This is a genomic window from Bacillus sp. FSL K6-6540 (assembly GCF_038007545.1).
The window spans coordinates 519,045-576,715 of sequence record NZ_JBBOXH010000002.1 but is presented as its reverse complement, the minus strand read 5'-3'; the positions used below and the strand labels follow the sequence as shown (position 1 = coordinate 576,715).

Sequence of the window (57,671 nt, the reverse complement as noted above, 5' to 3'; positions counted from 1 at the left end):
ACAGACTATAACGGCGGGCATGTCTTTCCGTGCGCGCTGACAATGGGTACATATGCTGCTGTTGCAGAAAGTAACGACGGGCTTGTCCGGATGTATTCAGATAACTTTAGAAACGCAGGCATCAAGGAATGCAGCCTTGACGACATTCGCTATCAAAAAGAAGACGACTGGGCGAACTACCCAAAAGGCGTGATTTATGAATTTCAACAGAGGGGATATGCAGTTCCCCATGGCTTTGACATTGTATTTTCAGGGAATATTCCAAACGGGGCGGGGCTGTCGTCTTCCGCTTCTATTGAACTGCTGATGGGGGTCGTGCTCCAAAGCTATTTTCATCCTGAAGTAGATGCGCTTGAGCTTGTGAAAATGGCGCAGCATGCGGAAAACCATTTTATCGGCGTCAATTGCGGAATTATGGACCAATTTGCAATTGGAATGGGGAAAAAACATCATGCGATGCTGCTGAACTGCGACACGCTTGACTATGAATATAGCAAACTCAATGTCTCAGGCCTCTCGCTGGTCATCGCGAACACGAACAAAAAAAGGACATTGGCTGACTCAAGCTATAATACGAGACGCCAAGAATGCAATGATGCATTGCTTGATTTGAAAAAAGGCCTCGATATTGCCGCAGTGGGCGACATCAAGCCTTCTGATTTCGATGCGCATTCCAGCCTGATCCAAAATGAAACGAACAGACGCCGGGCAAAGCACGCTGTATACGAAAATCATCGTGCTATTAAGACGGCCCATATGTTCAAAGAGAACAATATAGATGAAATCGGGCAGTTAATGAAGGAATCCCACCTTTCATTGAAGGATGACTATGAAGTAACATGCCCTGAACTTGATGAGCTTGTGTTTGCGGCATGGGATCACGAAGGTGTAATTGGATCAAGAATGACGGGAGCAGGCTTTGGCGGATGCACCATCAGCATTGTAAAAGATGAGTTCGTTGATGATTTTATTCAGAAGGTTGGAGACAGATATCAAGAAAAAACAGGGCTCCGAGCGGATTTTTATGTCGCGGATATCGGAGAGGGAGCGAGAGAACTAAAGGGGGAGTGACATATGAGTATTATTGAACATCTGGAACAGCTGCTTGAGTATGGCCTGGAACGAAAATTGATTTCGATCTGGGATCGGGAATATACGAGAAACCGTCTTTATGAAGCGCTGGGCATCACACATCCCGAGCCGAACTCCAGCACCAGCATCAAGCAGTCACAAAGCTTGCCGGACTTGCTAGCTCCCATCTATAAATGGGCTGCCGAAACCGGCCGAATGGAAGCGGATACAGATACGTACCGTGACCTGCTCAGCGCAAAGCTGATGGGCTGTTTTGTGCCTGCCCCGTCCGAGGTCATTCGCAAATTTGAAGAGACAAAAGCATTATACGGCCCAAAACAGGCGACAAAGGAATTCTATCAATATTCAGAGGATGTCTATTATATACGGACTGACAGAATTGCCAAAAATGTTCATTGGACGGTGCCGACCGAATATGGCGAGCTGGAAATGACCATTAACCTATCAAAGCCTGAAAAGGACCCGAAAGCGATTGCGGCTGCAAAAGAGCAGGAACAGACAAATTATCCGATGTGTTTGCTGTGTAAAGAAAATGTCGGCTTCGAGGGAAGCGTGAATCATCCAGCCCGGCAAAATCACAGAATCATTCCGGTCATCCTTGAGGACGAACAATGGTTCCTGCAATTCTCGCCATATGTCTATTATCCGGAGCACTGCATTGTCTTAAAAGGTGAACATGAACCGATGGAGATCAGCAAAAAAACATTTGAAAGGCTGCTGGCATTTCTTGGCCAATATCCGCATTATTTTATCGGTTCAAACGCGGATCTGCCGATTGTCGGCGGCAGCATCCTAAGCCATGATCATTTCCAAGGCGGCGCGCATGATTTTCCAATGGCACGTGCAGAAGCGGAAGACGTTTATGAATTAAATGATTATCCCGGCGTGTCGCTGGGCTTAGTGAAGTGGCCGATGTCTGTGCTCAGGCTCCAAGGAGACGAACCGGGTCATGTCGCCGAAGCTGCTGACCATATCTTCCGCACGTGGCAGACGTATTCCGATGAAAAAGCCGGCATTGCCGCCTATACAGGCGATACGCCCCATAATACGGTCACACCGATTGCGCGGCGCAGGGGAGACTTGTACGAACTCGATATCGTACTGAGGAACAACCGGACGGATGAGGAGCATCCATTAGGAATATTTCATCCTCATCAAGAAGTCCACCATATTAAAAAAGAAAATATCGGCCTGATTGAGGTCATGGGATTGGCGATATTGCCTGGCCGCTTACAGGAGGAAATGAAAGAAACGGCAGCGGCGCTATGCTCTGCTGATCCAAAAACAGCCTTAGAACAAAATCCGCTCACGGCAAAGCATAGTGAATGGGCTCTTCGGATGATGGAAAAAAGAACCATAACAAAAGAGAATGCAGATCTAGTCATAAAAGAAGAGCTGGGACATGTATTCGCTCGCATTCTTGAATACGCCGGTGTATTTAAGCAGACAGCAGTGGGAAAACAGGCCTTCAGAAGGTTCATCGATCAGTTGGGCGCCAAACCAGTCAAAAGCCTCAACCGCTAGGGTTGAGGCTTTTTCGATTTTTATGGCAAAACAAACACCCAAAGCGCTGACGCTTCGGGTGCTGCTGCTTTTATCCTCTTTTTCTGGTTAACAGGCTTACTAGAAAGACAACAATGGCTGCGCCGATTACCGCTGGAATAATGGCAAATCCGGCTAGGTGCGGCCCCCATGTTCCAAGCAGCCCGTGTCCGATCCAGGCGCCTATAAGACCTGCGATCATAGACCCGATAATTCCTCCGGGCATATCTCCTTTTACAAACAGGCTTCCAAGCCATCCGATAATAATAGCGACGATAAGTGAAATAAGAAAACTCATCATGCAACACATCCTATTTTTTATTTATTTGCTTATATCATTCCTCTTTTTTGTATAAGATAAACAACTGGATGCTCTCATAAAAAAATACGGACAATTCAGAGCATATTGGCTCTTCATTGCGCCTTTTCTTTCAATATTTGATGCGTTAAAATGGTAACCGTGTGAAAAGATGCTAGACGAGGAAAAAATAATTCCTATCTAGAAAGTTTAACAAAATGAAATTTTTGATTGACCTAAGTTTTTTATTGTGGTAAACCTTAATTTGTCAGAATTAGTTCTTCATCATCTTTCTTTACTTTATATGCGGAAATAACTAGAAACTTTTCATCTTAAGCGATAGATGTGAATAAAGTTGGAGCAATTTTTGTCGATTTTATGACATTTAAGCGAAAATGGGATGAAGTTTATAAAAAAATAAAGCTAATAAGTGAAGTTTTTGATAGCATAACAAAGTAGAGAAAAGATTTTGAGGAAGTATGCACTTCAGATTTATTACATCAATAGGAAGGATGGTGATCTTCTTGTTCAGAGCATTAAAACCGTTGCTTGTATTAGCGCTGTTAACTGTGGTTTTCGTCCTTGGGGGATGCAGCAATGCTTCAGTACTAGATCCGAAAGGACCTGTAGCTGAACAGCAAAGTGATTTAATCCTGTTATCTATCGGATTTATGCTGTTTATCGTCGGGGTCGTCTTTGTTCTATTTACCATTATTTTAGTAAAATACCGCGACCGTAAAGGCAAAGATAATGGATCTTATAACCCAGAAATTCACGGTAACACGTTTTTAGAAGTAGTCTGGACAGTGATCCCAATTTTAATCGTCATTGCACTTTCTGTGCCAACAGTACAGACGATATATTCGTTAGAAAAAGCTCCTGAAGCAACAAAAGACAAAGAGCCTCTTGTTGTTTATGCTACTTCGGTAGACTGGAAATGGGTATTCAGCTACCCTGAACAGGATATTGAAACGGTCAACTACTTAAACATTCCTGTCGACCGCCCGATCTTGTTCAAAATCTCATCTGCAGATTCAATGGCTTCGCTATGGATTCCTCAGCTTGGAGGGCAAAAATATGCGATGGCAGGAATGCTGATGGATCAATACTTACAGGCTGACAAAGTGGGTACTTACGAAGGCCGCAACGCGAACTTCACAGGTGAACATTTTGCAGACCAAGAGTTTGATGTGAATGCAGTCACAGAAAAAGACTTTAACAGCTGGGTGAAAAAGACTCAGAACGAGGCTCCTAAGCTGACAAAAGAGAAGTATGATGAATTGATGCTTCCTGAAAATGTGGACGAATTAACGTTCTCTTCTACTCACTTGAAATACGTTGATCACGGACAAGACGCTGAGTACGCAATGGAGGCGCGCAAACGCCTTGGCTATCAAGCCGTTTCACCGCACTCTAAAACAGATCCGTTTGAAAACGTAAAGAAAAACGAATTTAAGAAGTCTGATGATACAGAAGAATGATATTGATCAGGAAAGGAGGAAGCCTGCATGAAATTCAAATGGGACGAATTTTTCGTAACTGGTGACCCATTAATTCTGGGCGCACAAGTTTCCATTGCGCTTTCAACCATTGCCATTATTTTTGTACTGACTTACTTTAAAAAGTGGAAATGGCTGTGGTCTGAATGGATAACTACTGTTGACCATAAAAAACTCGGAATCATGTACATTATATCTGCTGTAATAATGTTATTCCGCGGCGGTGTCGACGGTCTGATGATGCGTGCCCAGCTAGCGCTTCCGAATAACAGTTTTTTAGACTCAAACCACTATAATGAAATTTTTACAACTCACGGTACAATCATGATCATCTTCATGGCGATGCCGTTCTTAATCGGTCTTATTAACGTTGTTGTACCTCTTCAAATCGGTGCCCGCGACGTTGCGTTCCCTTACTTGAACAACCTGAGCTTCTGGACGTTCTTTGTAGGGGCGATGCTTTTCAATATTTCTTTCGTTATCGGAGGTTCTCCGAACGCAGGCTGGACGAGTTATATGCCGCTTGCAAGTAACGACATGAGCCCTGGGCCGGGTGAGAACTACTACCTCCTCGGACTTCAGATTGCCGGTATCGGTACCCTGATGACAGGGATCAACTTTATGGTAACAATCTTAAAAATGAGAACAAAAGGCATGACATTAATGCGTATGCCGATGTTCACATGGACAACACTGATCACAATGGTTATTATCGTGTTTGCGTTCCCTGTACTTACAGTAGCATTAGCACTTTTATCATTTGATCGTTTGTTCGGCGCTCACTTTTTCACATTGGAAGCAGGCGGTATGCCGATGCTTTGGGCTAACTTGTTCTGGATTTGGGGACATCCTGAAGTATATATCGTTATTCTTCCGGCGTTTGGTATTTTCTCAGAAATCATCTCAAGCTTTGCAAGAAAACAATTGTTTGGTTACAAAGCGATGGTTGGTTCTATTATCGCCATCTCTGTATTGAGTTTCTTAGTTTGGACTCACCACTTCTTCACAATGGGGAACAGTGCGTCCGTTAACTCATTCTTCTCAATTACGACAATGGCAATCTCAATCCCAACCGGGGTTAAAATCTTTAACTGGCTCTTTACAATGTATAAAGGCCGAATCAGCTTTACAACACCTATGCTGTGGGCGCTTGCGTTCATTCCTAACTTCGTTATCGGCGGGGTTACAGGGGTTATGCTTGCGATGGCAGCAGCGGATTATCAATACCATAATACGTACTTCCTTGTATCTCACTTCCACTATGTGCTGATCGCAGGTACTGTATTTGCTTGTTTCGCCGGATTTATTTTCTGGTATCCAAAAATGTTCGGCCACAAGCTGAACGAAAGAATCGGAAAATGGTTCTTCTGGATCTTTATGATCGGGTTCAATATTTGTTTCTTCCCGCAATATTTCTTGGGGCTTCAAGGCATGCCTCGCCGTATTTACACATACGGACCGAATGACGGCTGGACAACATTGAACTTTATCTCAACAGTCGGAGCTTTCATGATGGGCGTAGGATTCTTAATCCTTTGCTATAACATCTACTACAGCTTCCGTTACTCTACTCGTGAAATCAGCGGAGATTCATGGGGTGTGGGACGTACGCTTGATTGGGCGACTTCTTCTGCGATTCCGCCGCATTACAACTTTGCGGTGCTTCCTGAAGTCAAATCTCAAGATGCATTCCTGCATATGAAAGAAGAAAAAACTGAATTATACCCTGAAAGCAAATTCAAGAAAATCCATATGCCAAGCAACTCAGGCAGACCGTTCTTTATGTCTGTTGCCTTCGGTCTCGCTGGCTTTGGACTTGTCTTTGAATGGTACTGGATGGGCGTAGTCGGATTGATCGGAGTCCTGCTCTGCATGGTTCTGCGTTCATTCGAATACGACAACGGCTACTACATTAGTGTTGATGAAATAAAAGAGACGGAAAGAAAGATTTCCGAATAAGGAGGCGTGAGTTATGGAACATGCAGAACACGGCAATTCTAACGCGCCTATGGAATATCAATCTGAAACCGGCAGACTTAATATTCTCGGGTTTTGGATCTTTTTAGGGGCAGAAATTGTGTTGTTCTCAACACTATTTGCAACCTTCTTCGTTCTTAAAAACAGAACAGCTGGAGGTGTCTTGCCAGACGAACTATTTGAAGTCAATCTGGTAATGATTATGACGTTCTTGCTGCTGATCAGCAGCTTTACCTGCGGGATCGCTGTTCATGAAATGCGCCGCGGAAGTTTAAAAGGCGTAGTCATTTGGACAATTATCACTCTTCTTCTCGGTGCCGGCTTCGTCGGATGCGAGATCAACGAGTTTGTTCACTATGTACATGAAGGAGCGGCTCTCAGTACAAGTGCGTTCTGGTCTGGATTCTTTGTTTTACTTGGAACTCACGGAACTCACGTAACAATCGGGATTTTCTGGATCACAGGAATTCTGATTCAGTTGAAGAAACGCGGCTTAACTCCGCAAACTTCATCTAAAATCTTTATCTCAAGCTTGTACTGGCACTTCTTAGATGTTGTATGGATTTTCATCTTTACAGGTGTCTATCTCATGGGATTGGGGGGTCTGTAAAATGGCAAACAAATCTGCTGAACACAGTCACTTTCCATGGAAACACATTGTAGGTTTTATCCTGTCTATCGTTTTGACCCTGCTGGCTCTATGGGTTGCAGTGTATACTGACCTGAGCTCATCAGCAAAACTTTGGATTATCTTCGGCTTCGCCTTCATTCAGGCGGCGCTGCAGCTTCTCATGTTTATGCATATGACAGAGAGCGAAAACGGCACGATCCAAGTCGGAAACACGCTGTTCGGATTCTTTGGCGCGATCGTTATCGTACTTGGATCCATCTGGATTTTCGCGGCTCACTATCACCATGGTGACCATATGGACGGAAATCCTCCTGGAGGCGCTGAACACTCAGAGCATTCAGGCCATAACGAATAATACAAAAACCCTCTTCATTGGAAGAGGGTTTTTTGCTGTCTTCAGCTGCTTCGCTTTCTGCGAAGATACGGAAGGCCGTAAATGATAAATGCGGCGATATGAGCGACAATGACGTTAACGGCAAACAAGATAATCATGAGAGTGTGTCCAAGTGGAGAAAGGCTTTCTGTTGCGTAAAAGAAGAAGAATACCCACATTAAAATGATTGGCGGTATAGCTGAGAGTGCGACTTTTTTGTTATCAAGCCAAATAAAGAGAGGCGTTGCGCTGGCAACCAATAAGTAAGCAAAAAACATGTCCATCATACCCGTCTCCTTTCATTTTGTGATAACGTTTACAAAAATGAAATAGAGGAACTGAGTTGTGTCTGTTTTGTGATTGTTTTTTGAACATTCTGTTACAATTATTATACCATGTTTTCCAGAAATTGATACGTGTTTTTGCAGAAATGGACTGGATCTATCGTCTTATTTTTTTTGTTTAATGTGCTAGGAGAATGTATGGGCATGGGGGTCTGAATTTTTAGCTATTTCTATATGAGGTATCACATTATTTGGGAACATAACACATTATCGCATTCGTTTTTTAACAAATTCTATTGGTATGGCGTTTTTTTCATTTGAAAAGTTTTGTGTCAATCGAAACATTTCGGTTTATGATACGTCATATTTCGTGTAGCTGAAAAAGCGCCGCAAATGCTGAAAAAACATAAAAGGAAGCGAGCTTCACGTGTCATCTTGAACGTGGTTCATGTATAATAAACATTAGTGATTTTCCGATGAAAATGTAAGGCGGGATAGAATGAGTCGATATAAGAAACAGCAAAGCCCCTTTTACCAGGGGGATTTGATTTTTATATTTGGTGTGTTTTTTATTATAAGCGTAGTATCAATTTATGCTGCCGGTCAGTTTGGGCAGTATGGGAACACGGATTGGATTCAGCAAATTGTGTTTTATCTTTTGGGGGCTGTTGCCATTACAGTTCTTTTGTACTTTGATTTAGAACAGCTTGAAAAGTTAAGTTTATATATTTTTATCATTGGTATTTTATCTTTGATTATTCTTAAAATCAGTCCCGAGTCTATTGCACCTGTTATTAAAGGGGCAAAAAGTTGGTTTAGGATCGGTAGAATAACAATACAGCCGTCAGAGTTTATGAAGGTTGGTTTGATTATGATGCTTGCTTCAGTTATTGGAAAAGCAAATCCTAAAGGAGTTCGGACGCTTAGGGATGATATCCACTTGTTATTAAAGATTGCGGGTGTCGCAGTTATTCCTGTAGGTCTTATCTTGATGCAGGATGCTGGGACTGCGGGAATATGTATGTTTATCGTTCTTGTAATGGTTTTTATGTCAGGGATAAATTGGAAATTGATTGCGATCATAGCTGGTTCAGGTATCTTACTCATTTCATTAATTTTATTAGTAATGATAAACTTTCCTGACGTTGCTAAATCAGTTGGAATACAGGATTATCAAATTAAGCGGGTCACTTCTTGGGTGTCTGCTTCAAATGAGACACAGGAAGATTCAAATGACAGCTGGCAAGTTGACCAGGCCATCATGGCAATAGGATCTGGTGGTATTTTAGGTAATGGTATTTCTAATTTGAAGGTTTATGTTCCAGAGAGTACGACTGACTTTATCTTTTCCATAATAGGTGAGTCATTTGGCTTTATAGGCTGTGCAATTGTTGTCATCATGTTCTTCTTTTTAATCTACAGGCTTGTTGTTCTGATAGACAAAATACATCCGTTTAACCGTTTCGCTTCTTTCTTTTGCGTTGGCTATACGGCGTTAATTGTGATCCACACATTCCAGAATATCGGAATGAACATTGGCATTATGCCTGTTACCGGGATTCCGCTGCTGTTTGTCAGCTATGGGGGAAGCTCGACACTTTCCACGTTAATCGGATTTGGGATTGTATATAATGCAAGTGTGCAGCTGACGAAATACAGAAGTTATCTTTTTAATTCTTGATATGCAGACAGCCTTTACAGAGGCTGTCTTTTTTTTGTGCAGAGCATTTCACTTTTGAGATCACTTTTTTTCGGATATGATAAAAAGTGATAAGGAGGTATTTGTGATGAATAACACAATCGAAACCATTTTGAATCATCGGTCAATCCGGTCTTTTACTGATCAGCTTTTGACAGCTGAAGAAATTGATACATTAGTGAAAAGTGCGCAGGCTGCGTCTACATCCAGCTATGTGCAGGCATATTCGATTATCGGGGTTTCTGATCCTGAGAAAAAACGTGAGCTGTCCGTGCTTGCTGGGAATCAGCCTTATGTTGAGAAGAACGGACACTTTTTTGTATTTTGTGCGGATTTGTACCGCCATCAACAACTGGCTGAGGAAAAAGGTGAACATATTTCTGAGCTGCTCGAGAATACAGAAATGTTTATGGTTAGCTTGATTGATGCGGCGCTGGCAGCGCAAAATATGAGCATTGCCGCTGAATCCATGGGGCTTGGCATTTGCTATATCGGTGGCATTCGGAATGAACTGGACAAGGTGACAGAGGTGCTGCAAACGCCTGACCATGTGCTCCCGCTTTTCGGACTGGCAGTAGGCCATCCTGCGAACCTTTCTGGCAAAAAACCAAGATTGCCAAAGCAGGCCGTTTATCATGAGAATACGTATAATGTGAACACAGACGATTTCCGTCATACTATGAATACGTATGACAAAACCATTTCTGATTACTATAGAGAAAGAACAAACGGGAAGCGGGAAGAAACGTGGTCCGATCAAATACTGAACTTTATGAAGCAAAAGCCGCGTACGTATTTAAATGACTACGTGAAAGAAAAGGGCTTTAATAAAAACTAAAGCAAACCTCTCCGTCTGGAGGGGTTTTTATGTTTCACGTGTAACATATTCCGACAAATAGGGACATGCTTTCACAAATAAATGGCGAATGATAGGGGACACTGATAAGCAGTGTGAGCGGCTTTGGAGAAAAAATAGGGGATCAGTGATACGATGAGGATGAGGTGGTAGGGATGGTTTCATTAAGTATATTAGATCAATCTCCAGTATCAGAGGGCAGCAATGCAGAAACGGCCTTACAGCAAACCGTTGCGCTTGCCCAAGCTGCTGAGGACCTTGGATATAAGAGATTCTGGGTTTCTGAGCATCACTTTTCAAAACGGCTGGCAGGGTCCAGTCCTGAGGTGCTAATCAGTCATATAGCGGCGAAAACAAAGCGAATCCGTGTTGGATCAGGAGGAGTCATGCTGCCGCATTACAGTGCTTATAAAGTAGCTGAAAACTTTCGTGTTCTGGAGGGGCTGACACCAGGAAGAATTGACCTGGGGCTTGGCAGAGCACCGGGGGGAATGCCGATTGCATCATGGGCGCTGAATGACGGCGGTAAGCGCAATGCTGATCAGTATCCACAGCAAATTAAGGAGCTGACCATGTATTTGCATGATTTGGCGGATGACAAACACCGTTTTCCGAATCTGACCGCTGCGCCGCATATTTCAACGGCTCCGGATGTGTGGCTGCTCGGCTCATCTGGAGAAAGCGCGCTGCTCGCAGCTGAATCTGGCGCTGGCTATATGTTTGCCCATTTTATCAATGGAGAGGGCGGAGAGGGTACTGTCAGACAGTATAAGAGGCGATTCAAACCGTCTGTGTTAGGAGATACGCCTCGAGCGGCAGTTGCTGTTTTTGTTCTTTGTGCTGACACGGAGGAGAAGGCAGAGGAGCTTGGGGCTGTGCTTGATTTTACACTTTTGGCGGGAGAGCAGGGTATTCCTTTAGAGGGAGTTCCTTCGTATGAAGCTGTTCGGAAAAATACGTATTCTCCTTATGAACAGAGACGAATTGCTGATAATCGAAATCGAATGATTGTTGGTACGAAAGAACAGGTTAAGGAGCGGCTGCTAGCTTTGAGTAAAGCGTATGAAACAGAGGAAATCATGGTGGTGACCATCACGCATCATTTTGAAGATAAGCTCCGATCGTATCGCTTATTGCAGGAGGCGTTTGCTGACTGATCTTTAAAAAGCCCTGCCGAATCGGCAGGGCTTTTTCTTATTCAACAGTGAAAGGTTCTTCGGTCAAAACCTGGCTTGACTTGCCTTTGTTCGCGGCATATGCGAGCAAGTAATACTCTCCGGCCGGAAGTTTGGTTCCGCCATTAATCGTGCCGTCCCAGTCAAAGTACTGGTAACCTTTATCTTGGTTTTTATAAATGCCGGCTTGGCCTGCGAAATCAAGGTTGCTGTCATAGACGAGGAACGCCAGCTCTTCCGCTCCCGCAGGAAGGTAGGTTTCAATTTGATAGGTACCTTGTACAGACCCTTCGCTGACAGAGACAGATGTGACTCTCGGATAATCGGGCTCTTTCACAATCAGCAATGTAGGTACCTTAGCGACCGTTTTTCCGCCTTCTCTGACGATAACCGTTCCTTCATAGGTGCCAGCTTTTGTTTTCTTCGTATTGACCTTTACTTTTGCAGTGGCTTTCCCGGTTTGATGTGCCGGAATCACAACACGGCTTGTGCCGGATGTGGAAATGCCGCTGCCATTAAATGAGTATTCAAGTGTGTATGACTTTCTAATGGAAGATTGATTTTCAATCGTAAACGTTTCATTTTTTGTTTCGTTTCCGTTTTCCTTCAAGAACGTGCCGTATGAATAGCTTCCAGGTGAGACGAGCGAATCGGCTTTGATTGCGTTCATGATTCTTGCGCTGCCTGCGCCTTGAGCGTTATGCGGATATACTTCCCCATCGCTATCCTTTAAAGTGACAGCGGTATTCATGATGGCGGCTTTAATCTGTTCAACGCTCCACTTTGGTTTGGCTTGTTTAATAACGGCAACCGCTCCGGCAATATGGGGCGATGCCATGCTTGTTCCTTGTTTTGATCCGTAGCCGTATGGATGGCCAGGATCGTGTGTTGGGATCGTGCTCACGATATTGACCCCTGGCGCGGAAATATCAGGCTTAATCATCCACGTATCCATAACAGGGCCGCGTGATGAGAAATCAGCGACTTGTTCACCGAGCGCTTTTGAGACCGTCAACTTGAATGTTGTTTTTGTCTCACCAGCTTTCAGAGCGCTGACGAGTTTTTCGCCGTCTTCTAATGAAAGCTTAATCGTTGGGACAGACATGCCTGGCACATTGGCTTCAATTTCTCCAGAGAGATTGTTATACACAACCATGCCGATGGCACCGGCTTTTTTAGCGTTATCCGCTTTATCCACAAATGCAATGCTGCCTCGTTTGACAACGGCGACTTTGCCTGTCAGGTCTTTCCCTTCAAAATCCTTTTCTTCGCCGATTCCCGCTTCGACAAGCTCAACTTCTTTGTTATTGAGCGCTTTGACGTCGTCCTCTTTGTTATAGCCCATCACTTTTGCTGAAGAATAGGAGCCGAAAGTGACGGCGTATTCATTGAGCGGCAGCTGAGTCGCACCGACAGAAATCGCTTCTCTGGATGTGCCCGGCGATCCGACTGTCCAGCCGTTCGGTCCGCTGTTGCCGTTTGAGGTAACAGCGACAACGCCTTCTGACATGGCCCAGTCAAGCGCTGTGCTTGTCGCCCAGTCCGGGTTGTTTAAAGAGTTTCCGAGAGACAGGTTCATCACATCTGCCCCGTCCTGCACTGCACGTTCCACGCCCGCGATGACGTTTTCCGTTGTGCCGCTTCCGCCAGGCCCTAACACACGATAAGCAAGAAGTGTGGCATCAGGCGCTACGCCTTTAATTGTTCCGTTTGCAGCCACAGTTCCGGCTACGTGTGTGCCATGGTCAGTTGCCTCGCCCCTCGGATCGCCGGTTGGTGTTTCTTTTGGATCGTAATCATTGTCCACAAAATCGTATCCTTTATATTGTCCAAAGTTTTTCTTCAGATCTGGGTGATTGTATTCAACCCCAGTGTCAATAATCGCCACCTTGATGCCTTTTCCTGTGTAGCCTAAATCCCATGCATCGTTTGCTCCGATATAAGGCGCACTGTCATCCATTTGCGGAGATACGGCGTCTTCGGAGATTGTGACGTCTTTATCCTTTATATTGTCTGTTTTATATGTGACGTTCGGGTACACTGCCTTAACGTCTTTTACCGCGAGAAGTTTTGGAATCTCATTAGCTGGAAGCTTCATAGAGAAGCCTGAGAATACCTGCTCATATTCCCGGTTTACTTTTCCGTTTTTCACCGCTTTGATTGCTTTATTTTTTGCTTTGGTGCGAGCGGTTTTCAGCTTGCTTTTCGATTGGCTTTCTCCCGCTTCCTTCGCTTCTGCCAAGGATTTTTCTTTTAATTCCACTATAACGGTTGTTTTTTTGCTTGTCGTCATATCGATATCACCGAATACCTCGGCTTTTTCCAGATCAGCCGACGTTTTTGAAGAAGCCGGAGCTGCCTGGACGCCCGTAATACCTGTGGATAACGAAAAAAATAAGACGAAACTTACAAGCAGAAAGCGAATGATCCCCTTTTTCAATGTGTTTCCCCCTTTGTATTTAGAAAAAATGTGAAAGATCTAGTATATATTTCTTGAAAATTCAAAAAAATCCTTGTGTCATTTGGACCATTTATTGGATTTTGTTTGTGTATAACGAAGGAGTTATACACAGAACCCTGTGTATAAGTGAATAAACCTGTGTATATATATAGTTAGGAATATACGTTCGTATACAAAATATAGATAGAGTTTGTGGACATGTGGATATCTCTTGTGATTAAGTTGTTCTTATCTTTGGGATAACTTGTGTATAAAGTTTTCAAAGCGGTTCTCCAATTTTCATTTCAATTCTTTCAGCTTTCAACAAAACTTCTAAAAACTAGTTGGTTTTTTCACTCATATTGTGACAAAGAATTCTCTTTCCACGGTCTATCATAGAGTCATGAGTTTTGCTAGAGCCGCTAGTTTGCGAGAAAAGAAATCGGCCGTCTTTTCTTGCGGGCTGCGGCTGAGAAAACGGGCTGCTAAAAAGGCTGCCTGCCAAAAAGAAGCGGAGGGATGTTTTTCTATGAAACGTTTGCTTGTATCTTTACGGGTGTGGATGGTCTTTTTGATGAACTGGGTGACGCCGGACAGAAAAACTGCGGCTGCCGCGGTCTATTCGGCTCAGCGTACATACCAAAGAAAGGCGGCTGTGCAGGCCGCAGGACTCGTTTCGTTTTATGAGTGGCGGATGGCTGTGAATGAGGAAGAAAAGCAGAAAGCGAAAGCCGCCGCGCTTTATAAAAGAAGATGTTTGCAAGCCTTCAAGGAATCGCCAAAGCAGGAGAGAGCGGGCCCGCATCTTTACATGGCGGTCAAAAGGAGGTAAAATCCCAGTCAAAAGCAAATTGGCGGGAGAGATAACCTCTTGAAAATCTATAAAGTATTAAACAACAATGCGGCTTTAATAAAAGAGGATGATCAGGAAAAAATCGTGATGGGGCCGGGAATCGCTTTTCAAAAAAAGAAAAATGATCTCATCCCTATGAATAAAGTGGAAAAAATCTTTGTCGTGCGCGACGAGAATGAAAAGTTCAAACAAATCCTGCAAACACTGCCGGAGGAGCATATAGAAATAGCTGAGGATATCATCAGCTATGCGGAAGGAGAGCTCGCGGCGCCGCTGAGCGATCACATTCATATCGCGCTTTCCGACCATTTGTCCTTTGCGATCGAAAGGATTCAAAATGGGCTGCTTGTGCAGAATAAATTGCTGCATGAGATAAAGGCGCTCTATAAAAAAGAATATGAGATCGGCCTGTGGGCGATCGGACATGTAAAAGAGACATTGGGCGTGTCTCTGCCTGAAGATGAAGCGGGTTATATTGCCCTTCACATCCATACGGCGAAGATGGATGCGGAGAGCATGTATTCAGCGCTGAAGCATACGACCATGATCAAAGAAATGATAGAGAAAATAGAACAATACTTTAATCGAAAGGTGGATGAAAACAGCATTTCCTATCAACGCCTTGTCACGCATTTGCGATACGCGGTCAGCCGGTTGGAATCAAATGAAGCGCTCCATCGTATGGACGAGGAGATGCTTTATTTCATCCAAAAAAAGTATTCATTCGCCTATCAATGTGCGCTGGAGCTGGCGGAGTTTTTGAAAAATGAATATCAATTACATTTGCCGGAAACCGAGGCCGGCTATATCACGCTGCATGTCCAGCGTCTTCAAGATCTCTCGGAATAACCGATTTGACTTGCAGGGAGTGATCTCTGGAAGTTTTTTTATTGATCAGGATTCAGTGTGTAGTACATCCAGCCCATCATGACTATTCCCGCGGTCAGATTGCCGAGCGTAACGGGAATTAAGTTTCTGACTGCTCCCATCAGTGTCACTGTATCAGGGTGCTCGATCAAAAGCGAGATGGCGAATGTGCACATATTGGCAATGCTGTGTTCAAAGCCGGAAATAAAGAAGCAGAAAACGAATAGCATCATGGTAAAAAGCTTTGCTCCTTCCCCTTTGAGAGACATTGGAATGAAAAAGGCGAGGCACACAAGCCAATTGCACAGCATTCCTCTGAAAAACAATTCGGAAGCCGGCGGCTCCATTTTGTGCTCTGCCAAATGAATCAAAAAAGAATGAACAGAAGGCTCCTCAAAAAGTCCCGTCGCGCTGATCAGGATGGCAAACAGAATGGCGCCGATTAAATTGCCGGCATAGCTTGACATCCACAAGTACAGGGTGTCGCGCCAGCTGAGTTTTTTCCGGAGCGCGGTATAGGTGAAATAAAAGGTGTTGCCGGTAAATAAATCTCCGCCTCCGTAAGCAATCAGCAGAATAGCGGCCCCGAAAGTGACAGCGGCTGCCGGAAAGGCAAACGGAGAATCAGCCATAAAGAAATAGCTGCCTGTTTTGCTTGCGGCTGTAATGCCAAAACCAATAAACATACTGGCCAAAATGGACCGAAGCACATAACGGATTTTGCTTGAAGCGAATATGTTTTGTTTTTTCAAAGCATACTGTTCAACCTTTTGCAATGCTTGAGTTTCCATTGTCTTTTCCTGCTTTCTTTCATGATTGAGCATAGTATAGCACGATATTGTGAAGTATTTCACAATTAATTTTTACGAATTTTTGTCTACATGTTTTATCAAACTATTTAACTAAAAAAATAGTTGACGAAAACGCTGTCATGATTTATGATGAAAGCGTATTCTTAATCTGAATAAGCGGGATTGTGACTGGTAAAGCAGGCAAGACCTAAAATTTGCGTAAATGAAAAAGGATCGCTGTGTCCTTTATTCGTTGGCGAATTTTAGGTCTTTTTTGTTTAAATAAAAGGGGGAGAAATAGATGGATTACAAAGAGACTGCAAAACGCCTCATTGAGCTTCTCGGAGGGAAAGAAAATATTATCAGCGCGGCTCATTGTGCAACAAGACTGCGTTTAGTGATGAAAGATGAATCAAAGATAGATCAAGCACAAGTAGAAGAGCTTGATGGCGTCAAAGGGGCTTTCAGCAGCTCTGGCCAGTACCAGATCATTTTCGGAACAGGCCTTGTGAATAAAGTATTCGATGCCTTTTCTAAAGAAGCTGATATCGAGCGCGAAGAACACGTAAATCATCAGGATGCGGCAAAAGAAAAGCTGAATCCCGCTGCGAGATTTGCGAAAACGCTTTCTAATATTTTTGTTCCAATCATCCCGGCTATTGTAGCCAGCGGCCTATTAATGGGATTGCTGGGTATGATCAATGCGTTTCATTGGATGAGCAAGGATTCTGCGCTTTTGCAGCTGCTTGATATGTTTTCAAGTGCAGCATTCATTTTCTTGCCGATTCTAATCGGGGTCAGCGCTTCAAAAGAGTTTGGCAGCAATCCATACTTGGGAGCGGTCATCGGGGGAATCATGATTCATCCGTCTCTTTTAAATCCATGGGGATTGGCGGAAGCCACACCTGATTATATGCATCTTTTCGGATTTGATATCGCGCTTCTAGGCTATCAGGGAACTGTCATCCCTGTTCTGCTGGCGGTTTATGTAATGAGCAAGGTAGAGAAATGGACAAGAAAAGTGGTTCCGCATGCGGTAGACTTGCTTGTTACACCTTTTGTTACTGTAATTGTCACCGGGTTTGTTGCTTTTATCGCGATTGGCCCTCTGGGAAGAGCCCTTGGCTCCGGGATTACGGTTGCTTTAACTTATGTGTATGACCATGCCGGTTTTGTGGCAGGTTTGATTTTCGGGGGCACGTATTCACTCATCGTGCTGACAGGTGTTCATCACAGCTTCCATGCGATTGAGGCGGGGTTAATTGCAGATATAGGCAAAAACTACTTGCTGCCGATCTGGTCAATGGCGAATGTCGCACAGGGCGGGGCAGGCCTTGCCGTCTTCTTTATGGCGAAAAAGGCAAAGACAAAAGAAATCGCGCTTCCGGCAGCATTTTCCGCTTTTCTCGGCATTACTGAGCCCGTCATATTCGGAGTCAATCTTCGCTACCGAAAACCGTTTATCGCCGCGATGATCGGAGGCGCATTGGGTGGGGCATATGTCGTCTTTACACATGTAGCTGCAAACGCTTACGGGTTAACGGGAATTCCGATGATCGCCATTGCGGCTCCGTTTGGCGTCAGCAACTTGATTCACTATCTGATTGGCATGGCGATTGCAGCAGTGTCAGCGTTCATTGCAGCATTTGTCATGAAGATTAATGAGGATGAGGAGAGGAAAAAATGACAGCACATGACCAGGAGCTTCGTCGCCGGGCTTATGAAGAAGTGGAGAAAAAAGAGCCCATCGCTAACAGCGATCCGCACCGCCAGCATTTTCATATCATGCCGCCGGTTGGGCTGCTGAATGACCCGAATGGCGTGATTTATTGGAAGGGCAGCTATCATGTATTCTTTCAGTGGCAGCCGTTTCAGACGGGGCACGGCGCAAAATTTTGGGGGCATTATACGACACAGGATGTTGTGAATTGGAAGCGGGAAGAGATTGCGCTGGCTCCGAGTGATTGGTTTGATAAAAACGGCTGCTACTCGGGCAGCGCTGTCGCGAAAGACGATCGGCTCTATCTGTTTTACACAGGAAATGTCAGGGATCAGGATGGAAATCGGGAAACGTATCAATGCCTTGCTGTTTCTGACGACGGGCTGTCCTTTGAGAAAAAGGGTGTTGTCGCCCGCCTTCCGGAAGGATATACGGCGCATTTTCGCGATCCGAAGGTATGGGAGCATGAAGGCACATGGTATATGGTGATTGGTGCGCAAACAGAGAATTTGAAAGGGCAGGCTGTATTGTTTGCTTCTGATAACCTGAGTGAGTGGAGATTTCTTGGCCCGATAACCGGCGCGGGCTTCAACGGGCTGGACGATTTTGGATACATGTGGGAATGCCCTGATTTGTTTTCCCTTCAAGGATCGGACGTGCTGATTGTTTCGCCTCAAGGGCTTGAGGCTGACGGTTTCCTTTATCAGAACGTATATCAGTCAGGTTATTTTGTCGGGCGTCTCGATTATAACAAGCCTGAACTGAAGCATGGTGATTTTAGGGAACTTGATCAAGGTTTTGATTTTTACGCGCCGCAAACACTTGAAGATGATCAGGGCAGACGAATTTTGTTTGCATGGATGGCTGTGCCTGACCAGGATGAAGGATCTCATCCGACGATTGACTATCACTGGATTCACTGCATGACGCTGCCGAGACAGCTGACGCTTTCAGGACAGAAGCTGATTCAGCAGCCGCTGCCTGAGCTAAAAGCCATGCGCAGAAATGAGAAAAAAATACACATCAACATGCATGGATCATCTGGTGCGCTTCCAGTGGAAAAACCTGAAAGAACTGAGATTCTACTGGAAGACATTCATACGGAGTCTGGCTTTTCAATCAGTATCCGCGGAACGGCTACGTTTTCCTTCCATAAAGACGAGGGGATTGTTACGCTGGAACGAAAGAGCTTTGACGGAAAAAGAACAGAAGCGAGACATTGCCGCATCAAGGATTTGCATACCGTACACATGTTTCTCGACGCGTCATCTGTGGAAATCTTTATCAATAACGGAGAAGAGGTCTTTAGTGCAAGATATTTTCCTTTCCCGGGAAATCATGAAGTAACAGCCAGTGCGACCGGGAAATCTGAAATGAATGTCGGAATTTGGACACTTATGTAGAAAATCCTTCTATTTTCTTATGTGAAATCTGAGCCATCTGTGCTATTCTTCAACGATAACCTACTATTTTTTTCTGTAAAAGGAGTTGTTTTCTTGAATATACATGAACAGAAGATAACACCGGAATGTTTGGAAAAGGCTGCTAACCAAGTTGAAGATAAGCGAGAAGAATATAAGGATGTGCTGCTTCAGCTGAAAAAAATGCTTGGCGGAACAACGCCGCACAGTGAAACGGCGGAAATTCTCACGCGGGCATATGAACAAATGAAGGAATATGCACTTTTTGTTCAGTCGATAGAAACATTTTTGAGGAAATCTGCAAACAATTTAAAAATCAAATAAACAGGCTGCCGATGGGATCGGCAGTTTTTTCTGTGAAAAGTCTTCGGTGATTTAAAAAGGGCTGCCTCTCTGTAAGGCAGCCCCTTTTTTTATGATTGTTGATTCAGGCGCAGTGCAGAATGCTTCGTAGGACCAACATACTGGTTTAGCGGGAAGGATTCTTTAATGGCCGCTGTGATGAATTCTTTCGCTGCGTAAATGGCTTCTTTGACTTCCGCACCTTTGGCAAGCTCCGCTGTCACGGCTGCTGAGAATGTACAGCCTGCGCCATGTGTATAAGGCGTATCGATCATTTCGCTTTCAAGGACTTCCGCTGTTTCTCCGTCATAGAGAACATCAACGGCTTTCTCGTGTTTGAGTTTGCCTCCGCCTGTAATGACGACATATTGAGCGCCGAGTGCGTGAATTTTTTTCGCGGCTTCGATCATATCGTCAACTGTTTTTAGTTCATCCATGCCGCTGAGCTGGCTGGCTTCAAACAAGTTTGGCGTAATGACAGTGGCTAGCGGAGCCAATTGCTCACGCAGGGCTTGGGCGTGCTCCGGATAAAGGACTTCATTAGCACCTTTGCAAACCATAACCGGGTCAATTACCACATTTTTTAATTGTTTTTCTTTGATCGTTTTTGCCGCAAGCTCGATAATGTCAACGGTTGGCAGCATTCCTGTTTTCATGGCGTCCACGCCGATGCCGTCCGTAATTGTTGCAAGCTGGGCGCGGATTGTATCAGTATCGATCGGGAATACCTGATGGTTCCAGCTGTTGTTTGGGTCCATCGCAACGATCACCGTTAAGGCGGTCATCCCGTATACGTTTTTTTCTTGAAATGTTTTTAAATCAGCTTGAATCCCAGCACCGCCGCTGGAATCTGAGCCGGCAATGGTGAGTGCTTTATGCATAGACATGTCTTGAACCTCCATCGTGTTTTGTCTTTCATTATAGTTAGATTTTCTCTGTATCACAATATAGAAGATCTATAGGAATCATTTGACAATCTCAAGGTGCTTTCGTAAAATGCTACATAAGAAAACTAGGTAGGGGTTTTGAGATGTTAAATCGTGAGCTGGTTAAGGGAAGCACGGTTATATTGGTATTGACGCTTCTGAACGAGCGGCCGATGTACGGCTATGAGCTTGTAAAAGAAATGGGAAGCCGCAGCGGAAACGAACTGCAGATGAAAGAAGGGACCTTGTATCCTTCTCTTCACAAGCTTGAACGCCAAGGATATATTTCTTCCTACTGGGAGAAGCAGGAGAAAGGACCGGACCGCAAATATTACCGGATTACAGACGAAGGCAAAGAAGTGCTGGCGGAACGCACGAAGGAATGGAGCGTATTTTCAGCCATGATGGACCGAATACTGAAGTGGAGCGGACAAAATGGATAAAGAAACATATGTATCCGAAATCAAAAGCGGGCTTAAAGGGCTTCCTGAGGGTGAGGCGATGATAGAAGAGATTGAGAGTCATATTGAACATCATCTGTTTCGTTCTTTTCAGGAAGGAAAGAGTGAGGAGGAAGCTATGCAGACTTTATTGCAGGCGTTTGGAACACCAACTGACATTGTTTCTTCGTTTAAGAAAATACAGCCAGTAACGTTCCGTGCGTTTTTGATGTTCCATCTTTTCTGTAACAGTGCCCTATTCGCTGTCGGCATTGCGATTACAATAATGCATGTATGGCTTGAATCACCGTTTGTTCAAGCAGTATGGAAAGGCATTTCTGTTTCTGTTTGGCTGATCTTAGCTGCATATATGATCTACTGGGTGCTGATTGGGTATCAAGGCGTGAAGGAGTTTGGAAAACGTGGAGAAAAGCTTGTTCTACATACGATTCTGATCTCAATGGTGCCAAACGTCATTTTTATGCTTGTTTTTCTATTCAATGTAATTCCTGCTGCGCTGTTTCAATCCTTGTTGACACCTTGGTTTGTTGGAACTTGTGCTTTTGCAACGCTGTTATTTCCGTTATTTGGCCGAATGGGCTGTTATATTGGCAGGCGTCAGCTTGTCTGATTTTTTAGGTATATACATAGAATTTCTATGTAAAGGAGGTGTATGTCGTGAGGATTAGCTCTTGTTTATATGGTTTTGTAGCTCATGGGGCAGTATTTTTGTTTACTGGTGGCTGCATGCTCTTGGCTATGGCAGCCAGCTTGCCTTTTGTTTTTCTGCTTGATCGGCTGCCTGATGTCGTCTTTACAGCAGGTGCCATTCTTACGCTGCTATGTTCATATGCTTATGTCTGGTTTTGGGCGGTCCGATTTGCATATAACCAGAAAATGCGCCTGTTTGAGGTTCAATTGGGGTCCTTTGTGTTGCTAGCCCTCATGATATCTTTGTTTTTATTGGATGGATCTAGTATGAAAGACATCATGATGAATTGGGACGATGCAGGCTGTGCTTTTGTGCCGCCGGCTTTTACATTTTTGTGTCTTTCTTATGCACTGGTGCTGCTGCCGGTCTATCAATCTAAGCTGTGGCGTCTTATCCTTCCGAATGGCGTCCGCATGAAAGATATCTTTCATGTCTTTGGAGATCTGATGCTGATCATGGTGCTTCTGATCGGAGCCACTTTGCTGTTTCTATCATTGTAGTATGCCGTTTCAGTAGGATATTCCCACTGATCTCCCGTCCAATATATGTTTTAATAGTACATGACTATGAAAATGAGAAGGAGAGCATCATGAAGATTTCTATCGTAATTGTGACCTATAATCGGATTCCGGCTCTGTGTGAGCTTTTGGAGTCGATTTCCCGCCAGACCTTGAAGCCGTATGAAATTATTATTGTGAATGATGCCGGGGAATCGGTCGTGCCGGTCAAAGCACTGTATCCGGAGCTGCCGATTGCTGTCATCAATTTAGAAAAGAACTCGGGGCATGTGGCTGCGAGAAATGCCGGTGTAAAAGAGGCGTCTGGCGATTGCATTATGCTGTGTGATGACGATGATTTCTTTACGCCAGGGCATATCGAGAAAATGGCAAAGGAAATAGAAACGGCAGACTTCGTTCATTCTGATGCGGAAATAGTTTCGTTTGAAGAGAAAAACGGAACAAGATATCCAGTGTCACGGAAATTGTTTGCTTATACCGCTGACTATGAGGATATGAGAGTGTTTTCTACATACGTGCCGTCGGGCAGCATGTACAGACGTTTTCTGCATGATGAAATCGGGTATTTCGATGCTGATGTGCACAATTACTGGGATTGGGATTTTTATCTGCGCGCAGCCAAGGATTACCGGGTGAAGCGTGTCCCTTGCGCCAGTGTGATTTATGCCTTCAGTGACGCGGGAGACAATCAGTCTGCGGACCTTGGCGCCAAGCGGAAGCAATATTTGGATCGTTTAAGTGAAAAGCACGGACTCGGGGAGCTGCCGACGAAAAACTTTGCCGTCCTGCTTGAAGAGCCTGAGATGAAGAGGCGGGAAGCGAAAAGTGAAATGGTTTGGGATGGCGAGCCTGTCTATTCCAGACTTCATCGTTCGTAAGGGGGCCTGAATCTTGAAACAGCTTTTACAAGACAGCTGGTGGAATCAGCTAAAGGAAGAGTTTGAGAAACCGTATTATCAAGAGCTCAGAGAAATGCTGAAGCGGGAATACGCGGAGCAAACGATTTATCCGGACAGCCGGGATATTTTCAATGCGCTGCATTATACATCATATGATGATGTCAAGGTCGTCATTCTGGGACAAGATCCGTATCACGGGCCGGGACAGGCTCAAGGTTTAAGCTTCTCTGTCAAGCCCGGTGTAAAGCAGCCGCCTTCGTTAAAAAATATTTTTCTTGAACTGCAGCAGGACATCGGGTGCAGCATCCCGAATCACGGGTCGCTTGTGAGCTGGGCAAAGCAAGGTGTTCTTTTGCTGAATACTGTGCTGACAGTAAGGCGCGGACAGGCGAATTCCCATAAGGGAAAAGGCTGGGAGCGACTGACGGACCGAATTATTGACGTGCTGAATGAAAGGGAGCGGCCGGTTATCTTTATTTTATGGGGACGGCATGCCCAAATGAAAAAAGAACGGATCGACACGTCCAAGCATTTTATCATTGAATCGACGCATCCCAGCCCGTTTTCGGCGAGAAACGGATTTTTCGGGAGCAGACCGTTTTCCCGGGCGAATGCCTATTTGGAGAAAATGGGAGAGGCGCCGATTGATTGGTGTATTAAGGATTTGTAAAAAGCGCAGGTGATCTGCGCTTTTTTATTTGAGTATTTTTCGAATCATTCGCAGCCCGTTTTTGGAGGAAGGATAACGAAATGCGAAGTCGAAGCGGTTCGTTTGTTTGACGACGCTTTTTTTGTGCGTGAATGTGTTAAAACTGTCAAACCCGTGATAGCTGCCGATGCCGCTTTCCCCGACGCCGCCGAATGGCAAATACGGCGTCGCCACATGCATTAACGTATCATTGACACAGCCCCCGCCAAACGACAGATTTCCTAAAACAGCGCGCTCAATTTCTTGGTTTGTGGTGAAGAGATACAGGGCGAGCGGCTTAGGGCGCGATTGGATTTTTTCAATGACTTCCCCGATATTGCGGTATATAAAGAGCGGAAGAATCGGCCCGAAAATCTCCTCCTGCATCACTGGAGAGTCATCCCTCACTTGTTCGAGAATGGTCGGCGCAATTTTGTGATGATTGGGATCAGATTGTCCGCCTGTGAGCGGGATGCCGTCATTCAGAAAGCTGAGCAGCCGCTGATAGTGCCGTTCACTGACGATTTTGCCGTACTGCGGATTCCGTTCCGGCTTAGGACCGTAAAATTCTCTGATCGCACGCTTCATTTCTTCTGTGAGCTTCGTTTTGATGTCCTCGTGGACAAATAAATAATCCGGTGCGATGCAGGTTTGTCCCGCATTTGTAAATTTCCCGAAGACGATGCGTTTGGCGGCAAGCTGAATGTCAGCATCTTTATGGACGATGCAGGGACTTTTGCCGCCGAGCTCCAAGGTTACGGGAATTAATTGTTTGGCGGCGGCCTCCATGACGATTTTTCCCACGGCTACGCTGCCTGTAAAGAAAATGTAGTCAAAGGGCTGCTGTAATAATGCTGTGCTGACGTCGGGCCCGCCTTCTGCCATAGCGACATAATCGGTCGGAAAAACGCTGCTGATGAGTTTCGAAAGTGCAGCGGAAACAGCCGGCGTATATTCTGATGGCTTGAGAACGACCGTGTTCCCCGCCGCAATGGCTCCAATCAACGGAGAAAGCGCCAGCTGCAAGGGATAGTTCCAAGGCGCAATCACCAAAACGGTTCCATACGGCTCAGGGATGATGATGCTTTTGGAGCCTAGATGAGTCAACGGCGTTTTGACTCGTTTCGGCTTGGACCATTTTCTCAGCCGTTTCATGACAAAGCTGATTTCCTCCAAGACGATTCCGATTTCTGTTGAGTATGCTTCTTGCTCGGATTTGTGGAGATCCTGGTAGAGAGCGGCTATGAGATCGGCTTCATGAGTTCTGACGGCTTGTTTCAGCTTTCGCAAAATGTTCAGTCTCGATTCAAGCGGTCTCGTATGTCCCGCCGCAAAATAGGCTTTATGCTTGCTGATGATAGAGGGGATGCTGTTCATTCCGTTTCTCCTTTTTGTAAGGTATGGTGATTTATTATGTGAAAAATCTCTTCTGCTTGTCAATCGCGCAAGGTTTGTCAGAAAAAATAACAAACTCATATCTGCGTTTACAGCAGGAATTTGATAAAATGCAGGAAGACAACATTTATTTTTTTGGAGGGTGCTTCATGAACATTCATATATCTGCATTAATTCAAAAGATGGAAGAGGAGCTGAAAAAAGCAAAAACAGCTGAACGGGATGAGGAGCTGAAGCGTTATGTAGCGGTTGTCCGTTCTCTGTGTGATGTCGTGCTTGATCAGCCGGAGAACGTGAGCGCGCCCCGCATACAGCCGAGCGTTACGCCAAGTCCTGCCGCGCCGCCATCGACAGACCAGCTGATGATGGAAAAAATGATGGGCAGCGCGGGATTAAACAAATTTCGAAAGCAAGAAAAAGAGAAGCAGGAAGAGGATGGAAACGGAGAGTCTTTATTTGATTTTTAAAGAGAGAGGTTGAGCTTACGTGAAATTGGTTCTTGGCGCGCTGCAATGGACAGCGTTTATCATTGCTGCGGCGATAGTTGTTCCGGTGGCGGTTGCCCAGTCGTTTCATCTGGATCACTCAGATTCTGCAAGATTGATTCAAAGCACTTTTTTTGTACTGGGAATTGCCGCCGTCATTCAGTGTTTGAAAGGCCACAGACTGCCGATTAATGAAAGCCCAGCCGGCTTGTGGTGGGGAGTGTATACGATCTACGCAGGGCTGACGGGAACTGTGTTTGCGACATATGGAGACACACTGCGGGGTTTGCAGGGAGCTCTTCTTGTAAGCGCTGTATGTTTCTTTTTGTTAAGTGTTTTCAAGGTCATTGACAGACTTGCAAAATTGTTTACTCCGGTTGTAACGGGCGTCTATTTATTGCTTCTTGTCATGCAGCTGAGTCAGCCCATTATAAAAGGAATTCTCGGAATCGGTTATCGACAGGACGGGGTGGACGGTCTTGTATTTGGCCTGGCGCTTGTTGTGATCGCAGCCGCCTTTATAATGACAAATTCGAACATCATGTTTTTTAAGCAATATTCTATTTTATTAGCCTTGTTCGGCGGATGGGTGCTGTTTGCGGCTGCCGGAGCGGCAAAGCCGATTGAAATGCCGGACCGGCTGTTTCAGCTGCCTTCCCTGTTTCCTTTTGGGACACCATTATTTAACAGCGGCCTGATCATCACTTCTATTTTTATTACCATCTTGCTGATCGTGAATATGCTGGCGAGCATGAAGGTCGTGGACATCGCCGTGAAAAAATTCAGCAAACAGCCTGATGGAAAGCATCATGAACGCCATGCCGGTTTTGCCGCTTCATTCAGCCATCTGCTTAGCGGTTTGACGGGAGCCATTGCGCCTGTTCCGATTTCGGGAGCCGCAGGTTTTATTGAAACGACCAAAATGCCTTCTAAAAAACCGTTTATGCTCGGCAGTATTCTGGTTATCGTGATCAGCGTGATCCCGTTTTTTATGAATACGTTTGCGAGCCTGCCGTCACCCGTTGGATTTGCGGTGAATTTTGTTGTGTTCTCCGCAATGGGCGGTCTGGCCTTTGCCGAATTTGATTCATATGAGAAAGAAGAATCAAAAAGGGTGAGGTCTATCATCGGCATCTCGCTGCTGACAGGGGTCGGTATCATGTTTGTTCCTGAAACTGCGTTAAAGGGATTGCATCCGGTATTTATTTCTCTATTAAGCAACGGGCTCGTATTAGGTACGCTTGCTGCAATAGCGGCTGACCAGTTCCAGCTTTGGCGCAGGAGAAAATCCGACAATCTCGTGTCAACGGAGAACAAACATTGAATTTTGGTGCAGGTGCGATAAGATAAATGATATGAGTTTAACGAAAAGGCGGGAGAGATAGATGAAAGTTTTTATCATATTAGGGGCCATTAACGCCCTGCTTGCCGTGGGACTCGGAGCATTCGGCGCTCACGGATTAGAAGGGAAAATACCTGATAAATATCTTCAGGTTTGGCACACAGGCGTGCAGTATCATATGTATCACGCCCTTGGGTTATTCGTTGTCGCGTTTCTGGCTGATAAATTATCCGGCATAGGCAGTGTCACGACAGCCGGCTGGCTGATGTTTGCGGGAATTGTGCTGTTTTCCGGAAGCTTATATATTCTAAGTGTGACGCAAATCTCTATTCTTGGAGCGATCACCCCGCTCGGCGGTGTGGCGTTTATTATTTCTTGGATTATGATCGTTGTCGCAGCCGTCAAATATCTATAAACAAAAAAGCCAATCCTCATCATATGAGTGATTGGCTTTTTTCTTATCTTGGCGAATAGGACGCCATGGAATATGGATACGTATAAGCAATTTCTTCATCAAATGTAATGTAATCGAGGTAGATTGTCAGGAGCAGGTAGCGTGTTCCTGATTTCGGGTCGCTGATAATAATGTGATCCCGGCCCGCAGCTTCGATGACGCCGCGAAAAATCTTCGAGCCCCATTCCTTGCTGTTTTCAAATGTCATATAAATGGTGGCCGTTTTTCCCCGATTCAGGCGCAAAATATTCTCGATGTAAGATTCCTCAACAGGCAGCATGCCGGGAACGCTTTGGCCCGGTCCTGACGGTGTAGGCCCCGATGGAATTTGAAAACCGCCGCCCTGCTGCTGGCCCGGGAATCCAAATCCCTGCTGTCCCTGCTGTCCTTGTTGTCCTTGCTGTCCCTGCTGCATTGGCATCATTGGCTGCATCCCCATTGGCTGCATTTGTGAGCCTTGGCCTTGCTGCGGGTACGGGTTGGCACCAAACTGAGGCTGATACCCCTGCATATTATCAAATGCCTGCATTTGCTGATATTGATTTTTTTTCGGTTTCATATCGTTCCTCCTTTTTATGAAAACCATTCAAAACATGTTCTGGATGTATAGGTGAACGCTCCGCGATGACTCACCTCCGATGGAAAACGATCTTAGTCGCTGGTGCGATTTTTATCTCTTTCACCTTATGAGGCTGATGCTTGGATTATGCTGAAAAAGAACAGCGGACCGATCAGATTTCGCTCTGGGCATCCGCTGTTTTTCAGAGACATACACAAACTTTTCGCATATTGGTTTGTATCCCTAGCGCAACTTGAGCATAAGCAACATAAGATAACGATAGTTTCAGGTGTGAAGTTCCAAGAAGGAGGTGTAGGATTTGCCGAAAGTATCAGTCATTATGACGAGCTATAACAAAAGCGATTATGTGGCAAAGTCCATTTCTAGCATACTCTCACAAACGTTTTCAGATTTTGAATTGTTTATTATGGATGACAACTCCAATGAAGAGACGCTGAATGTAATCCGTCCTTTTTTGAATGATAACCGAGTGCGTTTTTATCAAAGCGATGTATCTGGAGTGATGGAAAGAACAGAAAAAACGAGGTACGCGGCACTGATCAATCAGGCGATTGAGATGGCGGAGGGTGAATATATCACCTATGCGACGGATGACAACATCTATATGCCGGACCGCCTCCTGAAAATGGTGCGGGAGCTCGATACCCATCCTGAAAAAGCTGTGATTTACTCAGCCTCCAAAACCTATCATTTAAACGAGAATCGCGACATTGTAAAAGAAACTGTCAGGCCTGCCGCTCAAGTGACATGGAACGCGCCGTGTGCAATTGATCATTGCTCGGTGATGCACAGGTATTCGGTGCTTGAGAAGGTAAAGGAGAAGTTTGGCTCCTATTGGGATGAAAGCCCGGCGTTTTACCGTATTGGAGATGCCCGGTTCTTTTGGAGAGTCAATCATTTTTATCCGTTTTACCCACTGGATGAGGAGCTGGACCTGAATTATATTACCGACCAATCGATTCACTTTCAGCTGTTTGAATCAGAAAAAAATGAATTTGTCAGGAACCTTCCTCCGCAGCGAAATTGCCGAGAGCTGCGTGAATCATTAAAAAAGCTTGGAATGGGGTGAGAGCTTGTCGGCCTATTTAAGCAATTATTGGGTGCTGTACCGGAAGTACGTGGAGCTTTTTGACAAACTTCGCTACAAAGGGATTCCGCTTGGGCTTATCAGTAATTTTTATCAATACATCAGCCCTGAGCTGAGGGTGATGATGGAAGAAGAACCGGAATTATTCGGATCGGTGGATCAGCATATCGATGAGGGACAGATTCAGCCGTTTTTTGAAGAAAGAATCCGAAAAATCGTTAATACAAATGTCAAACCTGTTAAAGGGAAAGTCATTTTGCACTTTGATTACCTGCGTTTTTCAAACGAAAATTACTATCAATTTGATCCTGAAAAAACGGCTGTTTTGGCCAGATGGAGTTTGCCGCATTATTGTGATCTGCCTGTAATTAGCAAGCGGGAGATTGCGGATTCATGCCAAAAAGGCGATTCGAAGCAGTATCTCGAAACAGCCTGTTCGCTTCTCGCCCCTTATGATGATCACCCGGCATTTGGTGATCAAGCGTTTCGCGACCGGCTTTTCAAAGATATTCCTTTATTTATAGAGGCCATTGATACAGTTGATGCGCTGTTTGAACAGGAAAAGATTTCAGCTGTTATTGTCGGAACGGCAGAAGACATTTACAGCAGGGTGCTCGCTCTCATGTGTCAAAGAAAAGGGGCCGTCAGCATTTGTCTTCAGCATGGCGCATTGATGGGAGATGAAGCCTTCATTCCTGTTTTTACAACCTATCAAGCTGTTTTTGGTGCGTATGAAGCAGAGTGGTTCATACGAAAAGGCTGTAAACCCGAGCAGATTCTCGTAACGGGACATCCCCGCTTCGATCAGATTTTTAACAGAACGCCTATGGATATGTCCATATTCTATCGAAAACTTGCTTTTCAGCCGACTAAAAAAATTGTGCTCATTGCCACTCAGCCCTTTTCAGAAGACTTTTATTCCGGTGTGCTGCAGGGGCTTTCTGATCAGAAGCAGCTGCAGATTATTATCAAACCTCACCCGTGGGAAATCGGAAAAAACAAGCTTGATCTGTATCACGAGGCGGCGAAAAAACATAAAGCATGCAGAGTCATCAAAAAGGAGCTGGAGCTTTATGATTTGCTGCCGTATGCTGATGCCGCAGTGACGCAAACCTCGACAGTCGGTCTTGAAGCCATGCTGTTTCAAAAGCCTGTGCTGATCGGAAAATCGTCCGGAAATCGCTCGTATCCGTATTATGAGTCTCTTGGCGATTTTATGTTTGACCAGCCGGATGAACTAGCGCACACCTTGGTTGAAGTTCTTCGAAGGCCCGACGTGCATCAAAAAGCAGAAGAGGCGCGCCTGGCATTCATAGCGGCTAATTATCCGGTGGCAGAATCAACAAATGCTTTATTTGCGGAACTGAAAGCCAAAACAGGGGTTGATTACAGGCGGGAAGATACTGAATAAAATGATAGGAGCGCAAAGAAATGGTGCAAAAGAGAAATCATTTTCTCCCTTACTCATTGCCGTTAATCGGTAAGGAAGAAATTCAGGAGGTTACAGAAACGCTTGAATCGGGATGGCTCTCTAAAGGCCCGAAGGTTCAGCAGTTTGAAAAAGAGTTTGCCGCGTTTGTCGGGGCGAAGCACGCCGTGGCGGTGAATTCATGTACCGCAGCTTTATTTTTGGCTTTGAAAGCAAAAGGGATCGGGCCCGGGGACGAGGTCATTACCTCTCCGCTTACGTTCAGCTCGACCGCCAATACGATTATTCATACGGGAGCGACGCCTGTGTTTGCGGATATTGACGAAAACACGCTCAATATTGACCCGGTAAAGCTTGAGGCGGCCGTCACACCGCGAACGAAAGCAGTTGTGCCCGTCCACTTTGGCGGGCAGTCCTGCGATATGGATGCAATATTGGCTATTGCCCAAAATCATGGTTTATTCGTGCTGGAGGATGCGGCACATGCGGTATATACGACTTATAAGCAAAGAATGATCGGTTCTATCGGGGATGCAACGGCATTCAGCTTTTACGCCACCAAAAACCTCGCGACAGGGGAAGGCGGCATGCTGACGACTGATGATGAGGAGCTTGCTGATAAGATCCGGGTGCTAAGTCTTCACGGCATGAGTAAAGCCGCATGGAACCGTTATTCTTCAAATGGCAGCTGGTACTATGAAGTCGAATCGCCCGGCTATAAGATGAATATGTTTGATTTGCAGGCGGCCCTCGGACTTCATCAGCTGAAACGGCTGGATGATATGCAGAAACGGAGAGAAGAGATTGCCGGCCGCTATCAAACCGCTTTTCAGCAGATTCCTGGGCTGATCACGCCGTTTGTCCATGATGACGGCAGGCACGCCTGGCATCTATATGTTCTGCAAGTTGATGAAAAAAAGGCCGGGGTTACGCGCAGCGAAATGATTACGGCTTTAAAGGATGAATACAATATCGGCACTAGCGTTCATTTTATTCCAGTACACATTCATCCGTATTATCAAAAGCAATTTGGATATAAGGAAGCGGACTTTCCGAATGCCATGAATTACTATAAACGAACCCTTTCTCTCCCGCTCTATCCATCAATGTCTGACGACGATGTAGATGATGTCATTGAAGCTGTGCGGGATATCGTAAAAGGGGCTGATTAAGTGTATACGGTAAAAGAAAATGTCTCCAAAGAGGCAATTGAGGAATTTCTCCAAAGCAGAAAGCTTACACTGGATGTTCCGTATCAATTTTCCCTCGGCCTTTTTGAAAACAGCAGGCTCCAAGGCGTATTGCTTTACGAAGATTCTTTGTGGGAAAGCAAGGTGCTTCAGAAGAAAGTCATGAACGTCAAACTTCTTGCGGCAAATAGTACCGGGCAGCTAAAGAGGCTGTTTGAAGCTTTTTATACTGTACGCCAAATGGATGAAACGGATTTTATCTTTGTCCGTGTTCCGGCTGAAGATATCGGAGCCGCGCATGTGATACAGCAGCAGCCATCCTCTTACTTTGTCGGGAGTTTGCTGAAGCTGGCGATGCCTCCGTCTTTTTATGACAAAACACCGCCATTTTTTGAACTGGGCCCGCCTGAGCCCGGAGACACAGAAGCGATATGTGAGCTGGCCCGAGACTCGTTTACAAAAAGCAGATATTTTCAGGATCCTCATCTCAGCCGCGATGCAGCAAACGAAATATTTCAGGAGTGGACACGAAACAATCTGAATGGAAGGGCGGCGGTCAATATTGTCGCTAAACACAATGGCGAGGTCATCGGCTATCTTCAGGGCTTATCAAGAGATGATGAGTGCATTCTCGATTTGATGGCTGTAAAGCCGGGATTTGAAGGGAAACGTATTGCGTTTCATTTATTGGCAAATCTCATAGAACAACCGGAGACCCAGAAGCATAGAACGGTAACAGCGGGGACGCAGCTTCACAATGTAAGGGCGATCCGCCTTTATGAACGAATGGGCTTCACCGCTGAACAATCGTATTACTATTATCATATTTGGCCGGGCAAGGAGGCGAAATAATGGCAGCGTTTCAGATCGCGAATAAAACTGTAGGCAAAGACGCTCCTGTTTTTATTATTGCTGAGGCGGGGATTAATCATGACGGGAAGCTTGATCAGGCTTTTGCGCTGATAGACGCCGCGGCGGAAGCGGGAGCGGATGCCGTGAAATTTCAAATGTTCCAAGCTGATAGGATGTACCAGAAAGATCCTGGTTTGTACAAGACGGCAGCGGGCAAGGACGTCTCTATTTTTTCTTTGGTTCAATCTATGGAAATGCCTGCTGAGTGGATTTTACCGCTATTGGATTACTGCCGCGAAAAGCAGGTGATCTTTTTAAGTACGGTATGTGACGAGGGGTCAGCTGATCTGCTTCAGTCTACCTCGCCGAGCGCTTTTAAAATCGCATCCTATGAAATTAACCATCTCCCGCTGCTCAAATATGTCGCCCGGCTGAACAGGCCGATGATTTTCTCGACAGCCGGAGCTGAAATCTCTGATGTTCACGAAGCTTGGCGCACCATCAGGGCAGAGGGAAACAATCAAATTGCCATAATGCATTGTGTGGCGAAATACCCAGCACCGCCGGAGTACAGCAACCTCAGCGTCATTCCGATGCTTGCCGCCGCTTTTCCTGAGGCGGTAATCGGCTTCTCCGATCATAGCGAGCATCCGACAGAAGCGCCATGTGCCGCGGTTCGGCTCGGAGCAAAACTGATAGAAAAGCATTTTACGATCGATAAAGATCTGCCGGGTGCCGACCACTCGTTTGCATTAAATCCGGATGAATTGAAAGAAATGGTCGATGGTATCAGGAAAACGGAAGCTGAGCTGAAACAGGGGATCACAAAGCCGGTCTCTGAAAAACTGCTTGGCAGTTCATACAAAACAACGACCGCCATCGAAGGAGAAATCAGAAATTTTGCATATAGAGGCATTTTTACAACAGCTCCGATTCAAAAAGGTGAAGCCTTTAGTGAAGACAATATCGCAGTGCTTCGGCCCGGACAAAAGCCGCAGGGGCTGCACCCGAGATTTTTTGAACTGCTGACCAGCGGTGTTCGGGCTGTAAGAGACATTCCGGCCGACACAGGCATTATCTGGGATGACATTTTACTGAAGGACAGCCCGTTTCATGAATGATATTCTCTTTATCATTCAGGCAAGAATGGGTTCAACAAGGCTTCCGGGAAAAGTGCTTCGGCCGCTCGGATCGAATCGTTTACTTGACATTCTCGTTCACCGTGTCCGGAAAAGCGCGTTTTACCAAAAGGATCGGGATAATCTTGTCATCGCCACGTCTGACAAAGAAACTGACGACATATTAGAGGCGCACTGTATCAAACAAGGCTTTCGTGTTTTCCGCGGGAGCGAAGAACGTGTCCTCGATAGGTTTGTGAAGGTCATAGAAGCTGTTAAACCGTCAGTCATCATCCGGTTAACGGGTGATAATCCGTTTGTCGATCCGGAGCTGCTCGATGTAATGATTAAGGCGCATTTTGATCAAGGGTCGGATTATACGTATATCCTGAATGCCCCATTAGGGATTTGCGGCGAAGTGGTCAACGCCAACCTGTTAATTGACATCAGCCGTATTCAGGATTTGGAGGATCAATATCAGGAGCATGTCACGTTATATATAAGGAATCATCCAGCTCTTTATCGTGTTCAGTTTTTAGAGGCGCCGGAACGATTTCGCGCCCCTCAATATCGGCTGACTATTGATACAAAGGAAGACTATGAATCGATAAAGGCCCTCTATCAAAAAGCAGGCGAGCGCCCCGATGTATCCGCCTCAGAGCTTATCACCCTTCTGAACCGGAATCCCGATGCGGCAATCGAACGAGAGGCTGACTAGCCATGCATGTTGGGATCTTCGCAGACGGCGGCTATGAAAAGGGAATGGGCCATGTTGTCCGGATGAAGAGACTTGCGGAAGAACTCAAACAGAGCTGCTTGATTACGTTTTACACGAATCAGGAGTCTGAAGCGTTTCTTCATGAAGAGCATTGGCGTGTCATCGTAAAGCCGGAGCTGCAGCAGCACGAATTTATTCTCCGGGAAATAAAAAGCAAGAAGCTTGATTTGCTTTTGTTTGATATTCTAGGCGCGCCTGCAGAGCTGTTAAAGAAAATAAAGACGGAGACAGATGCGAAAATTGTTCTTTTTGAAGAGAAAAACGGTAAATCGATTCAATATAGTGACGCAGTCATTAACGGAATTTACGGTGACATCAGAGGCAGGGTGTACATTCAGGGAAACACACGCATCTATGAAGGCCCGGACTATCTTATTCTTCACCCCGCCTTTCAGGCCGCAAGAGAGGATTACACACTTAAGAAAGACTGCCGCAATATCCTTGTTGCATTAGGAGGAAGTGATCCGAAGCAGCTTATTTTTAAAGTGCTGGCTGCCGCTGATCAAGTCCCCGACATAAAAGACAAAAACATAATGTTTGTGATGGGGAGCGCTTCACCGCATCAAGAGGCAGTCCGAAGGCGGATCGAAAAGAAGCCGCAGTACAAGATGACCGAACAGACAAATGATATGGCAGGTTTGATGAAACAAGCGGACGCAGCCATTGTCGCCGGCGGCATCTCTCTATATGAAGCCATTTGCATCGGCGTGCCGTGCCTTGTTCTTTCTCAGGTTGAGCATCAAACGGCAACAGCAAAAACAATTGCTGGCCAAGGCGCCGCTCTTGATCTTGGTTTGGGTGAGCTTGTACCGGATGAAACACTCATCTATCAGATGTCACGCATTATGAGCAGCTATCCTCTTCGCCTTTCTTTGCACAAGGGAGGAAGGCCGCTCGTGGATGGCAAAGGCATTATACGGGTAACAGCTATTCTTCAAGATTTATATGAACAAGAGATATAAAAATGCATGTAAGGAAGTGTTAATGTGAAAGGTGTTATTTTAGCCGGAGGAAACGGCTCACGCCTTATGCCCTTAACGAAAGCCGTCAACAAGCATTTGCTTCCTGTAGGCCCGTATCCGATGATATACTGGTCGATTATGAAGCTGGAAGAAGCCGGAATAAAAGACATTTTACTCATCAGCCAAAAGGAGCATATGCCGCAATTTTACAAACTGCTTGGGAACGGGGAAGAGCTTGGCGTTACTATCACTTATCAAGTACAGCCGGCAGCATCGGGCATTTCGGATGGGCTGTCTTATGCAAAGCGCTTTACGAAAAAAGAGTCTTTCATTTTATTATTAGGTGATAATATATTTGAAGATTCATTAAAGCCTTATACAGAACGCTTTGAACAGCAGGGGAAAGGAGCAAAAGTGCTTCTGAAAGAAGTTGATGACCCGGAACGCTTCGGGATTGCTGAGATTGATGAGAAAAACAAGCGGATTCGTTCCATCATCGAAAAGCCCGAACAGCCACCGACCAACCTTTGTGTTACCGGCATTTATATGTATGATGCAGAGGTGTTTTCGTATATTGAACAAATATCACCATCAAAGCGCGGCGAGCTGGAAATCACCGATGTGAATAATCTATACATCGAAAACAGCCAGCTTACGTATGATGTGTTATCAGGCTGGTGGGTAGATGCCGGAACTCACGAATCGCTTTATCTCGCTTCCCAGCTTGTACACCAGGATTTACGGAAAGGACAGGACGAAAAGTGATGGCAAAATCATATTTAATTACAGGCGGGGCCGGCTTCATCGGGCTCACGTTTACAAAGCTCATGCTGAGGGAAACGGATGCGCGCATTACCGTTTTAGATAAACTGACGTACGCCAGCCACCCGGAGGAAATGGAAAAATTAAAGCAAAACAGCCGTTTTCGCTTTGTAAAAGGGGACATCAGCGTTCAGGAGGATATCGACCGCGCGTTTGACGAGACCTACGATGGCGTCATTCACTTCGCAGCAGAATCGCATGTGGACAGAAGCATTTCCCAAGCGGAGCCGTTTATCACCACAAATGTCATGGGGACATACCGATTGGCGGAAGCGGTCTTAAAAGGAAAAGCCAAGAAGCTGATTCATATTTCAACAGATGAGGTATACGGGGATTTAAAAGCGGATGATCCCGCGTTTACAGAAACGACGCCGCTTTCTCCTAATAACCCATACTCAGCCAGCAAAGCAAGCTCTGATTTGCTCGTGTTGTCTTATGTGAAAACCCACAAGCTTCCGGCCATCATTACACGATGCAGCAACAATTACGGACCTTATCAGCACAGCGAAAAAATGATTCCGACGATTATCCGTCATGCGAAGCAGGGCCTGCCTGTTCCGCTGTATGGCGATGGACTCCAGATCCGAGACTGGCTGTTTGCGGAGGATCATTGCCGCGCGATCAAGCTGATTTTAGAAAAAGGGACCGACGGCGAGGTGTATAACATCGGAGGCGGAAATGAACGCACGAATAAAGAGCTGGCGAGTGCCATTTTGAAGCATCTGGGCTGTGAGGAATTGTTCGCCCACGTGGAAGACCGAAAAGGGCATGACCGGCGCTATGCAATCAATGCATCAAAGCTGAAAAACGAACTGGGCTGGCGGCAGGAAGTGACGTTTGAAGAAGGCATTGCGCGTACGATTCAGTGGTATACAGACAATGACCGATGAGAAGGTGATCTGATTGACAAAGGTATTGGTGACTGGGGCGGGAGGACAGCTTGGCTTGGAACTATGCCGCCAGCTGAAGCAAGCCGGATATGAGGTCATTGCGTTAACAAAGAAGATGATGAACATTGCTGACCAGCGCTCAGTACGGCATTCGTTTGGCCATTATCAGCCGGATATCGTGGTCAATAGCGCCGCGTTTACGTCGGTTGATCAATGCGAGAAAGAGCTTGATAAAGCGTACTTGATTAACGGAATCGGCGCTTATTATACAGCGCTTGAGTCAACCCGCATCGGAGCTCAATATGTTCATATCAGCACGGACTATGTATTCAATGGGAAAGGAACCCAGCCATATAGGGAAGACGATCCCCTCGATCCGAAAACCATTTATGGCAAAAGCAAAAGGCTCGGAGAAGAACTGATACGATTAACGACAAAAGACAGCACGATCATCAGAACATCGTGGGTGTACGGACATGGCGGCAGTAATTTCGTTGAAACCATGCTGAAGCTTGCTGAAACGAAACAAGAGCTTCGGGTTGTCAGCGATCAAATTGGTTCGCCGACTTATACGAAGGATTTAGCAGAAGCGGTCATCAAACTGTTCAGCCATCCGCCGGGCATCTATCATGTCAGCAATTCAGGTATATGCAGCTGGTATGAGTTTGCGACGGCAATTATGGAAGAAAGCGGGCTGGAAACAGCCATTTTTCCTGTAACGACAGAGGAATACGGGAACAAAACGCCCCGTCCGGCTTACTCTGTGCTGAGCCATCGGGCCATTGAAGAAGCCGGCATCCGTCCCCGCCACTGGCGGGAAGCGTTACGGGAGTATTTGCAGGAAAGGAGCAGTGCGTGTGATTGATGGAGTCAAGGTAAAAAAATTGACGAAGCATAGCGATGACAGAGGCTTTTTTGCTGAGCTGGTCCGGGACGATGAGAATCTCCTTGAGCATTTTGGGCAGGCCTCTTGGTCGAAAAGCTATCCGGGTGTGATTAAGGCATTTCATTATCATGAGAAGCAGGATGATCTCTGGTTCTTTCCAACCGGCCACGCTCAGGTTGTCCTATACGATCTTCGAGAGGATTCAAAGACAAAAGGAGAAACGGACGTCTATTATATGGGCGAAGACAACCCGATGCTGTTATTAATCCCAAAAGGGGTGGCTCACGGATACAGAGTGCTGGGAGAGACGCCGCTGACAATTATCTATTTTACCACCATGTCGTATAACCCGGATCAGCCTGATGAAAAAAGAATTCCGTGGAATGATGAGACGATCGGTTTTAACTGGAACACTGAATTCAGATAAAAATAGGAACGTGATCAATCGAAGAGCAGAGGCATCTTCGACTTTTTTTGTCCTTTTTTAAAATAGGATAAAAGATAGGAAATGTCAGGCGGATGTTACTAGAAAAAGAGAGAGAAATCGTCCATTTGAACCTTGTATAAACAGGAAGGAATTCTCAATGAATTCCAAGTGTTAATATTCCTTAAAAAGCATTTACTTCCATGGAAAATGATGATAGATTAATTTTTAAGAAAAAGAACTGGTAATTCGCGAATTACGAAAAGGCGCTTTTTCTGCAGAGGACGCTCTGGCCAAATTTCAACAATCAATTAGGGGGAAATGTCATGTTAAAAAGAACTTCATTCGTATCTTCATTATTCATCAGTTCAGCTGTTTTACTATCAATCTTACTTCCTTCGGGCCAAGCTCATGCACAGTCTGCATCAATCGAGGCAAAAACAATTAACAGCACGAAAGAGTGGACCACTTCTGATATTGAAGTGACATATAAACCAAATGCGGTGCTTTCTCTCGGAGCGGTAGAATTTCAATTTCCTGACGGGTTTCATGCTACGACAAGAGATTCAGTGAATGGAAGAACACTGAAAGAAACACAGATTTTAAACGATGGAAAAACAGTCAGACTCCCGCTTACGCTTGATTTGTTAGGCGCATCCGAATTTGACCTCGTCATGGTGCGCAAAACCCTTCCGCGCGCAGGCACTTACACGATTAAAGGCGATGTAGTAAACGGTTTGGGAATCGGTAGTTTAAATGCTGAAACGCAGCTTGTGATTGACCCTCGTTAATAAATAGATTTTTAATCAGAGACTGAGATGTTTTCAGTCTCTTTTTTGTTGATTAAAAAAGCTGGTACGGATCTTGCATGATGATAAGGGTGAATCCAATGCAGAAAGGAATTGGCGGGCTGATTTTTTAAAGCGCTTACATTACAGCCGGTCAAAAAAACAATGAGGTGAAAAAGATGTCAGCAAAGCAAGTCTCGAAAGATGAAGAAAAAGAAGCTCTTAACTTATTTCTGTCTACCCAAACAATCATTAAGGAAGCCCTTCGGAAGCTGGGTTATCCGGGAGATATGTATGAACTCATGAAAGAGCCGCAGAGAATGCTCACTGTCCGCATTCCGGTCAAAATGGACAATGGGAGCGTCAAAGTGTTCACAGGCTACCGGTCACAGCACAATGATGCTGTCGGTCCGACAAAGGGGGGCGTACGTTTCCATCCAGAAGTCAATGAAGAGGAAGTAAAGGCGTTATCCATTTGGATGACGCTCAAATGCGGGATTGCCAATCTTCCTTACGGCGGCGGGAAGGGCGGTATTATTTGTGATCCGCGGACAATGTCATTTGGAGAACTGGAAAGGCTGAGCAGGGGGTATGTCCGTGCCATCAGCCAGATCGTCGGTCCGACAAAGGATATTCCAGCTCCAGATGTATACACAAATTCGCAGATTATGGCGTGGATGATGGATGAGTACAGCCGGCTGCGGGAATTCGATTCTCCGGGCTTTATTACAGGTAAACCGCTTGTTTTGGGAGGATCGCAAGGACGGGAAACGGCGACGGCACAGGGCGTCACGATTTGTATTGAAGAGGCGGTGAAGAAAAAAGGGATCAAGCTGCAAAACGCGCGCATCATCATACAGGGCTTTGGAAACGCGGGTAGCTTCCTGGCCAAATTCATGCACGATGCGGGCGCGAAGGTGATCGGGATTTCTGATGCCAATGGCGGGCTCTACAACCCGGACGGCCTTGATATTCCTTATTTGCTCGATAAACGGGACAGCTTCGGTATGGTCACCAATTTATTTACTGACGTCATCACAAATGAGGAGCTGCTTGAAAAGGATTGCGATATTTTAGTGCCTGCTGCGATCTCCAATCAAATCACAGCCAAAAACGCACATAACATTCAGGCGTCAATTGTTGTCGAAGCGGCGAACGGCCCAACAACCATTGATGCCACTAAGATCCTGAATGAAAGAGGCGTGCTGCTTGTGCCGGATATCCTGGCGAGTGCCGGCGGCGTCACGGTTTCTTATTTTGAATGGGTGCAAAACAACCAAGGATATTATTGGTCGGAAGAAGAGGTTGCAGAAAAATTGAGAAGCGTCATGGTCAGCTCGTTCGAAACAATTTATCAGACAGCGGCAACACATAAAGTGGATATGCGTTTGGCGGCTTACATGACGGGCATCAGAAAATCGGCAGAAGCATCGCGATTCCGCGGATGGGTCTAATTTGAGAAGCCTCCGCAAAATAATTTTGCATTTGTTTTTTGCCTAAAGAGCAAAAATCGCAAAATAAATTTGCGTTCAAGATCGGAAATAGAGAAAGGTGATCACCTGTTAGACAAATTTCAGTTCGCTTCAACAAGTTTTTTCAGCAATAGACAAGAAAATGGCATGATTCTTGCATTTTTATTCATATGCGAAGATATATTTCATAACACGAGGGGGACTACATATGACAGTCACATACGCGCACGAACCATTTACCGATTTTACGGAAGCAAAGAATAAAACTGCATTTGGGGAGTCATTGGCCTTTGTAAACACTCAGCTCGGCAAGCATTATCCGCTTGTCATAAATGGAGAAAAAATTGAAACGGACCGCAAAATCATTTCCATTAACCCGGCAAATAAAGAAGAGATCATTGGGTACGCGTCTACAGCAGATCAAGAGCTTGCTGAAAAAGCGATGCAAGCCGCATTGCAGGCATTTGATTCCTGGAAAAAACAAAGACCGGAGCACCGCGCGAATATTCTCTTTAAGGCAGCGGCTATTTTGCGCAGAAGAAAGCATGAATTTTCAAGCTATCTTGTGAAGGAAGCGGGAAAACCGTGGAAGGAAGCAGATGCGGACACGGCTGAAGCGATAGACTTTTTAGAGTTCTATGCGCGCCAAATGTTAAAGCTCAAGGAAGGGGCTCCGGTGAAGAGCCGTGCTGGCGAGTTCAATCAATATCATTACGAAGCGCTTGGCGTCGGCATCGTCATTTCTCCATTTAACTTCCCGCTCGCGATTATGGCGGGAACAGCGGCGGCAGCCATTGTGACAGGAAATACGATTCTCTTAAAACCGGCTGACGCAGCCCCGGTAGTGGCAGCAAAATTTGTCGAGGTCATGGAGGAAGCGGGTCTGCCAAACGGCGTTCTGAATTACATTCCGGGAGATGGAGCGGAGATCGGTGACTTCTTAGTTGAGCATCCGAAGACACGGTTTGTCTCATTTACAGGTTCCCGTGCAGTCGGCTGCCGGATTTATGAGCGAGCCGCCAAAGTGCAGCCGGGCCAAAAATGGCTCAAACGGGTAATTGCAGAAATGGGCGGAAAAGACACAGTGCTTGTCGACAAGGACGCTGATCTTGACCTTGCTGCATCCTCTATCGTGTATTCAGCATTTGGATATTCAGGACAGAAGTGTTCTGCGGGCTCCCGCGCGGTCATCCATCAGGATGTTTATGATGATGTGGTGGAAAAAGCTGTGGCGCTGACCAAAACGCTGACTGTCGGCAATCCAGAAGATCCTGATACGTATATGGGTCCCGTGATTCATGAAGCATCCTACAACAAAGTGATGAAATACATTGAAATCGGCAAATCTGAAGGCAAGCTATTGGCCGGCGGAGAAGGCGATGATTCAAAAGGCTACTTTATTCAGCCGACGATCTTTGCAGATGTTGATGAAAACGCCCGCTTGATGCAGGAAGAAATTTTCGGCCCGGTTGTTGCGATTTGCAAAGCGCGTGATTTCGATCATATGCTGGAGATTGCCAATAACACGGAATACGGATTAACAGGCGCGCTTCTGACGAAAAACCGTGCGCACATTGAACGGGCGCGCGAGGATTTCCATGTCGGAAACCTATATTTTAACAGAGGATGTACCGGAGCAATTGTCGGCTATCAGCCGTTCGGCGGTTTTAATATGTCAGGAACAGACTCAAAAGCTGGCGGTCCCGATTACTTAATTCTTCATATGCAAGCCAAAACAACGTCCGAAGCTTTTTGATTTGAGAGAAATAAAATCGTGCGATTCTTTAGAGGATCGCACGATTTCAACTTTTTGATCAGGAGGACAATTTATGCAGTATACAAAAATCAGTCACATGAATCCGGCTGAAAGAGTGGAGGCGCTGACAGCATCTCTGGTCAGCCTCAGCAGCGTGAACGGCACCGTTGGAGAAGGGACAAAAGCAGATTTCATCAAAGAAGTGATCACGAGCTATCCATATTTTCAGGAAAACCCCAGTCATGTGTGGGAACAGGCCATTCCCAATGACCCATACAATCGCAAAAATATTTTTGCGTTTATTAAAGGACATGGAGAAAGCCGAAATACAGTCATTTACCATGCCCATCTGGATACAGTTGGAATTGAAGACTTCGGCCCTTTAAAGGATATCGCTTTTGATTGTGAGAAATTGGCCGAGTATTTCAGCCGCTATGAGTTCGATCAGGATGTTCAGCGGGATGCCAAATCAGGCGAGTGGATGTTCGGAAGAGGATCTGTCGATATGCAAAGCGGCATCGCCGTGCATTTAGCCAATCTCCTGCATTTTTCGGAGAACCTTGAGACGTTGCCGGGAAATGTATTGTTTATGGCCAATCCCGATGAGGAGAGCCAGCATTCGGGCATTCTCGCCAGCATTTCAGAGCTGAACCGGCTAAAAAAAGAAAAACAGCTTCACTATTTGGCTGCTATTAATACGGATTTTATTACCCCGCTTTACGATGGTGATCAGACAAGATATATCTATACCGGAGCCGCGGGAAAACTGCTGCCGTGCTTTTACATCCACGGGCGGGAAGTCCATGTTGGCGATACACTGGCAGGGATTGACCCGAATTTCATTTCATCTGAAATCACAAGCCGTCTCCACAATAACATCCATCTGGCAGAAAAGGTTGAAGGGGAGTTGGTTCTGCCCCCATCCTGTTTGTATCAGCGTGATAACAAGGAATCCTATAATGTGCAAACGGCTGTCAGCACCAGCTTGTATTTCAATTGTTTTATTTATGAAAGAACAGCAAAAGAGATGATGGATTTGCTTTTTGAAGTCACTGAGGAAGCATGCCGGGAAACAGAACGAAAATTATCAGATTATTATGAAGAATATGCAAAAAGAGCCAACCTGCCAAAGAAACATTTATCATGGGACATTCAAGTGTATAGCCTGGAGCAATACTTAGAAAAGCTGAGAAACCGGGGGATAGATCCCGAGCAGTGTATCGAGCAGACATTCAAAGCCAACGAGCACCTTGAACTTCGCATGAGATGCTTTCAGGCAATCGAAGAGCTTCAAAAGCTTGACCCCGATCAAGGCGCAAAAGTCATTCTATTTTACGCACCTCCTTACCTGCCGCATAACTATTTGAAAGAAGATAGCGCAAGAGATCAGCTTTTGCAGCATGTGATAAAAGAAGCGGCTGACAAAACCGCTGAATCGACAGGCGAAACATTTGTCTTCAAAAAGTTTTTCCCCTACTTGGCAGACGGCAGTTTTTTATCACTGCACGAAACCGATGGCGAAATTGATTCTTTTATCAGGAACTTCCCTGGGTGGAATATGATTGGGACCATTCCGTTCAAAGACATACGCAAGCTGAATATTCCATCCATTAATATGGGCGTGTACGGAAAAGACGGCCATAAATGGACAGAACGAGTCTATAAACCGTACACATTTCATGTATTGCCTCTCCTCATACAGCAAACCACCGTTCACCTTTTGCAAAGCTACCGGATGACCATCACGGCAAAAGAACCAAAGGGGGAAGGATGATGCAGAATCATAAAAATGAATTGCAGCGCAGCATGAAAAGCAGGCATTTGTTTATGATTGCTTTGGGAGGGGTGATTGGCACTGGGCTGTTTCTAGGCTCTGGCTTTACCATTAGCCAGGCGGGACCGCTCGGCGCCATTGCCGCTTATATCATCGGCGGATTTTTAATGTATCTCGTCATGCTTTGTTTAGGAGAATTGGCTGTTGCCATGCCGGTGGCCGGATCGTTTCAGGCCTACGCCACTAAATTTCTGGGACCGTCGACAGGCTTTATGATTGGCTGGCTGTATTGGTTCAGCTGGGCGAATACAGTGGGGTTAGAGCTGACGTCAGCAGGCATTTTGATGCAAAGGTGGCTGCCCTCCGTTCCGATCTGGATATGGTGCCTCGTGTTCGGCATCGTCATCTTTTTGATTAATGCGCTCTCTGTCAGAAGCTTTGCAGAAATGGAATTTTGGTTTTCAAGCATCAAAGTGGCGGCGATCATATTATTTATTGTGATTGGCGGAGCCGCTGTGTTTGGCTTGATTGACTTTAAAGGCGGACAGGAGACACCCTTTTTGTCTAACTTTATGACTGATAGAGGACTTTTCCCTAATGGGGTGCTGGCCGTTATGTTTACGCTGGTCATGGTGAACTTCTCGTTCCAGGGAACGGAGCTTGTCGGCATTGCGGCAGGGGAAAGTGAAAGCCCGGAAAAAACACTGCCAAAGTCCATTCGAAATGTCATTTGGCGCACGCTGTTTTTCTTTGTGCTCGCTATGTTCGTCTTGGTTGCCATCCTTCCGTACAAAACGGCGGGGGTGATTGAAAGCCCATTTGTAGCGGTACTCGATCAAATCGGCATCCCATTTTCGGCAGATATCATGAACTTTGTCATCTTAACAGCCATTTTATCTGTTGCTAATTCGGGGTTGTATGCGGCGTCGCGTATGATGTGGTCACTTTCATCAAATCAAATGGGTCCATCCTTTCTCACCAGACTGACAAAAAAAGGCGTGCCGATGAATGCCCTGCTGATTACGCTAGGCATTTCAGGCTGTTCGCTACTGACAAGTGTCATGGCCGCAGAAACAGTGTATTTATGGTGTATCTCAATCTCGGGCATGGTCACAGTTGTCGCATGGATGTCCATTTGTGCGTCGCAATTTTTCTTTCGCAGACGTTTCCTGGCAGAAGGCGGAAATGTGAATGATCTGGAGTTCAGAACGCCGCTTTATCCGCTAGTCCCGATTCTCGGATTTTGTTTATATGGCTGCGTGTTGATCAGCCTTATTTTCATTCCGGATCAAAGAATTGGCTTATACTGCGGTGTGCCGATCATTATTTTCTGTTATGCATACTATCATCTAAGCATCAAAAAGCGTATAAATCATGAACCGATTGAAAAAAAGCAGACAGAGGCGCAATAGAAAAAGCTCTCCGGGAGGCCGGAGAGCTTTTTTTTACGTGTTACATCCTCATGTATTTTTAGAATGAAATATAGAAATATATAATGGGATTTAAATGAAAATAATAAAACTTATAAATATTTCGTTCGAATTGTAAATAGAGAAAAAACAATGCTAAACTATAATACAACTTTATGATAAGAAGATTATGGAAGAGGTGTTTGAGAAAGAATGAACAGCAATCAAAACAATGACATCAAAACAAAACATCATTTTCCGTTATTGTTGGCACTGGCTTTAACGATGGGGGTATTTGCAGCCGGATCTGAAGAGCTTGTGATCTCACCGCTGCTGCCGGATTTAGCAAAAGCCTTCAGCTCAGATGTCAGTGTCCTTGCATTATCTATCAGTATTTACGGCATTATGATTTTTATCGGTGCGCCGCTTTTGGTTCCATTAGGCGATAAATACTCCAGAGAACTGAGCTTATTAGCCGGGCTTATGATCTTTATCATAGGAACGGTGATATGCGCTTTGGCTCAAAATATTTTTTTCTTCTTTTTAGGCCGGGCGCTTTCGGGATTGGCTGCGGGAGCGTTTGTTCCGACCGCTTACGCAGTTGTCGGTGATCGTGTTCCTTATACATACCGGGGCAAGGTGATGGGGCTGATCGTTTCAAGCTGGTCGCTGGCGCTGATTTTCGGAGTGCCGCTCGGATCATTTATCGGCGGCGTCCTGCATTGGAGATGGACATTTTGGATTTTCGCCCTGATGGGTGTTTTAGTTGTCCTGCTGATTCTCCTTGAAATGCGCCGCCATGCCCAACATAAAAACAGCGGCAAGGAAGAAATAGAAGAGCCGGCAGGAACATTCCGGGATGCGCTGAAAGTCCCTCGTGTACCTGTTTATATCACGATAACCTTTTGTAATATGATTGGTTTTTACGGTATGTATTCCTTTTTAGGCACCTATCTTCAGGACGTTTTTACCGGAGGAAACACGGCTGCGGGCTTATTTATCATGATTTATGGAATCGGGTTTTCCATGAGTGTGATTACAGGAAAGATAGCCGACCGCATCGGAAAAATGCGCTCCCTTTTGATTGCGCTGGGGGTCATCAGCGTTCTGCTGGCGTGTTTACCATATGCGCCGGCGTCTATGTTTCTGTTAATCGCCAGCCTATTTATTTGGGGATTAATGCAAAGTTTGACGGTGACGCTGCTCAGCACCATTTTGAGTGACTGCTCAGAGCGTCATCGCGGAAAAGTCATGGTGTTTTACAGCCTCGCCTCGAATCTGGCCGTGACATTAGGTTCTGCTTTAATGGGACCCGTATATGTGGCATACGGCTATGCAGCTGTCGGATTGATTTGCGCCGCCATCACAGTCCTCGGATTTGTGCTCAGTGTATTCGCATATAAAAAGTACGGCAAACTTGAGCAGAAGGCCGATCAGTCCTTATCTCAATAAACAAAGTTTCTAAATTCCTATAATTAAAAACCCTTTTTAAAGGGTTTTTTTGTTTGTATGGGAATAATTATCAATATTTTCAAAAAACATTGACAGTTCAATTGCCGCTGGATAAAATTTACTTAAAATTTTAAAAGATTGGTTGGTGCTCATGATTATATTGGATAATAGCATTCAGACAAAAAAAAGAACTGATTCACTATCCAAACTCATTACAGTCAACACGCTCGGCCCTGAGGGGACAAGCAGTGAGTACGCAGCAAAGCATTTCATTTCCAATTTTACTCTTCTACAAGGGCTGAACAGTAAATTGTCCTTGCATGATACTTTTGAATCATGCATCGAAAGGACGCTCCAAAGCCCGCTGGAATATACCATCGTCCCACATGCTTACGATGGCATTAAGCATTTCTACATGAGGCCGGATTTGCAGCTATTGCAGATCTTCAGGTGCGATACACCGATGTACGGCCTGGCTGTTCGTCCTGATTTTGAATTCAGAGACGATATGCTTGATACATCTGTTATTGTTTCACATCCTTCACCTATTAATTTAATAAAATATTTTACCCGCAAAGATGTTCGTTTCAAACTAGTCAATTCAACCAGTCAAGCCGCAAGAAAAGTAAAAGAAGGTTTGTATGACATTGCCTTAACCAATGAGCTTGCACGGCAAAAGTACGGGCTAACCTTTGTAAAAACATTCAAAAGCATTCCAATGAGCTGGTCATTATTTGGAAAAGGAGACGTTGATGATGAAAACTAAAGAAGATATGCAGGAGCTTTATTTCCCGACACCGAAATTAATTGAATGGGAAAACGGAGTGAGGCAGTATTCAACCGTACGAGGGGATACTGAAGTATTAATGTCTTACGTCCCGCCGCATACCAATGTTGAACCCCATCAGCATAAGGAGGTCCAAATCGGCATGGTCGTTTCTGGCGAGCTGATGATGACTGTCGGAGATGTGACAAGAAAAATGACAGCCTTGGAATCTGCCTATATCGCGCCGCCGCATGTGCCTCACGGGGCAAGAAACGACACAGACCAAGAAGTGATTGCTATTGATATCAAGCGGCTGAAAGCTGATGAAACATATACAAGCCCTGAGGACTACTTTTTGGATATTTTCAAAACAAGAGACCTGCTGCCGGGCATGGAAGTCACGTTCTTTGTTGAGGATTGGGTAGAAATTATGCTTGCCAAAATCCCTGGAAATGGCGGAGAAATGCCTTTCCATAAACATCGGAATGAACAAATAGGCATCTGCATTGGCGGCGGCTATGACATGACGGTCGAAGGCTGCACAGTCGAGATGAAATTCGGCACAGCCTATTTCTGTGAGCCTCGCGAAGATCATGGTGCCATCAACCGTTCAGAAAAAGAATCAAAATCGATTAATATCTTCTTCCCGCCGCGCTACAACAGAGCAAAAGCAAAAAAAATGAAGGCGGATGAATGATCATGAACCTCACCGATAAAACCGTCCTCATAACAGGAGGCGCATCAGGCATTGGTTATGCTGCGGTTCAGGCTTTTTTGGGCCAGCAGGCCAATGTGGTTGTGGCGGATATTGATGAAGCGCAGGGAGAAGCAATGGTACGAAAAGAAAATAATGACAGGCTGCACTTTGTGCAAACGGACATCACAGACGAAGCTGCCTGCCAGCACGCAGTTGAATCGGCGGTTCATACATTTGGCGGGCTCGATGTCTTGATTAATAATGCAGGCATCGAAATCGTGGCGCCTATTCACGAGATGGAGCTCAGAGATTGGAACAAGGTGCTGCAAGTCAATTTGACCGGCATGTTTTTAATGAGCAAACATGCACTCAAGCATATGCTGGCCGCCGGCAAGGGCAACATTATTAATACGTGCTCTGTCGGCGGACTCGTGGCATGGCCTGATATTCCTGCCTATAACGCCACCAAAGGCGGGGTTTTGCAGCTGACTAAATCAATGGCTGTTGATTATGCGAAGCATCAAATTCGCGTGAACTGCGTATGCCCAGGGATCATCGACACACCGCTGAATGAAAAATCATTCCTTGAAAATAATGAAGGCACACTTGAAGAGATCAAAAAAGAAAAGGCGAAGGTAAATCCGCTGCTGAGGCTTGGGAAACCTGAAGAAATAGCAAACGTGATGCTGTTTTTAGCCTCGGATTTATCAAGCTATATGACCGGAAGCGCCATCACCGCAGACGGAGGATACACCGCACAATAGAGAAGGAGTGTTTTACATATGGAGAGAAAAACAGTATTGGTCATCGCTGATCTTGGAGGCTGCCCGCCGCACATGTTTTATAAAAGCGCTGCTGAAAAATATAACCTGGTCAGCTTTATTCCAAGACCTTTTGCAATTACAGCCTCCCATGCAGCATTGATTGAAAAATACTCGGTCACGGTCATAAAAGATAAAGACTATTTTAAGAGTTTAGCTGATTTTGAGCATCCTGATTCCATTTATTGGGCGCATGAGGATCATGACAAGCCTGAGGAAGAGGTCGTCGAGCAAATCGTCAAGGTTGCCGAAATGTTTGGGGCGGATGCCATCACAACAAACAATGAATTATTCATTGCTCCGATGGCGAAAGCCTGTGAACGTCTGGGCCTGAGAGGTGCCGGCGTGCAGGCAGCCGAAAATGCCAGAGATAAAAATAAAATGAGGGACGCTTTTAATAAGGCCGGAGTCAAATCGATCAAAAACAAACGAGTCACAACTCTCGAAGATTTCCGTGCTGCTCTTGAAGAGATCGGCACACCTCTTATCTTAAAGCCTACATACTTAGCGAGTTCAATCGGTGTAACGCTGATTACGGACACTGAGACGGCAGAAGATGAATTTAACAGAGTCAATGACTATTTGAAATCAATTAACGTGCCAAAGGCGGTTACGTTTGAAGCGCCGTTTATCGCTGAAGAATTTTTACAGGGTGAGTACGGAGACTGGTATCAAACAGAAGGGTACTCCGACTATATCAGTATAGAAGGCATCATGGCTGACGGTGAGTATTTCCCGATCGCCATTCATGATAAAACGCCGCAAATCGGGTTTACAGAGACATCCCACATAACGCCATCCATTCTGGATGAAGAGGCAAAAAAGAAAATTGTCGAAGCTGCCAAAAAGGCAAATGAAGGGCTTGGCCTGCAAAATTGCGCAACACATACAGAGATCAAGCTAATGAAAAACAGAGAACCGGGTTTAATAGAATCGGCAGCCAGATTTGCCGGCTGGAATATGATCCCTAACATTAAAAAGGTCTTCGGCCTTGATATGGCGCAATTATTATTAGATGTCCTCTGTTTCGGAAAAGACGCCGATCTGCCTAACGGATTATTGGATCAAGAGCCTTACTATGTCGCCGACTGCCATTTGTACCCGCAGCATTTCAAACAAAATGGCCAGATTCCAGAAACTGCTGAGGATTTGGTCATTGAAGCGATCGATATTCCGGACGGGCTTTTAAAAGGGGATACTGAAATCGTTTCTTTTTCGGCCGCAGCACCAGGCACTTCAGTTGATTTGACATTGTTTGAAGCTTTCAATTCCATTGCTGCATTTGAACTGAAAGGCAGTAATTCACAGGATGTGGCTGAATCAATCAGACAAATTCAGCAGCATGCGAAGCTGACGGCAAAGTATGTGCTGCCAGTATGAAACAGCTGAAACCCAACTCTAAATACTTGCTTTACGGGCAGGCGCTATCGTTCATGGGAGACTATTGTGTTCTCCCTGCCCTGCTCATTTTGTCTACATATTATCACGATTATTGGGTGACGTCCGGGGTCATCGTGGTCAGAAGCATTCCGATGGTGTTTCAGCCGTTTTTGGGGGTTCTGGTCGACCGGTTAGACAGAATTAAGATCATGCTGTGGACGGATATCATCAGAGGCATCATCTTTTTGGGGCTCACATTTCTTCCAAAAGGCGAGTATCCGCTGATTTTTCTGGCCCTGCTGTTTATTACTTATGGAAGCGGCGTGTTTTTTAATCCCGCCCGTCTCGCTGTCATGTCGTCCTTGGAATCAGATATTAAAAGCATCAACACGTTATTTGCAAAAGCGACAACCATCTCCATTATCGTCGGGGCGGCTGCCGGAGGGCTCTTTCTGTTAGGCGGATCTGTAGAGCTGGCTGTTGCCTTTAACGGTGTGACATACCTGGTTTCGGCATTTTTCATCAGCCGTATCAAACTGCAATTTGTGCCGATTCAATCTGAAAACATTAAAGAGGCCTTTCAGTCTTTTAAGGAAGGACTCAAGGAAATCAAAACCAATGCATTCGTATTAAACGCCATGTTTACGATGATTACAATGGCTTTGCTGTGGGGAGTTGTGTACAGCTATTTTCCGATTGTCAGCCGCTTTTTGGGTGACGGGGAAATCGGCAACTTTATTCTCACATTCTGCATCGGTTTCGGCGGCTTTATCGGAGCGGCGCTTGTCGGCAAATGGGGCTTTAACAATAATAGAGGCCTGACGTACTTTACCGTTTTATCCATTGTCTCGCTGGCGCTGTTTTTATTCACACCGATATTCGCTGTTTCTGTCATCGCGGCGATCCTCTTTTTCATCGCGATGGAATACGGGGAAGTGCTTGCAAAAGTGAAGGTTCAGGAAAATGCGGCAAACCAGATTCAAGGGCGCATTTTTTCAGTGGCTGAAGCGTCTATCGGATTATGCATTTCTATTGGTTCAATGTTCATTAACATCCTCAGCGCTCCGGTCATTATGGGGCTGATTGTCGTGGTCGTATGCGGTTTGTTTCTGCATACGAAGCTCGTCAACAAATCGTTTTTGGAACGGGATAACAAAACGGAGCAAAAAGGAGTCTTTTAGATGGAAATAACACCGTCCGATGTCATCAAGACACTTCCAAGGCAGGAGTTTTCTCTCGTTTTTCAAAAGGTAAAGGAATTGGAAAAAACGGGGGCCCATATCATTAATCTCGGACAGGGGAACCCTGACCTTCCCACTCCGCCGCATATTGTGGAGGCTTTGCGGGAGGCGTCCTTGAATCCTTCGTTTCATGGATACGGCCCTTTCAGGGGCTATCCTTTTTTGAAGGAAGCAATCGCTGCTTTCTATAAAAGAGAATACGGCGTGACAATCAATCCTGAAACGGAGGTCGCGCTTTTCGGAGGCGGGAAAGCCGGTTTGTATGTGCTGACACAATGCCTGCTCAATCCGGGAGACATCGCTTTAGTCCCGAATCCAGGCTACCCTGAATATTTATCAGGGATTACGATGGCGCGAGCTGAGCTTTACGAAATGCCGCTGTATGAAGAAAATGGCTATCTGCCGGATTTTGAAAAGATTGATCCAGCCGTGCTGGAAAAAGCGAAGCTTATGTTTTTAAACTATCCGAACAACCCCACTGGAGCTGTGGCTGATGCGGCTTTTTATGCAAGAGCTGCTGCTTTTGCAAAAGAGCATCATATCCATTTGATTCATGATTTTGCATACGGAGCGTTTGAATTCGATCAAAAACCGGCCAGCTTTCTTGAGGCAGAGGATGCCAAAATTGTCGGAGCAGAGCTTTATTCATTTTCAAAAACATTTAACATGGCCGGCTGGAGAATGGCGTTTGCGGTTGGGAACGAAAAGATCATTCAGGCCGTCAATGAATTTCAGGACCATGTATTTGTCGGCATGTTCGGCGGGCTGCAGCAGGCAGCGAGTGCGGCGCTTTCTGGAGATCCGGAGCATACGGAATCGTTGAAACGAATTTATAAGGAACGAATTGACTTTTTTACGGCGCTTTGCGAAAAGGAACTGGGCTGGAAGATGGAAAAGCCAAAAGGAACCTTTTACGTATGGGCTGAAATTCCGAATACGTTTGAGACATCTCACCAATTTTCCGATTACTTGCTGGAGAATGCCCATGTCGTAGTCACACCGGGCGAAATTTTTGGAAGCAACGGAAAAAGGCATGTCAGAATCTCAATGGTGTCGAAGCAGGAGGATCTGCGGGAATTTGTCACGCGGATTCAAAAGCTGAACCTGCCGTTCGGGTCATTACAAGAAACATCCCGCTAAAAAGCGGGATGTTTTTATATGCTTTTCATGCTGCCGCCGTCAGCGGAAATTTGCTGTCCCGTGATGTAGGAGGCTTCCTCAGAGGCAAGAAATGCGGCGAGCGCTGCGGTTTCTTCGGCTGATCCGACCCGTTTCATCGGAATCCCGGAAGCAATCTGTTCTTCTGCTTTCTGTTTGGATATGCTGTTCTTTTTCATCACATTTTCCACAAATTGATGATAACGGTCTGTAGCGATAAAACCAGGATTCAGACAGTTGACAGTAATGTTGTGAGGAGCAAGCTGGATGGAAATATTTTTACTGGCGTTAATTAAAGCGGCATTCATCATACTGTTTGTGAACATGTTGGCGCCGGGTTCCTTCCACAGATTTCCGACAATGTTGATGATTCTGCCAAACTCGTTTTGTTTCATCAGTGAGGAAGCACGCTTGATTGCGTCAATATAGGCAACGGTCTTTTGAGTGAACGTGGCCGTCATATCCTCTATATTGCAGTTATCAAATGTGTCAGGCGCGCCGCCCGGGATATTATTAATCAGAACATCAAGCCGTCCGCATTGAGATTCGATTGCCTGAAAAATGGCCGCTCTCGTATGCTGGTCAGACATATCGCCCGCAAGGACAATGACGCTCGCCTCAGGATGCTTGGCCAAAATGTCTTCTTTGACAGATTCAATATTATCCAAATTTCGCGAATTAATGACGAGGGAAAAGTGCTGGTCTGCTAATTTCAGAGCGATTGCTTTCCCAATCCCTTGACTGGCTCCCATAACAAATGCGGTTCGTTTTGACAAATAACTGCACCCCTTTGAAAAAAATGGATTATTATCTACATCGTAAGAAAAAACGAAGAAAATAGCAAATTTTATTTAAATTCTGATAAAGGAGAATTGAAAAACTCCCGCCGGATAGGGCGGGAGGGGATATTATACATATAAGAATTGAGGAAGTGTATCAAGCGAAAGGTGATTGCCGACAAAGAATGAACCAAATTCGCCATAGCGAGCGCTGACTTCGTCAAAACGCATTTCGTACACTAGCTTCTTGAATTGAAGGACATCATCGCTGAATAATGTAACGCCCCACTCGTAATCGTCAAAGCCGACAGAGCCGGTGATGATCTGTTTGACTTTGCCCGCATAGCTGCGGCCGATTAAACCGTGGCTTCTCATCAAGTTTCTGCGTTCCTCCATTGAAAGCATATACCAGTTGTCGTTGCCGGATCTTCTTTTATCCATTGGATAGAAGCATACATATTTTGATTCCGGCAGTTCAGGGTAAAGGCGCGCGCGCACATGCGGATTTTCGTAAGGATCGCCGTCACCGCTTGCCAAGTAGTTGCTCAGCTCTACCACTGATACGTAGGAGTATGCCGGAATGGTGAACTCAGCAAGTCTTGATTTGTTGAATTCAAGCTCAATTTGATTTAATTCTTCCATTGTAGGACGAAGGATCATCAGCATAAAATCAGCTTTTTGGCCGACGATGCTGTAAAGAGTTTGGGATCCTTTTCCTTCTTTTTGGGCTACGCCCCATTTTTCAAGCAACCCGGTGAATTCATGTATGATAGATTGGCGCTCATCACTGGACAGAAGCTTCCAGGAAGCCCAATCCATTGTGCGGAAATCATGAAGCGCATACCAGCCGTCAAGCGTTTTTGCCGCTTCATTCGTCATTTGCTGTTCACTCATTTATCTTCACTCCCATTATCTTTTCATGATTGCCTTCACTATACCATAGTTTATCCGATTCTACTGTGGAGAAACCTTGAACATCCCTTCCGTATAACTCCATCAAAATAGAAGAACCTATAAGGGAAGATTGAGTCACTTAAATTAGTTAGAAAAATAAGATTTTTTTATGAAAGCGCTATAATGAAAGTTGGCTGTTTGAATTTGATTGGAAGAAGAGTATGCTAGTAAAAGAAAGCGTTTTTGTAACTTTTTGAGGAGGTTTTATTGTGGCAGATTTATTTTCAACAGTGCAAGAAAAAGTAGCTGGAAAAGACGTAAAAATTGTATTTCCTGAAGGCTTAGACGAGCGTATTTTAGAAGCGGTCAGCAAGCTTGCAGGAAACAAAGTGCTGAATCCGATTGTGATCGGCAATGAAAATGAGATCCAAGCAAAAGCAAAAGAATTGAACCTTACGCTGGACGGCGTTAAGATTTATGATCCTCATACATATGAAGGCATGGAAGACCTTGTACAAGCATTCGTAGAACGCCGCAAAGGCAAAGCGACAGAAGAACAGGCTCGCAAAGCGTTATTAGACGAGAACTACTTCGGTACAATGCTGGTGTATAAAGGACTTGCAGACGGACTTGTAAGCGGAGCTGCTCACTCAACTGCTGACACTGTCCGCCCGGCTCTTCAAATCATCAAAACAAAAGAAGGCGTGAAAAAGACTTCCGGCGTGTTCATCATGGCTCGCGGAGAAGAGCAATACGTATTCGCAGATTGCGCGATCAACATTGCGCCTGACAGCCAAGATCTTGCCGAGATTGCGATCGAAAGTGCCAATACGGCAAAAATGTTCGACATTGAGCCTCGCGTGGCAATGCTCAGCTTCTCTACAAAAGGCTCAGCAAAATCTGATGAAACAGAAAAAGTAGCGGATGCAGTGAAAATCGCGAAAGAAAAAGCGCCTGAACTGACACTTGACGGCGAATTCCAATTTGATGCTGCATTTGTTCCATCTGTAGCTGAGAAAAAAGCGCCGGATTCCGAAATCAAAGGGGACGCTAACGTATTCGTATTCCCAAGCCTTGAAGCAGGAAACATCGGCTATAAAATCGCTCAGCGTTTGGGCAACTTTGAAGCGGTAGGACCAATCCTGCAAGGTTTAAATATGCCTGTAAACGACCTTTCAAGAGGATGTAACGCTGAAGATGTTTACAATCTCGCATTAATTACAGCGGCGCAAGCACTGTAATAAAAATGAAGACGATGGCAGCTCTCGACCGAGGGCTGCCTTTTTTGCGCTTCCGTATAGCCTTCTTTACCAAGACGGATGATATGAGTACAATAAAGAAAACTAATCATAACCATATATTTCATTAATGACAGGGGTGGGGTTTTTGTATTACGACGTGCTGAAAACGTTTATAGCGGTGGTAGAAGAAAAAAACTTCACAAAAGCGGCAGAAAAGCTGATGATCTCCCAGCCCAGCGTCAGTCTGCATATCAAAAATCTTGAGAAAGAATTTCAAACGGCTCTTCTGAACAGGTCGCCAAAACACTTTACGACAACGCCGACAGGAGACATTTTATATCAAAGAGCAAAGCAAATGGTGTTTCTCTACGAACAAGCCAAGGCTGAAATCTATGCGCATCATCACTATGTGAAGGGTGAATTGAAAATAGCTGCAAGCTTTACAATCGGTGAGTATATTCTTCCGCCGCTATTGGCCCAGCTGCAAAAGCTGTATCCAGAGCTGAATCTAGATGTCATGATTGGCAATACAGAGGAGGTCAGCGAGCGTGTGCGGATGCTTCAGGCTGATATCGGGCTGATTGAAGGACATACAAACGAGAATGAGCTGGAAATTGAACCGTTCATGGAGGATGAAATGTGCATTGCCGCTCCAAATCAGCATCCGCTCGCCGGGCGGAAAGAGATTTCGATCAGCGATTTGCAGAACGAAGCGTGGGTGACAAGAGAGAAAGGCTCCGGGACGAGAGAATATCTCGATCATGTACTCAGTTCAAATGGACTTCGGCCGAAATCAATGTTCACCATCAGCAGCAATCAAGGTGTAAAGGAAGCGGTGATTAACGGCATGGGACTTTCGGTTCTATCCAGAAGCGTACTGCATAAGGATTTGATCCACCGCGAAATCTCAATTCTGCATATTAAAGATTTCTCGTTAAAGCGCAAGCTGTCTTACATTCATTCTCCACTCATGGAGAATACAAAAAATAAAGAAATTTTTATTACGATGCTGAAAAGCAATTATCAATCACAGCTGCTGAAATGATATAATAGTTTTCGTTCAATAAGCCTAACATGAAAGGGTTTTACATAGATGGCAAACCAACCGATTGATTTACTGATGCAGCCGAAATGGAGAGTCATTGACCAATCCAGTCTCGGCCCTTTATTTGATGCGAAGCAATCCTTCGCAATGGATGATACGCTGTGCATGTCCGTCGGAAAAGGCGTGTCGCCGGCGACAGCGCGCTCATGGGTGCACCACGATACAATTGTCCTTGGAATACAGGATACACGCCTCCCGTTT

Annotated in this window: 57 protein-coding genes (2 of these 57 cut by a window edge); 48 read left to right on the top strand and 9 right to left on the bottom strand. The window is 45.3% G+C overall.

Annotated elements, in window-relative coordinates:
* On the top strand, positions 1–1,071 hold the 3' portion of the coding sequence (locus MHH82_RS35330) for a galactokinase (protein ID WP_340797454.1). 102 nt of this gene lie to the left of the window's left edge; 1,071 of the gene's 1,173 nt are visible here — the last part of the coding sequence; its start codon lies off the left edge, out of view; its stop codon occupies positions 1,069–1,071.
* Positions 1,072–1,074: 3 nt separating this feature from the next.
* Positions 1,075–2,616 carry a UDP-glucose--hexose-1-phosphate uridylyltransferase gene (gene galT / locus MHH82_RS35325; RefSeq protein WP_072175356.1) on the top strand — a complete coding sequence of 514 codons (1,542 nt, stop codon included), beginning with the start codon at positions 1,075–1,077 and terminating at the stop codon, positions 2,614–2,616.
* 70 nt (positions 2,617–2,686) lie between these two features.
* Here the strand turns inward: galT and MHH82_RS35320 are convergent, their stop codons facing one another.
* On the bottom strand, positions 2,687–2,932 hold the full coding sequence (locus MHH82_RS35320; protein WP_009968363.1) for a GlsB/YeaQ/YmgE family stress response membrane protein: 246 nt from the start codon (positions 2,930–2,932) through the stop codon (positions 2,687–2,689).
* A gap of 515 nt (positions 2,933–3,447) precedes the next feature.
* Here MHH82_RS35320 and qoxA point away from each other — a divergent pair.
* From qoxA to qoxD, 4 genes are read left to right on the top strand one after another with little or no spacing between them, the layout of a single operon-like run.
* Positions 3,448–4,413 (top strand): cytochrome aa3 quinol oxidase subunit II, encoded by a 966-nt coding sequence (gene qoxA / locus MHH82_RS35315; protein ID WP_010886637.1) that lies wholly within the window; start codon positions 3,448–3,450, stop codon positions 4,411–4,413.
* 27 nt (positions 4,414–4,440) lie between these two features.
* Complete coding sequence (gene qoxB / locus MHH82_RS35310) at positions 4,441–6,390, top strand: cytochrome aa3 quinol oxidase subunit I (protein WP_003227407.1); 1,950 nt, start codon at positions 4,441–4,443, stop codon at positions 6,388–6,390.
* A gap of 13 nt (positions 6,391–6,403) precedes the next feature.
* A complete protein-coding gene (qoxC, locus tag MHH82_RS35305; protein ID WP_003227409.1) occupies positions 6,404–7,018 on the top strand; it encodes a cytochrome aa3 quinol oxidase subunit III in 615 nt (204 codons plus the stop codon).
* Between the two features lies 1 nt (position 7,019).
* Positions 7,020–7,394 (top strand): cytochrome aa3 quinol oxidase subunit IV, encoded by a 375-nt coding sequence (gene qoxD, locus MHH82_RS35300; RefSeq protein ID WP_003227410.1) that lies wholly within the window; start codon positions 7,020–7,022, stop codon positions 7,392–7,394.
* Positions 7,395–7,435: 41 nt separating this feature from the next.
* Here the strand turns inward: qoxD and ywcE are convergent, their stop codons facing one another.
* On the bottom strand, positions 7,436–7,699 hold the full coding sequence (ywcE, locus tag MHH82_RS35295) for a spore morphogenesis/germination protein YwcE (protein WP_003227411.1): 264 nt from the start codon (positions 7,697–7,699) through the stop codon (positions 7,436–7,438).
* Between the two features lie 496 nt (positions 7,700–8,195).
* Between ywcE and rodA the strand changes: the two genes are divergently transcribed.
* The 3 genes from rodA to MHH82_RS35280 all read left to right on the top strand — a co-directional run bounded on the left by rodA (position 8,196) and on the right by MHH82_RS35280 (position 11,408).
* The gene (rodA, locus tag MHH82_RS35290; RefSeq protein WP_003227413.1) at positions 8,196–9,377 is read left to right on the top strand and encodes a cell shape-determining peptidoglycan glycosyltransferase RodA; all 1,182 of its coding nucleotides are present in this window, start codon (positions 8,196–8,198) and stop codon (positions 9,375–9,377) included.
* A 106-nt stretch (positions 9,378–9,483) separates the two neighbouring features.
* A complete protein-coding gene (nfsA, locus tag MHH82_RS35285) occupies positions 9,484–10,233 on the top strand; it encodes an oxygen-insensitive NADPH nitroreductase (protein WP_003244098.1) in 750 nt (249 codons plus the stop codon).
* A 173-nt stretch (positions 10,234–10,406) separates the two neighbouring features.
* Positions 10,407–11,408: an LLM class flavin-dependent oxidoreductase gene (locus MHH82_RS35280; RefSeq protein WP_032722719.1), complete on the top strand. Its 1,002-nt coding sequence runs from the start codon at positions 10,407–10,409 to the stop codon at positions 11,406–11,408.
* A 37-nt stretch (positions 11,409–11,445) separates the two neighbouring features.
* On the opposite strand, the gene vpr is transcribed toward MHH82_RS35280, so the two are convergent.
* The gene (gene vpr, locus MHH82_RS35275) at positions 11,446–13,866 is read right to left on the bottom strand and encodes a serine protease Vpr (RefSeq protein WP_072175357.1); all 2,421 of its coding nucleotides are present in this window, start codon (positions 13,864–13,866) and stop codon (positions 11,446–11,448) included.
* A gap of 529 nt (positions 13,867–14,395) precedes the next feature.
* Between vpr and MHH82_RS35270 the strand changes: the two genes are divergently transcribed.
* The gene (locus tag MHH82_RS35270) at positions 14,396–14,698 is read left to right on the top strand and encodes a hypothetical protein (RefSeq protein ID WP_003222155.1); all 303 of its coding nucleotides are present in this window, start codon (positions 14,396–14,398) and stop codon (positions 14,696–14,698) included.
* A 39-nt stretch (positions 14,699–14,737) separates the two neighbouring features.
* Positions 14,738–15,568: a sac operon transcriptional antiterminator SacT gene (gene sacT, locus MHH82_RS35265; protein ID WP_033883423.1), complete on the top strand. Its 831-nt coding sequence runs from the start codon at positions 14,738–14,740 to the stop codon at positions 15,566–15,568.
* Positions 15,569–15,606: 38 nt separating this feature from the next.
* Here sacT and MHH82_RS35260 read toward each other — a convergent pair whose 3' ends face one another.
* Positions 15,607–16,377 (bottom strand): formate/nitrite transporter family protein, encoded by a 771-nt coding sequence (locus MHH82_RS35260; RefSeq protein ID WP_069964380.1) that lies wholly within the window; start codon positions 16,375–16,377, stop codon positions 15,607–15,609.
* 301 nt (positions 16,378–16,678) lie between these two features.
* Between MHH82_RS35260 and scrA the strand changes: the two genes are divergently transcribed.
* The 3 genes from scrA to MHH82_RS35245 all read left to right on the top strand — a co-directional run bounded on the left by scrA (position 16,679) and on the right by MHH82_RS35245 (position 19,842).
* Entirely contained in the window at positions 16,679–18,064 is a 1,386-nt protein-coding gene (gene scrA, locus MHH82_RS35255) for a PTS system sucrose transporter subunit IIBC (RefSeq protein ID WP_072175358.1), read from the top strand.
* On the top strand, positions 18,061–19,500 hold the full coding sequence (sacA, locus tag MHH82_RS35250) for a sucrose-6-phosphate hydrolase (protein ID WP_072175359.1): 1,440 nt from the start codon (positions 18,061–18,063) through the stop codon (positions 19,498–19,500). The genes scrA and sacA overlap by 4 nt, the downstream gene beginning before the upstream one ends.
* Positions 19,501–19,593: 93 nt before the next feature.
* Positions 19,594–19,842, top strand: a complete 249-nt coding sequence (locus MHH82_RS35245) for a hypothetical protein (protein WP_003243437.1) — start codon at positions 19,594–19,596, stop codon at positions 19,840–19,842.
* An 89-nt stretch (positions 19,843–19,931) separates the two neighbouring features.
* On the opposite strand, the gene MHH82_RS35240 is transcribed toward MHH82_RS35245, so the two are convergent.
* A complete protein-coding gene (locus MHH82_RS35240; RefSeq protein ID WP_003242645.1) occupies positions 19,932–20,747 on the bottom strand; it encodes a bifunctional hydroxymethylpyrimidine kinase/phosphomethylpyrimidine kinase in 816 nt (271 codons plus the stop codon).
* A gap of 143 nt (positions 20,748–20,890) precedes the next feature.
* Between MHH82_RS35240 and MHH82_RS35235 the strand changes: the two genes are divergently transcribed.
* The 5 genes from MHH82_RS35235 (at position 20,891) to MHH82_RS35215 (ending at position 24,025) form a co-directional block, all read left to right on the top strand.
* Complete coding sequence (locus MHH82_RS35235) at positions 20,891–21,229, top strand: PadR family transcriptional regulator (protein ID WP_003227432.1); 339 nt, start codon at positions 20,891–20,893, stop codon at positions 21,227–21,229.
* A complete protein-coding gene (locus MHH82_RS35230; protein WP_003227434.1) occupies positions 21,222–21,857 on the top strand; it encodes a permease prefix domain 1-containing protein in 636 nt (211 codons plus the stop codon). Before MHH82_RS35235 ends, MHH82_RS35230 begins: the two co-directional genes overlap by 8 nt.
* Positions 21,858–21,904: 47 nt before the next feature.
* The gene (locus tag MHH82_RS35225; protein WP_009968358.1) at positions 21,905–22,438 is read left to right on the top strand and encodes a hypothetical protein; all 534 of its coding nucleotides are present in this window, start codon (positions 21,905–21,907) and stop codon (positions 22,436–22,438) included.
* Between the two features lie 89 nt (positions 22,439–22,527).
* On the top strand, positions 22,528–23,334 hold the full coding sequence (locus tag MHH82_RS35220; RefSeq protein WP_015250953.1) for a glycosyltransferase family 2 protein: 807 nt from the start codon (positions 22,528–22,530) through the stop codon (positions 23,332–23,334).
* Positions 23,335–23,347: 13 nt separating this feature from the next.
* On the top strand, positions 23,348–24,025 hold the full coding sequence (locus MHH82_RS35215; RefSeq protein WP_014478341.1) for a uracil-DNA glycosylase: 678 nt from the start codon (positions 23,348–23,350) through the stop codon (positions 24,023–24,025).
* 24 nt (positions 24,026–24,049) lie between these two features.
* Here MHH82_RS35215 and MHH82_RS35210 read toward each other — a convergent pair whose 3' ends face one another.
* Positions 24,050–25,420 carry an aldehyde dehydrogenase gene (locus MHH82_RS35210; protein ID WP_072175360.1) on the bottom strand — a complete coding sequence of 457 codons (1,371 nt, stop codon included), beginning with the start codon at positions 25,418–25,420 and terminating at the stop codon, positions 24,050–24,052.
* A 167-nt stretch (positions 25,421–25,587) separates the two neighbouring features.
* On the opposite strand from MHH82_RS35210, the gene MHH82_RS35205 reads away from it, so the two are divergent.
* The 3 genes from MHH82_RS35205 (at position 25,588) to MHH82_RS35195 (ending at position 27,680) form a co-directional block, all read left to right on the top strand.
* Positions 25,588–25,905, top strand: a complete 318-nt coding sequence (locus MHH82_RS35205; protein WP_014481255.1) for a YwdI family protein — start codon at positions 25,588–25,590, stop codon at positions 25,903–25,905.
* A gap of 19 nt (positions 25,906–25,924) precedes the next feature.
* Positions 25,925–27,247, top strand: a complete 1,323-nt coding sequence (locus MHH82_RS35200; protein WP_015384975.1) for a purine/pyrimidine permease — start codon at positions 25,925–25,927, stop codon at positions 27,245–27,247.
* 61 nt (positions 27,248–27,308) lie between these two features.
* A complete protein-coding gene (locus MHH82_RS35195; RefSeq protein ID WP_003227446.1) occupies positions 27,309–27,680 on the top strand; it encodes a DUF423 domain-containing protein in 372 nt (123 codons plus the stop codon).
* Between the two features lie 43 nt (positions 27,681–27,723).
* Here MHH82_RS35195 and gerQ read toward each other — a convergent pair whose 3' ends face one another.
* Positions 27,724–28,278, bottom strand: a complete 555-nt coding sequence (gene gerQ, locus MHH82_RS35190) for a spore coat protein GerQ (protein ID WP_072175361.1) — start codon at positions 28,276–28,278, stop codon at positions 27,724–27,726.
* Between the two features lie 319 nt (positions 28,279–28,597).
* On the opposite strand from gerQ, the gene spsA reads away from it, so the two are divergent.
* The 23 genes from spsA to bacF all read left to right on the top strand — a co-directional run bounded on the left by spsA (position 28,598) and on the right by bacF (position 53,433).
* Positions 28,598–29,368 (top strand): spore coat dTDP-glycosyltransferase SpsA, encoded by a 771-nt coding sequence (spsA, locus tag MHH82_RS35185; RefSeq protein ID WP_070548022.1) that lies wholly within the window; start codon positions 28,598–28,600, stop codon positions 29,366–29,368.
* 4 nt (positions 29,369–29,372) lie between these two features.
* Positions 29,373–30,797 carry a CDP-glycerol glycerophosphotransferase family protein gene (locus tag MHH82_RS35180; protein ID WP_072175362.1) on the top strand — a complete coding sequence of 475 codons (1,425 nt, stop codon included), beginning with the start codon at positions 29,373–29,375 and terminating at the stop codon, positions 30,795–30,797.
* 20 nt (positions 30,798–30,817) lie between these two features.
* Complete coding sequence (locus tag MHH82_RS35175) at positions 30,818–31,987, top strand: DegT/DnrJ/EryC1/StrS family aminotransferase (protein ID WP_048654797.1); 1,170 nt, start codon at positions 30,818–30,820, stop codon at positions 31,985–31,987.
* On the top strand, positions 31,988–32,857 hold the full coding sequence (locus MHH82_RS35170) for a GNAT family N-acetyltransferase (protein ID WP_003243179.1): 870 nt from the start codon (positions 31,988–31,990) through the stop codon (positions 32,855–32,857).
* Positions 32,857–33,978 carry an N-acetylneuraminate synthase family protein gene (locus MHH82_RS35165; protein WP_029726215.1) on the top strand — a complete coding sequence of 374 codons (1,122 nt, stop codon included), beginning with the start codon at positions 32,857–32,859 and terminating at the stop codon, positions 33,976–33,978. Before MHH82_RS35170 ends, MHH82_RS35165 begins: the two co-directional genes overlap by 1 nt.
* Positions 33,971–34,693, top strand: coding sequence for a glycosyltransferase family protein (locus MHH82_RS35160; protein ID WP_029726216.1), 723 nt, complete (start codon positions 33,971–33,973; stop codon positions 34,691–34,693). The genes MHH82_RS35165 and MHH82_RS35160 overlap by 8 nt, the downstream gene beginning before the upstream one ends.
* A 2-nt stretch (positions 34,694–34,695) precedes the next feature.
* The gene (locus MHH82_RS35155) at positions 34,696–35,715 is read left to right on the top strand and encodes a PseG/SpsG family protein (protein ID WP_080529936.1); all 1,020 of its coding nucleotides are present in this window, start codon (positions 34,696–34,698) and stop codon (positions 35,713–35,715) included.
* Between the two features lie 24 nt (positions 35,716–35,739).
* A complete protein-coding gene (locus MHH82_RS35150; protein WP_017696230.1) occupies positions 35,740–36,480 on the top strand; it encodes a sugar phosphate nucleotidyltransferase in 741 nt (246 codons plus the stop codon).
* Positions 36,480–37,427: a dTDP-glucose 4,6-dehydratase gene (rfbB, locus tag MHH82_RS35145; protein WP_072173258.1), complete on the top strand. Its 948-nt coding sequence runs from the start codon at positions 36,480–36,482 to the stop codon at positions 37,425–37,427. The genes MHH82_RS35150 and rfbB overlap by 1 nt, the downstream gene beginning before the upstream one ends.
* Before the next feature lie 13 nt (positions 37,428–37,440).
* Positions 37,441–38,292, top strand: coding sequence for a dTDP-4-dehydrorhamnose reductase (gene rfbD / locus MHH82_RS35140; RefSeq protein WP_077670944.1), 852 nt, complete (start codon positions 37,441–37,443; stop codon positions 38,290–38,292).
* Positions 38,285–38,740, top strand: a complete 456-nt coding sequence (locus MHH82_RS35135; RefSeq protein WP_003222100.1) for a dTDP-4-dehydrorhamnose 3,5-epimerase family protein — start codon at positions 38,285–38,287, stop codon at positions 38,738–38,740. Before rfbD ends, MHH82_RS35135 begins: the two co-directional genes overlap by 8 nt.
* 323 nt (positions 38,741–39,063) lie before the next feature.
* Positions 39,064–39,528, top strand: a complete 465-nt coding sequence (gene bslB, locus MHH82_RS35130) for a biofilm surface layer hydrophobin BslB (protein ID WP_014478326.1) — start codon at positions 39,064–39,066, stop codon at positions 39,526–39,528.
* Positions 39,529–39,704: 176 nt separating this feature from the next.
* A complete protein-coding gene (gene rocG, locus MHH82_RS35125) occupies positions 39,705–40,979 on the top strand; it encodes a glutamate dehydrogenase (RefSeq protein WP_003227482.1) in 1,275 nt (424 codons plus the stop codon).
* A gap of 226 nt (positions 40,980–41,205) precedes the next feature.
* The gene (gene pruA, locus MHH82_RS35120; RefSeq protein WP_031315430.1) at positions 41,206–42,753 is read left to right on the top strand and encodes an L-glutamate gamma-semialdehyde dehydrogenase; all 1,548 of its coding nucleotides are present in this window, start codon (positions 41,206–41,208) and stop codon (positions 42,751–42,753) included.
* Positions 42,754–42,826: 73 nt separating this feature from the next.
* On the top strand, positions 42,827–44,527 hold the full coding sequence (locus MHH82_RS35115; RefSeq protein WP_160245628.1) for a M20 family metallopeptidase: 1,701 nt from the start codon (positions 42,827–42,829) through the stop codon (positions 44,525–44,527).
* Entirely contained in the window at positions 44,527–45,939 is a 1,413-nt protein-coding gene (locus tag MHH82_RS35110; protein WP_015250969.1) for an amino acid permease, read from the top strand. Before MHH82_RS35115 ends, MHH82_RS35110 begins: the two co-directional genes overlap by 1 nt.
* A 210-nt stretch (positions 45,940–46,149) precedes the next feature.
* Positions 46,150–47,388, top strand: coding sequence for an MFS transporter (locus MHH82_RS35105; RefSeq protein ID WP_122895621.1), 1,239 nt, complete (start codon positions 46,150–46,152; stop codon positions 47,386–47,388).
* A 151-nt stretch (positions 47,389–47,539) separates the two neighbouring features.
* Positions 47,540–48,154 (top strand): prephenate decarboxylase, encoded by a 615-nt coding sequence (gene bacA / locus MHH82_RS35100; protein ID WP_009968341.1) that lies wholly within the window; start codon positions 47,540–47,542, stop codon positions 48,152–48,154.
* The gene (bacB, locus tag MHH82_RS35095; RefSeq protein ID WP_003244300.1) at positions 48,144–48,851 is read left to right on the top strand and encodes a 3-((4R)-4-hydroxycyclohexa-1,5-dien-1-yl)-2-oxopropanoate isomerase; all 708 of its coding nucleotides are present in this window, start codon (positions 48,144–48,146) and stop codon (positions 48,849–48,851) included. The genes bacA and bacB overlap by 11 nt, the downstream gene beginning before the upstream one ends.
* 2 nt (positions 48,852–48,853) lie before the next feature.
* Positions 48,854–49,615, top strand: a complete 762-nt coding sequence (gene bacC, locus MHH82_RS35090) for a dihydroanticapsin 7-dehydrogenase (protein WP_120363589.1) — start codon at positions 48,854–48,856, stop codon at positions 49,613–49,615.
* A gap of 18 nt (positions 49,616–49,633) precedes the next feature.
* Positions 49,634–51,052, top strand: a complete 1,419-nt coding sequence (gene bacD / locus MHH82_RS35085) for an alanine--anticapsin ligase (protein WP_340797453.1) — start codon at positions 49,634–49,636, stop codon at positions 51,050–51,052.
* Positions 51,049–52,233 (top strand): bacilysin exporter BacE, encoded by a 1,185-nt coding sequence (bacE, locus tag MHH82_RS35080; protein WP_072175774.1) that lies wholly within the window; start codon positions 51,049–51,051, stop codon positions 52,231–52,233. Before bacD ends, bacE begins: the two co-directional genes overlap by 4 nt.
* The gene (bacF, locus tag MHH82_RS35075; protein WP_015714909.1) at positions 52,234–53,433 is read left to right on the top strand and encodes a transaminase BacF; all 1,200 of its coding nucleotides are present in this window, start codon (positions 52,234–52,236) and stop codon (positions 53,431–53,433) included.
* Between the two features lie 14 nt (positions 53,434–53,447).
* On the opposite strand, the gene bacG is transcribed toward bacF, so the two are convergent.
* Complete coding sequence (bacG, locus tag MHH82_RS35070; protein ID WP_015714908.1) at positions 53,448–54,227, bottom strand: NADPH-dependent reductase BacG; 780 nt, start codon at positions 54,225–54,227, stop codon at positions 53,448–53,450.
* 132 nt (positions 54,228–54,359) lie between these two features.
* Complete coding sequence (gene hemQ, locus MHH82_RS35065; protein WP_003242896.1) at positions 54,360–55,124, bottom strand: hydrogen peroxide-dependent heme synthase; 765 nt, start codon at positions 55,122–55,124, stop codon at positions 54,360–54,362.
* 269 nt (positions 55,125–55,393) lie between these two features.
* On the opposite strand from hemQ, the gene pta reads away from it, so the two are divergent.
* The 3 genes from pta to ywfL all read left to right on the top strand — a co-directional run.
* Positions 55,394–56,365, top strand: coding sequence for a phosphate acetyltransferase (gene pta, locus MHH82_RS35060; RefSeq protein ID WP_003235941.1), 972 nt, complete (start codon positions 55,394–55,396; stop codon positions 56,363–56,365).
* 145 nt (positions 56,366–56,510) lie between these two features.
* Positions 56,511–57,410, top strand: a complete 900-nt coding sequence (cysL, locus tag MHH82_RS35055; protein WP_014481233.1) for a cysJI operon transcriptional regulator CysL — start codon at positions 56,511–56,513, stop codon at positions 57,408–57,410.
* Positions 57,411–57,458: 48 nt separating this feature from the next.
* Positions 57,459–57,671, top strand: the beginning of a protein-coding gene (gene ywfL / locus MHH82_RS35050) for an octanoyl-[GcvH]:protein N-octanoyltransferase (protein ID WP_014478310.1). Its footprint extends 633 nt past the window's final position; only the first 213 of its 846 coding nucleotides appear in the window; the start codon lies at positions 57,459–57,461; its stop codon lies beyond the right edge, outside the window.

Bases quoted from the DNA above. Each gene is read 5' to 3' on its own strand.
- rodA (WP_003227413.1), top strand. From the start codon at position 8,196: ATGAGTCGATATAAGAAACAGCAAAGCCCCTTTTACCAGGGGGATTTG.
- bacE (WP_072175774.1), top strand. From the start codon at position 51,049: ATGAAACAGCTGAAACCCAACTCTAAATACTTGCTTTACGGGCAGGCG.
- MHH82_RS35320 (WP_009968363.1), bottom strand. From the start codon at position 2,932: ATGAGTTTTCTTATTTCACTTATCGTCGCTATTATTATCGGATGGCTT.
- MHH82_RS35280 (WP_032722719.1), top strand. From the start codon at position 10,407: ATGGTTTCATTAAGTATATTAGATCAATCTCCAGTATCAGAGGGCAGC.
- bacA (WP_009968341.1), top strand. From the start codon at position 47,540: ATGATTATATTGGATAATAGCATTCAGACAAAAAAAAGAACTGATTCA.
- MHH82_RS35160 (WP_029726216.1), top strand. From the start codon at position 33,971: ATGAATGATATTCTCTTTATCATTCAGGCAAGAATGGGTTCAACAAGG.
- gerQ (WP_072175361.1), bottom strand. From the start codon at position 28,278: ATGAAACCGAAAAAAAATCAATATCAGCAAATGCAGGCATTTGATAAT.
- rocG (WP_003227482.1), top strand. From the start codon at position 39,705: ATGTCAGCAAAGCAAGTCTCGAAAGATGAAGAAAAAGAAGCTCTTAAC.
- bacB (WP_003244300.1), top strand. From the start codon at position 48,144: ATGAAAACTAAAGAAGATATGCAGGAGCTTTATTTCCCGACACCGAAA.
- MHH82_RS35175 (WP_048654797.1), top strand. From the start codon at position 30,818: ATGGTGCAAAAGAGAAATCATTTTCTCCCTTACTCATTGCCGTTAATC.
- MHH82_RS35115 (WP_160245628.1), top strand. From the start codon at position 42,827: ATGCAGTATACAAAAATCAGTCACATGAATCCGGCTGAAAGAGTGGAG.
- bacF (WP_015714909.1), top strand. From the start codon at position 52,234: ATGGAAATAACACCGTCCGATGTCATCAAGACACTTCCAAGGCAGGAG.
- MHH82_RS35155 (WP_080529936.1), top strand. From the start codon at position 34,696: ATGCATGTTGGGATCTTCGCAGACGGCGGCTATGAAAAGGGAATGGGC.
- ywcE (WP_003227411.1), bottom strand. From the start codon at position 7,699: ATGATGGACATGTTTTTTGCTTACTTATTGGTTGCCAGCGCAACGCCT.
- MHH82_RS35210 (WP_072175360.1), bottom strand. From the start codon at position 25,420: ATGAACAGCATCCCCTCTATCATCAGCAAGCATAAAGCCTATTTTGCG.
- MHH82_RS35240 (WP_003242645.1), bottom strand. From the start codon at position 20,747: ATGTCTATGCATAAAGCACTCACCATTGCCGGCTCAGATTCCAGCGGC.
- bacC (WP_120363589.1), top strand. From the start codon at position 48,854: ATGAACCTCACCGATAAAACCGTCCTCATAACAGGAGGCGCATCAGGC.
- hemQ (WP_003242896.1), bottom strand. From the start codon at position 55,124: ATGAGTGAACAGCAAATGACGAATGAAGCGGCAAAAACGCTTGACGGC.
- MHH82_RS35165 (WP_029726215.1), top strand. From the start codon at position 32,857: ATGGCAGCGTTTCAGATCGCGAATAAAACTGTAGGCAAAGACGCTCCT.
- qoxC (WP_003227409.1), top strand. From the start codon at position 6,404: ATGGAACATGCAGAACACGGCAATTCTAACGCGCCTATGGAATATCAA.
- bslB (WP_014478326.1), top strand. From the start codon at position 39,064: ATGTTAAAAAGAACTTCATTCGTATCTTCATTATTCATCAGTTCAGCT.
- MHH82_RS35205 (WP_014481255.1), top strand. From the start codon at position 25,588: ATGAACATTCATATATCTGCATTAATTCAAAAGATGGAAGAGGAGCTG.
- scrA (WP_072175358.1), top strand. From the start codon at position 16,679: ATGGATTACAAAGAGACTGCAAAACGCCTCATTGAGCTTCTCGGAGGG.
- MHH82_RS35110 (WP_015250969.1), top strand. From the start codon at position 44,527: ATGCAGAATCATAAAAATGAATTGCAGCGCAGCATGAAAAGCAGGCAT.
- MHH82_RS35195 (WP_003227446.1), top strand. From the start codon at position 27,309: ATGAAAGTTTTTATCATATTAGGGGCCATTAACGCCCTGCTTGCCGTG.
- MHH82_RS35105 (WP_122895621.1), top strand. From the start codon at position 46,150: ATGAACAGCAATCAAAACAATGACATCAAAACAAAACATCATTTTCCG.
- qoxB (WP_003227407.1), top strand. From the start codon at position 4,441: ATGAAATTCAAATGGGACGAATTTTTCGTAACTGGTGACCCATTAATT.
- MHH82_RS35230 (WP_003227434.1), top strand. From the start codon at position 21,222: ATGGATAAAGAAACATATGTATCCGAAATCAAAAGCGGGCTTAAAGGG.
- MHH82_RS35235 (WP_003227432.1), top strand. From the start codon at position 20,891: ATGTTAAATCGTGAGCTGGTTAAGGGAAGCACGGTTATATTGGTATTG.
- qoxD (WP_003227410.1), top strand. From the start codon at position 7,020: ATGGCAAACAAATCTGCTGAACACAGTCACTTTCCATGGAAACACATT.
- bacD (WP_340797453.1), top strand. From the start codon at position 49,634: ATGGAGAGAAAAACAGTATTGGTCATCGCTGATCTTGGAGGCTGCCCG.
- pruA (WP_031315430.1), top strand. From the start codon at position 41,206: ATGACAGTCACATACGCGCACGAACCATTTACCGATTTTACGGAAGCA.
- MHH82_RS35260 (WP_069964380.1), bottom strand. From the start codon at position 16,377: ATGGAAACTCAAGCATTGCAAAAGGTTGAACAGTATGCTTTGAAAAAA.
- nfsA (WP_003244098.1), top strand. From the start codon at position 9,484: ATGAATAACACAATCGAAACCATTTTGAATCATCGGTCAATCCGGTCT.
- galT (WP_072175356.1), top strand. From the start codon at position 1,075: ATGAGTATTATTGAACATCTGGAACAGCTGCTTGAGTATGGCCTGGAA.
- MHH82_RS35270 (WP_003222155.1), top strand. From the start codon at position 14,396: ATGAAACGTTTGCTTGTATCTTTACGGGTGTGGATGGTCTTTTTGATG.
- MHH82_RS35220 (WP_015250953.1), top strand. From the start codon at position 22,528: ATGAAGATTTCTATCGTAATTGTGACCTATAATCGGATTCCGGCTCTG.
- sacA (WP_072175359.1), top strand. From the start codon at position 18,061: ATGACAGCACATGACCAGGAGCTTCGTCGCCGGGCTTATGAAGAAGTG.
- rfbB (WP_072173258.1), top strand. From the start codon at position 36,480: ATGGCAAAATCATATTTAATTACAGGCGGGGCCGGCTTCATCGGGCTC.